Here is a 56,406-nt window from a genome sequence, read left to right as displayed (position 1 = left end):
GGGCGCAGGTTTATCGAACAGGCCGAGGCATTGTTGAATGACGCAGCCCGAATCGAAACGTCTGAAACCCCCACACCGGGGATGACTCAATTGCGGTTGGGGTGTTTCACGGATCTCGCCCCGTTTCTGCTGGCCCCAGCCCTGCATCAATTGCGCGTTGCTTTTCCAAATCTCGCGATCAGCTATGTCGCCGCGTCCTTCCAAGGGTTGTTGAATGGCATGATCGCCGGACAGATCGACATTTCGATCACATATGATCTGACCATGGATGCCGGGTTCGCCCGTGCAAAACTATTTGACAGCAGACCAAAAGCTTTGATGCCCCCGGACTATCCGTTGGCATCAACGAATGGTGTTACCCTGGCAGACGTCGCGACCCACCCCTTGATCCTGTCAACCGAAGGGCTTTCGGCGCAACATATCCTCGGCCTGTTTCGTCGCAATGGTCTGCGCCCAACAGTCGCGCACCGTGCAGCGTCACTTGAAATTCAGCGCAGCCTTGCTGCTCATGGAGAAGGAATCGGAATCAGCTATGCCAGCCCGCCTAGTCCTGTCAGCTATGACAACCGGCATCTAATCGGTATTCCAATCACCGACCCGGATGCCGCAGAGTCTGTTGTATTGGCGCGCCACGGCACAGGACCCGCCGACCCGGTTATTGATCAGGCCGAACACGTTCTAACAAATCGTTTGAAGCAGGATTGAAGCCCTATTTCTTGCGCAGTCGGATCACTACGTCGACTGACGCGATCTCGACCCCTTCGGGCGCCTCGGGCAAGCGATGAATCACCAGCTGATCCGAGGGCGCATCACTCAGACGGGCCTCGTCTTCCCAAAAAAAATGGGGGTGATCGTAGGTATTGGTGTCGAAATAGCTTTTCGATCCATCCACGGTAATTTCCTGCAGAACACCTGCATCGCAAAAGGCACGAAGGGTGTTGTAGACCGTTGCAAGGGAAACGGCATCACCGTTTGCTTTAGCGGATTCAAACAGGCTTTCTGCAGTCACATGGCGATGACGGCCATCGCCCACCAAAAGCTCAGCAAGCGCCACACGCTGACGCGTCGGCCGCAAGCCGGCATTCACCAGCCAACCCGTTGCTATTTCCTGGCTCTGAGGTGTCATCTGTCCGATACCCATAGTTGCTGCTTTTATATATAGGGGCGCATAGTTGGGAATTTCAAATGAAATTCATTCGCAAAGATGGGTATACGCACAATATGATGTGGCGCACCACTCTTGCAGGACCTTGCAAACGGGTGATAGACGAGGCCAGATATAAAGACAGACCCTCGGCAGGAAAGGCGGCAGAATGGCCCAGTTCCCTAGCAGTTTTGACAAAGATGATCTGCTGAAATGCGCCCGCGGCGAATTATTCGGCCCCGGCAACGCACAATTACCCGCCCCGCCGATGCTGATGATGGATCGGATCACCGACATCTCGGGCGATGGTGGCGCGCATGGCAAAGGCCATGTGGTGGCCGAGTTTGATATTACGCCGGATCTTTGGTTCTTTGACTGTCACTTCCCCGGCAACCCGATCATGCCGGGCTGTCTGGGTCTGGACGGCCTGTGGCAGCTCACCGGTTTCAATCTGGGGTGGCGCGGCTGGCAAGGACGTGGGTATGCGCTGGGCGTAGGCGAAGTTAAATTGACCGGAATGGTCCGCCCCGACCGCAAAATGCTGACATATTACGTCGACTTCACCAAAGCCGTTCAGACCCGCCGTCTGACCATGGGTGTGGCGGATGGCCGGGTCGAAGCCGATGGCGAAGTGATTTATCAGGTTAAAGACATGAAGGTTGCACTGTCGGAAAGCTGACCCCAGCTCTCGGACACGTCACAGAAAACGAAATACAGGAGTACGCTTATGCGTCGCGTCGTCGTCACCGGTCTGGGGGTTGTCTCCTCCATCGGGAACAATGCCGAAGAGGTTCTGGCCTCGCTTAAATCAGGCAAATCCGGGATCGAGGCCAACGAGCAGATGGTCGAACATGGTTTTCGCAGCCAGATCGCCGGGACGCTCAAAATCGACGTGGCCGAGCATGTAGACAAACGCACCCTGCGCTTTATGGGCCCCGGCGCGGCCTATGCCCATATCGCCATGAGCCAGGCGATTGCTGATTCCGGCCTGGGTGAAGATCAGGTGGTGAACCCACGCACCGGTCTGGTGGCGGGCTCTGGCGGGCCATCCACCAGCGCCATGCTGACGGCACATCAGACGGTTCTGAAAAACGGCGCGACCAAGAGGATCGGGCCGTTTGCCGTGCCGAAATGCATGTGCTCGACAATATCAGCAAACTTGGCAACGGCGTTCAAGATCAAGGGCATCAACTACTCGATCACATCCGCCTGCTCGACCTCGCTGCATTGCATCGGCAACGCTGCAGAACAAATCATGCTTGGCAAACAAGACGTGATGTTTGCAGGCGGCGGCGAGGAACTGGACTGGACGCTCTCCTGCCTGTTCGACGCCATGGGCGCAATGTCCTCGAAATACAATGACACGCCCGAGAAAGCCTCGCGCGCGTTTGACGAAAACCGCGACGGTTTCGTGATTTCCGGCGGCGGCGGCATCGTTGTTCTGGAAGAGCTGGAGCATGCACTGGCACGCGGCGCAAAGATCTATGCCGAAGTCACCGGATACGCGGCCACTTCGGATGGCCATGACATGGTGGCTCCGTCCGGCGAAGGCGGCGAACGCGCCATGCGACTGGCTCTGGGCACCCTTCCCGAGGGCCGCAAAGTGGACTACATCAACGCCCATGGCACCTCGACCCCAGTTGGTGATGTGGGTGAGGTTGAGGCCGTGCGCCGTATCTTTGGCGAAGGCAACGTGCCACCGATTTCGTCGACCAAGTCGATGACCGGGCACGCCCAAGGTGCAGCAGGCGCTCTTGAAGCGATCTTCTGCCTGCTGATGCTGGACAATGATTTCATAACGCCGTCGATCAACGTCGACACGCTTGCCGAGGGCATCCTGCCCGGTGAAATTGCGACCGAAGTGGTTGAAAACGCAGGATTGGACAGTGTCATGACCAACAGCTTCGGCTTTGGCGGCACCAACGGGTCCATGATTCTGTCAAAGTATAATGGGTGAAAGTGATGTCGGATCTTCTAAAAGGTAAACGCGGCCTGATCATGGGCGTGGCCAATGACCGCTCAATCGCGTGGGGCATTGCCAAAGCCATGCACGAGGCTGGTGCCGAACTGGCATTCACCTACCAGGGCGAAGCGTTCGGCAAGCGGCTGGAGCCCTTAGCCCAAAGCCTCGGCAGCGATTTTATGGTCGATGCGGATGTTACCGATGACGAATCGCTGGACCGCGCATTTGATGAACTGGCCCAGCGCTGGCCAACCATCGACTTTGTCGTCCACGCCATCGCCTATTCGGACAAATCCGAACTGACGGGCCGTTTCCTGAACACCACGCGGGCAAATTTCAAACACTCAATGGATGTGTCGGCCTATTCCTTCATCGAAGTGGCGCGGCGCGCCTACCCGCTGATGAAGGACAATGGCGGTTCACTTTTGACCCTGACCTATCAGGGATCAAACCGTGTTGTTCCGAATTACAACGTCATGGGTGTAGCCAAGGCGGCTCTGGAATCAGCAACCCGCTATCTGGCCAATGACCTTGGGCCAGACGGCATTCGCGTGAACGCGATTTCACCTGGGCCGATGAAAACCCTCGCCGGTGCGGCCATCGGCGGCGCGCGCAAGACCTACAAGTTCTGCGACCAAAACGCTCCGATGCGGGCAAATGCAACGCTTGAGGCTGTGGGTGGAACCGCTGTCTACCTGACTTCGGATGCAGGGTCCTGCACCTCGGGCGAGATTATCCGCGTTGATGGTGGCTTCCACGTTCTGGGCATGCCGCAGCCTGACTTTATGTGACTATATCTTTCCCTGCCGCCGCCAAGTTTTCACCATCTTTGGGCGGCAGGAAACTGATATGAGCAAGCTAGATCAAATCATTGCGAACAATGCGCGCACAACAGCCGGTCGAAGAAAGCCCGGTTTCCTCAGCCAAAGGGCCCGAGTCCTTTTGTTGACGCTGACATGTATGCTGTTGGCGTTTATCTTCTTTACTCAACCGCAAGTCCGTACGGCGATCGAAACGTTGATCGGGTAAATCCCGGGCCGGAAAACCAGCCCGAACTGAACATCAGTTGATCGAGACGACCTCAATTTCAAAAACCAGATCCTGACCCGCCAATGGATGGTTAGCGTCCAACGTCACGGTCGCCTCGTCTGCGCCCACCACTGTCACCGGCACGGCCTGGCCATCCGGAGCCTGCATTTGCAACTGCGTTCCGGGCTCAAGCGGGATGTCATCGGGAATGCCTTCGCGCGGAATTTCCTGACGCATCGCCGGATTAATGGGGCCATAGGCATCCACGCAAGCAATCTCGACCCGTTTTTTGTCCCCTAAGGACAGGCCGGGCATGGCGCTGTCCAAGCCGGGAATTATCTGGCCAGATCCGACCACAAACTCTAACGGATCGCGCCCCTCTGAGCTGTCAAAGGTTTGGCCGTCCAGCAGCGTCCCGGTGTAGTGGATGCGAACCGTGTCGCCTTGTTTGATTTCGGTCATCGTGGCCTCCGGCCGTTTTACAGGATTGAGCGGCCAACCCTAGGGCCTGATACGATCTTGTAAACCCTTGGCTCTTTCACCCCCCTCATTGTTGTGCCAACCTGCGCGCGATCAGAGGAGGATCATATGCCGATCACCACCTGTGTCTTCGACGCTTACGGAACACTTTTTGACGTTGCAGCAGCAGCCCGCCAAGCTGCGGACGAACCGGGATTTGAGGCCCTCAAAGACAAATGGCCCACGGTTGCGGGTCATTGGCGTCTCAAGCAATTGCAGTACACATGGCTGCGCGCCGTAGCCAATGCACATGCCGATTTCTGGGACGTGACACAGGACGGGTTGGATTGGGCGTTAGACGCCACTGACCTGCAAGGCGACCCAAGGCTGCGCCAACGCCTGCTTGATTTGTATTGGGAGTTACAGGCCTATCCCGAAGTGCCCGACATGTTGAAGGCCCTCAAGGAGGGCGGGATGCAAACGGCAATCCTGTCAAACGGATCGCCGCCAATGCTGAATGGCGCGGTGCAATCTGCCGGAATCGGCGATGTGCTGGACGATGTTCTGTCGGTAGAAAGCGTTGGTGTTTTCAAACCTCATGCCCGGGTCTACGATCTGGTACCGGAACGGTTCAACTGCGCGCCTGATGAGGTGTTGTTCGTCAGTTCAAACGGTTGGGACGCCGCCGGCGCCAGCGGGTACGGCTTTGTCACCGCCTGGGTCAATCGGGCTGGCGAACCGATGGACCGCCTGCCGTGGACACCTGCGCATGTGCTGTCCGATTTGACTTCGATCCCAAAACTGGCGGGGCTTTGATGTCAGACTTCACAACCACTGACGGCATGCGCATCTATTTCGAAGACACCGGCACGGGCACGGGCACGCCGCTTTTGTGTTTGGCTGGCCTGACCCGAAATAGCCGCGACTTTTCGTTTTTTGCGCCCCATGCGGCTGACTTGCGCATGATCGCAATGGATTACAGGGGGCGTGGTCGTTCGGACTATGATCCCGACTTCATGAACTACAACATCTTTCGTGAATCGCATGACGCGATCGAACTGCTGGATGTACTGGGGATCGAGAAGACTTTTGTTCTGGGCACCTCGCGGGGCGGTCTGATCGCCATGGCCCTGGCCGCAAGCCATCCCGAGCGGCTAGCCGGGGTGATCCTGAATGATGTTGGACCTGTCGTTGAAACGTCTGGTATCGCCAAGATCATGGCCTATGTGGGGGCACAGCCGACTGCGCAAACCTATGATGAGGCCGCTTTGACTCTGCAAAAGGTAATGGAACCTCAATTCCCCGGCGTTTCCCTGGAAACCTGGCGCATGCAGGCCGAAATTCAGTACGAAAAACGCGACGATGGGTTGGCGCTACGCTACGATCCCGCACTACGCAAGGCGCTGATCGAACAGGCTGCAAGCGGCGCCACACCTGATCTGTGGATGTTCTTTGAAGCCCTGCGCGAGATTCCGACAGGTGTAATACGGGGGGCAAATTCCGACGTTCTGAGTGCCGACACAGTTGCCGAAATGCACGACCGCCATCCGGGCCTAATCTCAACCGAAGTTCCTGATCGTGGGCATGTTCCGTTTCTGAACGAACCCCAATCCTTGGATCTCATACAAAAGGTATTGAAGAGCGCCGCATGAGCACAATTGAGATGATCGAGGCCGCAGCAGAACGGCTAAACGGACACATCCGAAAAACACCGATCCTGTCTTCGCCCTTTCTCGACAAGCTTGCCAGTCGTCGGGTTTTGGTCAAACCAGAATGTTTGCAACATACCGGCAGCTTCAAGTTTCGCGGGGCTTGGTCGGCCATTTCGGCACTGAAAGAGGCCGAACGCCAGCGCGGTGTGATTGCGTATTCCTCGGGCAACCACGCACAAGGCGTTGCAATGGCGGCATCAAAGCACGGCATTTCTTCGGTTATCGTTATGCCGTCGGACGCCCCACAGTTGAAGATCGAAAACACCCGCGCGCTTGGGGCCGAAGTTGTTCTTTATGACCGTGCGAATGAAAAGCGAGAAGAAATTGGCGAAGCCATCGCGGCGGAGCGCGGACTGACCCTGATCCGACCTTATGACGAACCGCTGGTTATCGCAGGCCAAGGCACCACCGGCCTTGAAATCGCCGGTCAAGCCGCGGATTTAGGTATCACTCAGGCAGACGTACTGGTCTGTTGCGGCGGGGGCGGCCTGACCTCGGGCATCGCCCTGGCCCTAGAGAAACATGCGCCGAACCTGCGCGCGCGCCCTTGTGAGCCAGAGGGGTTCGATGACGTCAAACGCTCGCTGGCCTCAGGACGGATTGAAAAAAACAACGCAGCTTCGGGTAACATCTGCGACGCCATTCTGACGCCACAACCCGGAGACATCACGTTTCCGATTCTCAACCGCCTGTGCGGTCCGGGCTTATCCGTCACCGAAGAAGAAGCTTTGCGCGCCATGGCCCTGGCCTTTCTGCGCCTCAAGATCGTTCTGGAACCCGGCGGCGCGGTGGCTCTGGCCTCGGCCCTGTTCCGAGGCGACCAGATCGAAGGCGATGACGTGATCGTTGTTGCATCTGGCGGCAATGTCGATCCGGCAGTATTTTCCAGGGCGTTGGAATTCCTGACCTGACAGGGCTGCACAAGATGTGCATGTTGCACCCCAAAAGGTCATGGCGACAAGGAAGCCAGTCATGAAGATCGCTGATCTGGGCGACGTGAAATTGAATTACCGCATCGACGGCCCAACAGACGGTGCGCCGTTAGTCTTTGCCAATTCCCTAGGAACCAACCTGCACTTGTGGGACGCTGTACTGCCACATCTGCTAGCAGAGCTGCGCATCATCCGATACGACAAACGTGGTCACGGGCGGTCCTCGGTGCCGCCTGCGCCGTATTCGATGGGCGCATTGATACGCGATGCAGAGGCATTGCTGGATCACCTGCAGGTCCGCGATTGCGTCTTCGTTGGTCTGTCCATTGGCGGGATGATTGCACAAGGGCTTGCCGTCAAACGCATGGACCAGATTCGTGGTCTGGTTCTATCAAACACTGCCGCCAAAATTGCCACCCCTTCGGTCTGGCAGGATCGGATCAAGGCCGTGCGCAAGGACGGGATCGAAGCATTGGCCGACGCAACGATGGAACGTTGGTTTTCGCGTGATTTCCGCGCCGCACAAAACCACCTGCCTTGGCGCGACATGATGGTGGGCCAACCGGCTGAAGGGTATCTGGGCTGCTGCTCGGCCATTGCAGGCACCGATTTCTATACCCCAACGAGTGGGCTGCGCCTCCCGACCTTGGGCATTGCAGGCAGCGAAGACGGATCGACGCCCCCCGATCTGGTGCGAGAGACCGTCGATCTGATCCCGGGATCCCGGTTCCGGCTGATCCGCCGGGCAGGGCATTTGCCCTGCGTTGAAAAGCCAGCGGAATATGCAGAGATCCTGACTGATTTTCTGACCGAAATCGGACATATCTGAAGGAGAACGGCAATGGCGTCTTTCCTGTTGGTCCACGGCTCTTGCCACGGTGCATGGTGCTGGCGCGACCTGATACCCGCGCTTGAAACTCTGGGGCATTCTGCCAAAGCCATCGACATGCCCAGCCATGGTGCGGACCCCACGCCCGTAGCCGAGGTCATGCTGGACAGTTGCCGCGACGCCGTGCTGCATGCCAGCACATCAGATACAATCCTCGTTGGCCATTCCTGGGGCGGCTACCCGATCAGCGCCGCCGCCGAAGCGCAACCCGATGCCATGCGCGCGCTGATCTATCTGTGCGCCTATGTGCCCAAAGACGGCCTGGCCATGGCCGACATGCGCAGGCTTGGCCCAAGGCAGACCATCGCCCATGCGGTCGAAAAATCCACCGACGGGCTGTCATACACTGTGTTTGCCGAGGCTATTCCCCAGCTATTCTACCATGATTGCTCCGACGACATCCTGCCTTACGCCTATGCGCGCCTTTGCCCTCAGGCCATTCGCCCACAAGAAACGCCCCTTCCGACCGGTGCGAATTTCGACAATGTGCCCAAGGCGTATATCCGCACCACGGACGATCACACTATACCACCCGAATACCAAGCAACGATGAGCGCCCTTATCCCCGAAGATATGCGCCGCACCATCGACAGTTCGCATTCCCCGTTCTTCTCGCACCCGCGCGAGCTTGCGCAAATCCTGTCAGAACTGGCAGACAAACTGCCCTGACCTGTCGCAACGGCAATTCGACCCGCAATCAACTCTCGCTTTTCTCGGTTATCATCTGTGCTTAGGGTGCGTTGAACAGATCACTTGCCGGGTCCTATGCGTCTGCCGTTTTTCTTCATCCTCAGCATTGTCATGATCGACGCCATGGGCATCGGTCTGGTGATACCGATCATGCCGGAACTGATCGTCGAGGTTCAGGGCGGCTCGCTCGCCAATGCAGCGATCTGGGGCGGTGTTCTGAGCACAGCCTTTGCCGCGATGCAGTTTATCTTTGGGCCCATACTTGGAAACCTGTCAGACGCGTACGGACGCAGAACCGTCCTTCTGGTGTCCCTGTTTGTTATGGCGCTGGACTATGTCGTGATGGCTGTTGCGGGCAGCATTTGGCTGTTGCTGATCGGTCGGATCGTAGGCGGTATAACCGCAGCCACGCATGCCACCGCTGCGGCGTTTATGGCGGATGTGTCCGAGCCCAAGGATAAGGCTGCAAACTTTGGCCTGCTGGGTGCCGCTTTTGGCATGGGCTTCGTCCTTGGGCCCGTCATTGGCGGATTGCTCAGTGAATACGGCACGCGCGCGCCGTTTTGGGCCGCTGCCGGTTTGGCGGCGTTGACCTTTTGCATCGGTTTCTTCGTGATGCCCGAGACCGTAACCGACAAGACCCGACGCGCCTTCAGCCTGAAACGCGCAAACCCTCTCAATTCGCTGAACGCCATCGCTTCTTTGCCCGGTATCCGGCCGCTGCTTTGGGTGTATTTCCTGTATTCAGTATCCATCTACGTCTACCCCGCTATCTGGTCCTATTTCACGACCGAGCGATTCGGATGGTCGCCACAGATGATTGGCCTGTCCCTGGGTGTCTACGGTATAGGCATGGCCATTGTGCAGGGCGGATTGATCCGGCCTGCCATCCGGTTTCTGGGCGAGAGGGGTACAATCATCTACGGGATGGGTTTTGAGATCATCAGTTTCGCCATTCTGGCCTTCCTCACCAACGGCCTCATCGCGCTGCTTCTCATTCCAATAACGGCCATCGGAGCCGTCATCACGCCCGCCCTTCAGGCCATGATGTCCAAGGCCACGCCCGATTCGCAGCAAGGCGAATTGCAGGGTGTTCTGACCGCTTTGCACGCGCTGTCGATGGTGATCTCGCCTTTGCTTATGACTTCGATTTTCGCGCAGTTCATCCGGCCCGACACGCCACTCTACCTGCCCGGCGCACCGTTTCTTTTAGCGCTGGTACTAATGCTGGCAGGTTTCTTGTTGTTTCGCCGGTCCCGCCCTGTCGTTGCGTAACAACGACATCCAAATGGCGGTTTCCGCCTTGCGAGACGTCATTTCCCGCGCCACCGTGAACCCAACGGGAGAGAGTGACAACATGCAAACAATCAAAGCCGCAGTCTGCCGAGCTTTTGGCGAACCCTTGGTGATCGAAGAAGTTCAACTTGCGCCCCCCGGCACGGGCGAAGTCGAGGTAACACTGGACGCCGTGGCCATCTGCCATTCGGACATATCCTACGCCGAAGGGGCATGGGGTGGGTTCCTGCCAGCCGTTTATGGCCACGAAGCCGCAGGCGTTATCAGCGCCGTTGGTGAAGCCGCCGGGGATTTCAAAATCGGCGACCCTGTGGTTGTAACGCTGATCCGTGCCTGTGGAACGTGCCCCAGCTGTGCGGGCGGAAAACCGACAATCTGCGAAACACCATACGATACGGTCAAAGGCCCGTTGAAGACCGGTGATGGCGGTCCACTCGAACAGGCCATGGCCTGTGGTGCCTTTGCCGAAAAGGTTGTGGTGAGCCACCGTCAGATCGTCAAAATTCCAGAAACCCTGCCCAAGGATCTGGCCAGCCTGCTCTCATGCGGGGTCATCACCGGGGTTGGAGCTGCTGTGAACGCAGCAGGTTTGCGCCCTGGTCAGGATGTCGTGGTGATCGGCGCAGGAGGCGTTGGTCTGAACGCCATTCAGGGCGCGCGGATTGCAGGTGCGCGGCGAATCGTGGCCGTGGATATGACCGAAGAAAAGCTTGAGATCGCCAAGGAATTCGGCGCAACCCACGGCGTGTTGGCCAGTTTGGACCAGCCGTGGAAGGCCGCTTACAAGGCGTTAGGCGGGCGTGGTGCGGATGCGGTTCTGATCACGGTTGGTGCGATTCCCGCCTATGATCAGGCACCGCGCTATCTTGGACGTGGTGGCAAGGCGATCATGATCGGAATGCCGCATTCGGGTGACATGGCCAGTTATGAGCCCGTCGTTCTGGCGGCTCTGGGTCAGGGCGTTGTTGGGTCGAAGATGGGCGACGTGGTGATTCAGCGCGATATTCCGTGGATGGTGGATCTGTACGAACAAGGGCGGCTGAAGCTGGACGAGTTGATCTCGGGTCGTTGGTCCCTTGATCAGATCAACGAAGCCATCGCCGACACCAAAACCGGATCAGCCAAGCGCAATGTGATCCTGTTCGACAGGACCTGACCCACCGAGAGGATTTGGGATGAAACTGCAGGATCTCGACATTATCGTCACCGCCCCACCGGCGCCGGGTTGGGGTGGGCGATATTGGGTATTGGTTAAGGTGACGACCGATACTGGCATCACCGGCTGGGGCGAATGCTATGCCTCCTCCGTCGGGCCAGAGGCGATGCGCCATGTCATTCAGGACGTGTTCGAACGGCATATGCAGGGTGAAAACCCCGAAAACATCGAGCTGATGTTCCGCCGTGCATATTCCAGCGGCTTCACCCAGCGACCAGACCTGACCGTAATGGGCGCGTTTTCAGGGTTGGAGATCGCCTGCTGGGATATTCTGGGCAAGGATCGCGACCGCCCCGTCTATGCTTTGCTGGGTGGAAAAATGAACGCCCGAATCCGTGCCTATACGTATCTTTATCCCCTGCCCCAGCATAATCTGACTGATTTCTGGACTTCTCCTGAACAGGCCGGCGAAACGGCTGCTGCAATGGTGCAGCGTGGCTATACTGCCGTCAAATTCGACCCGGCAGGCCCTTATACGATCCGGGGAGGCCACATGCCCGCCATGAGCGACATTTCCATGTCGGTCGCTTTCTGCAAGGCGATCCGCGAAGCCGTGGGCGACAAGGCCGATCTGCTATTCGGCACGCATGGTCAATTCAACACCGCCGGGGCCATTCGGTTGGGGCAAGCGTTGGAACCTTATCAACCGCTTTGGTTCGAAGAACCCACGCCGCCGGACATGATCGAAGACATGGCTCGCGTCGCCCGCAATGTCCGCATCCCCGTCGCCACCGGAGAACGCATGACGACCAAGGCCGAATTCGGTGCCGTTTTGCGCGCCGGGGCCGCGGAAATCCTGCAACCGGCGTTGGGACGCGCGGGCGGGATCTGGGAGATGAAGAAAGTTGCCGCAATGGCTGAGGTCTTCAACGCTCAGATGGCACCGCATCTCTATGCAGGGCCGGTGGAATGGGCGGCTAATATCCATCTGGCTGCGTCGATCCCTAATTTGCTGTTGCTGGAAAGCATCGAAACACCGTTCCATGACCAACTGATCAAAGGGTCTGTTCGGGTCGAGGACGGGTTCGTAACCGCGCCAACAGCGCCGGGCCTTGGGATCGACGTTGACGAAGCCCTGGCCCGCGCGCATCCCTATGAGGGCCGCGACCTGCACTTGCAAATGCAGGAGGACCCCTGCGATTACGCCAACGGCAACGCTTTTCAAGGCGGCGCACCGGCAACCGAGGGGTGACAACACCAGCGTGTTTAAGGCATATTGTTCCGATAAAAAGCGGAACAACGGTCACAACGTGGAACTCAAAGAAACCGATCCTCAGGCGCGCAGCACGGACACTCTGCCGGACATGAAAGACAATGCCGCCCGCGCGGCTGCCTACCTTAAAACACTGGCCCATGAGGGACGGCTGATGATCCTGTGCCACCTTGGGGACGGAGAGAAATCCGTGGGTCAGCTTGAGAATCTGCTTGAGCTGCGTCAAGCCGCTGTTAGCCAGATGCTGGCCCGCCTGCGTGAAGAAGGGCTTGTCTCAACCCGCAGAGAGGGCAAGACGGTCTACTATTCCTTGCGTGATGGGAACACGGAACAAGTGATCGGCCTGCTCTACAAACTGTTCTGCGCAGAAGACACCTGATCCCCTAGCTTGAAACGTAGCCTGCAATCACCTGAAGCAGCTTGAAGGCGGTTGCAGCGTCATTCTCGACGACGGCAAGGAATTCCTCTTCGCCAATCCGCAGACAAGACAGCTGAGTTTCTGCCACCATACTCAACGCGCGCGGCTCTTTGCGGATCAGGCCCAGCTCTCCGACCAAAGCGCCCGGTCCAACGGTGGTGATCAACTGATCCGGCCCTTGATCCTGCGGCAGGTACAATCCGGCCTCACCCTCAAGCACAACATAGGCACCATCGGTTGGCTGGTCGTCTTTTAGGAAAACCACTTGCCCGGGCTCGGCGTCAAACCAGCGAGCACCAAAGGCCAACAGGCGCAACTGACGTCGGTCCAGACCAGAGAACAACGGGGTCTGTTCCAGAGCACGCAATTTCCGCGCCAGATCTGCCGATGCTGCGCTGTCTTCCTCCACGTCTACCGGCCCTCCGTCCGAGACCACACGACCTTGCCTGATTTCAACGAACATGTCGAATACATCGGGGTTTTCAAACTGATCGTTCAAGTAGATGACAGTAGTCTCCGGCAGCAACTCACGCAGCTTTTTGTAGACGGCCACCTGCGTTTTCATGTCGTAACTGGCCAAGGCGTTTTCCAAGATCAGGACGTCCGGTTTCTTGATCGTTGCGCGCGTAAACGCAAGTGGCTCTGCAAACACCGCGGGCAGGTTCTGACCACCCAAGGCCACCGGCACGTCATAAATCAGTTCCGTCACCAATGGCCGCGCACCGTTTTCGGCCAACACATCGACAATCAGCTTGCGCGCCTCATCGGAACGGGCCCCGCCAATCTGACTGACTTTACCAAAAAGCGCGTTTTCCATGACTGTCAGACCGGGTGCGTATACCTCCGGGTCCAGCGGAACAAAAACATCCTTCAGACGTTCCATCAGCTTCTCAGAGTGGCTGTGTCGAAGTTCGAGAATCCGGTCCTTCAGCTCATCGGTGAAAGCTGGGCCGATCTGTTCCGCCGAAATAACAAACGGCACAGCCAGCATATTTGCCAACTGTGCATCGTCCAACCCGGCCGAGCCTTCTTTGCGGGTCTGCTCAACCAGTTCGACCGCAGCCTCATAGGTCTTTGCATCCAACCCGAGCTTGCGGAACAACGGGTGATCCGTACCGTCCAAACCAAAAATCTGGCGCAACATCTCGATCACGTCGCGGGTCAATGCGATCAGCGTTTCATCCAGCCCCAACTCTCGCAGCTGGCCCAGAAAGACCGTCTGTTCTACCAGCAAAGCGTGTGTCACCGGAACGCAGGGCGTGGCAAACAGAAGATTCTCGGCAACAGGCAGGGCGGGGTTGTACAGATTGCGGTCGAAGATCAACGCCTGTTGTTCCAGACCCGCGTCCTGAACGGCTTTGCGCACAATTGGACGCAACTCGACCAGTTTCTGAGCCAGTTCGCAATGCTCAGCGGCGTTAAAGCTTTGTTCTGCACCACGCTGGAACAGGGCCGCACCAGACCCCATCCCGTCGATCAGCTGCAACCACCAATCGCGCAAGGCCGCCGCGTCCGGAAGCCCTGCCAAAGACGGATCAAGCCAATCCACCTTGAACGGGTCGGAACTGTTTCCTGCCCGCAGGGTTTCGCGAAAATCGGGGTCATCTGCGCTCTCTGACAACGGTCTGAACCGCATAGGCATCATTACGTTGTCGCCCAAAGTGCCCTGAAACATCACAGGGCGGGACGTAGCATAACCTATACGTGAGGCCACAACGCCCTGATGCAGTTCGGCCAGGTTCACATCCCCGATACGCACCTTGCCACCACTGGGCAAGATTTCACGCGTCAAAAGTTCGGCGATGGCACGGCGGTCTTCCTCGCTGGGGGCGGAAATGCCGATCGTCTTGCCGCCCGGAAAGCTGAGGTTCAGATCGTCCAACACCTGATTGCCGTCCATGTCCCGAACCGAAACATGATCCAGCACAATATCATCGTTCAGATTGGGGCGTGCGTCAGCTTCGCCCTCAAACAAGGCTTCGTCCTGCATTCCGCTGGGCGCAAAGCGGTCAATCACCACGTCCCAACGCAAAGACATGTCCTGTGTCTGGTTGTAGTAGGTCAAAAGCTCTTTCCAAGGTGAGCTCAGATCTTTGTAGGCCGCAAGCGCTGCAACCAGCGCCCCCAGCGAGACCGAGCCTTGCAGCACCAGCAGACCGCCGATCAGATAGAACATGAATGGCGTCAATTGAGAGATGAAGTTGTTTATGAATTTCATAAAAAACTTCTTCTGGTAGATCTCGAACCGGATGCCGAACAACCGCCCCAACTGATCAGAGATCATCGCCCGGCGATAACGCCAGCCACCATTGGCGCGCAGCGTCGAAGCCCCTGCAGCGTTTTCACCGATTTGGGCCGCAAGCACCCGCACTTCTTGAATACGCTTTTTGTTCAGCAGGTTGATTTGGCGTTGCAGTTTGGGGATCAGCCAGGCTTGTACCGGAATCAGTGCCACCGCGGCCAAGCCGAACCAAAAGCTTTGCAGGAACAAAAAGGCAAGGATCGTGATCATCTGACCCGCCTGCAATACAGGCTGGCTGATCGCATCCCCCATCAACCCGCCCATCGGCTCGCTTTCGGCGGTGATCATCGACACCATCTCGCCCTGGCTGACGCGTTCGAAATAGGGTTGTGGAAATCGCAACGCACGGCTGATCAACTGATACCGAAAGCGCCGCAGCATCCGCTCGCTCAGCACACCTTTCATGGTGTTGATGCGCATTTTCATCAGGCCATGCCCCAATACGGCCGCTAAAAACGCAAAGCATAGAATAACCAGAAAATTCGTCTGCGACATCGTATAGCCCCAGATGGTTACTTCTGGGTTGGGTGCACCAATCGCATCATTGATAATGCGCTTAGGCAGTTCCAACGTCAGGTAAAGCAGCGGGAACAATGTCGCTGTCACAGCCAACAAGATCAGCTGGTCGCGTTTGGAGTACTTCCAGATAAAGCGGAAAATCGTGCGTTCTATGGAACCTGCCCCTGCTGCTGACCGACGACGCGGTTCAGATGTTATCCACGCAAATTCAACAGCATGACTCTAATGCCATCCAGACATAATTGGCAATTTTTTTCCCGATTGTGCGAATTCTTAAGCTTTTGTGAACTAGTTCATTTACGTATGCCCATCTAATTGCCTAGAGTGGTCAGCAGGACGAGATCGGGAGGGTTCTTTTGGCTGCCAGTTTTGGCGCAGTGTTCGTTATGCTTTGCTTAATGCTTGTAAAGCACATGTTCGCTGACTTTTACCTCCAGACACCGAAAATGCTCTCTGGACGCGGTGAGTATTTTCATTGGGGACGTGCACAGCATGCAGCAGTACATGTTGCAGGCTCTATTATTGTGTTCTTGGTTTTTGGCGCACCTTTGGCGTTTATTCTGATTGTCGCAGCGCTTGAATGGATAATCCACTTCAACATCGATTTCGTCAAAGCCAGCTATTCTGACAAAAACCAGCTGGAACCTTCGCAAGCCGCCTTTTGGCGCGCGGCCGGGTTGGATCAGTTGATGCACAACCTGACATATGTGGCGATGGTCTGGGCGTGGGTTAGCTTTGCAGCAGCCTGAATAGGTTACGCCGCCTCTTTCAACGCACCCATTCTGTACGCCCGAAGCCACATTCGATCCAATGCGTCGATCTTTGCGGGATCGAATCTTTCTTCGACCTCCCAATACCGACCTGAGTCGACGTAATAGCCCAGATCGTGTTCTATTTGGCGTGCTGGACCCATTCCTAATGTGTCAATAAGTGGTGACGCGGACAGATTAGACCGGCTGGTTGAGGAAAAGACCAATCGGCTGGGCCCGTTGGACAACCGAACTGCTCTGCACCCCTGTTTGGCTGCAAAAAGAGCCAGACGCGCAGATTTAGCTTCGAGCGATCGCAGAGTCACATCGTCCCGCAACGGGTCCGCGGCCCCGGTTCCGTAAAAATGGGTCTTGCCAGAACCCGAATACATCATGTCGCATCCAAAAAACGCCAATACATCCGGATTCAGAGCCGCCAGCGCCCAATACCCGGCTGTAAAAGCCATCGTGCCGCCCGCGTAGACGAACCCGCCATATTCGTTCTGCTTGGGCACATAGTCTTGCGCAGTGACGATGCTTTGCGCTTTGGTAACGTCCTTCGGACATCTGTCAGTCGGAAAATCTTCGGGATGGATTAAGTAGTCCCAGTCCTCTCGAATGCGCCACGCGTTGTTGATGGCGACAATATGCGTGAAGGGCTGGCGCGACCAAGCCCTCGCTTCTAAGGCCGAAGGAGCACTGCCCAGAATCAGAACTTTGGTTTGTCGGTCGGTCATAGCGGGGCCACCCTCTTTGCCAGCCCCGCAAGACGTAGATCGTTTACAGGCCGTGACTAGCCCAGCACCGAGAAACTACTTTCTTCGTTGATCGGACGTTTGCGCGAATAAAAGCCGACATCGATGCTCCGCTTGATATAGGGCAGTTCGAACTGCAACGGTTCTGCGTCATGGTCGGCACCACCCTCGCAATACGAGATCAGAGCCGTCATCATCTTACCCGCAATCGGCGCGTTTTTGTATTGGTTCCCGCTGGAACCGCAGGCCATGTAGAACCCCGGCAGGCTGGATTTGTCATAGATCGGAATCCAGTCGGTGGACGCATCATACAGGTCAACAACGCCCCGCGTTTTCGACGGGATGCCAAGACTGGGGACACGTTGCGCATAGCGCATCGCCTGCGTGGTCCATTGATCGGTGAACTCTCGGTTATAGTTCACATCGTCCTCGCACCACTGATGCGGATCACACTCCGGGTCTTCTGATCCGACGAGGATATGGTTTCCATGTTCCGGGCGACAATAACAGGCGATGTCGCTGTCCGACACGATGGTTCCATCATTTTCAAAATCGAACCCTTCAGGCGCAGGAACATGAACCACCTCTTGCCGCAAGGGCCGGGTTTTGATGGTCATGTCGCCCAGGACACCCGCCATCTCGTTGATGATCGCCGAACCCGGTCCCGCAACGTTGACCACGACCTTGGCGTGGATTTCTTCGCCCGAGGTCAGCTTAACGCCGGAAACGCGCCCGCCCTCGGTCAGGATTTCAGCAACTTCAGCGCCGGTGCGCACTTCGGCCCCATGCTGTTTCGCGGCATCCATGAGGTTCTGCGCAGACAAGGCCGGGTCGGTGACGTACCCCGCTTGCGGCCAATACACACCCCCGGTCATCTTCCGCCCGTTGGACTGGCCGAATTCCGGATCATCCATACGGCGCGCCGGGGTAAAGCTTTCCAGCGAATAAACCGGCAGGCGCTCTACCACTTTCTCAGCCGACCATTCCTCGAAGGGGCAGTCCAAATCCGACGAATTGCGCATGTGCTTTTCCAACATACCGTTCGCCTCGGTCTTCATGACCAGACAACCGGTTTCCCGGAACTGGGCCAGATCGGCATCCTCTGGCAGTCCCAGATAGTCGGCCCAGTCGCGCCAGTAATGGTAGCCTTCCCAGGCAAAGGCCGTTCCGTCAAAGGTCGAATAATGCATTCGGATTATTGCACAAGACCCGGCGGTTGAGCCGTGACCAACCTGAGAATTGCGGTCCAAAGACAGGGTTTTCCACCCCGCCTTCGACATCTCGAACGCAATGGCCGCGCCGATCACACCCGTGCCAATGATGATTGCGTCTGGTTGACTCATTTCAAGTCTCCTTTCCAATAACGCATTGTATATGCGCTGAATTCTTCAACTTCTTCTGGCTTTGGCTCAACGCCGGTAAACGTGTAGAGGTACTGCGCCAATAGCGAGATCCGCATCTCAATTGGTTCGTTCATTTGTGCCAGGTCATAGCCAATCTGCATGTAATACAGTACCCGCGCTCGAGTTTCGGCCTCGATCTCGGAATAGCCGTAGCGGGCAAACATTGCGTGCAGTGCCGCAAGGCGACGCGCGTCGGATTGGTCCAGCGCACGCCGCACCTTGCCGGATTTACGCGCCCAGTCACGTACGGCAAAGTCCAGCGCAGTGTCGAACAACTCGCTGTTTACCACACAACGATGCACGTTGCAGACAGCTGCTGTGATTGTCTCAGCCGGGGCCTCCGCCTGCTTGATCAATGCTGCCGTATTGGTGGCTTGCCAGCGGGCAAGCAGCGCATCCATCAGTTCTTGCCGAGATTTGAAGTACCAATAAAAGGATGAGCGCGATACAGCCATCCGCTCAGCAAGATTCAGAACCTTGATTTGATCTATCCCGTCCGAAATCAGCACGTCCATTGCCACATTCAACCAATCGTCACGCGTGACCTTGACGTTGCCGATCAAGGGTTCAGCCTTGGGATCATCGCGGTGAAGGACAGGTTTTGTATTCATTCAACTCTCCGGCGGCGCGCCGCCCTCGGCAGTCCGACGCGCAATAAAGTCGTGCATGGCACCCAAACTGTCACTGTCAGTACTTGGTGCTTTGAAGTCGCTCAGGATGCCTTTCCAAACGTCAGTAGCCCGATTATTCGCATCAACCGCCCCACGTTCGGTCCAGGTGCCAAAGTTGGCGTAGTCATGAAGATGCGGTTGATAGAACTCGGTATTGTACCGCTCCATCGTCTGGCTTGAGGCAAAGAAATGTCCACTGGGTTCGACCTCACGCAAGGCTGTATCATATCCGATCTCTGCCGCGCCTGCCTGTGCACCCGCGCAAAGTTCGGCCACCATGTTCAGGACCTCGGCATCGCAGACCAGTTTTTCGAAGGATACGGTCAGGCCACCCTCCAGCCAACCTGCGGAATGGATGATCACGGTTGCCCCGGCCATCAGGCAGCCCCAAAGGCCAAACTGGTTCTCGTTCGCGGCCTGCACATCGTTGATGTTTGACGCTGATCCTGCTGCCGACCGCCAAGGCAGGCCAAGTTGGCGCGCCAATTGACCCGCAGCCAGAGACGCCTGGAAATGGGAAGGCGTCCCGAATGCAGGGGCACCAGATTTCATATCCACGTTGCTTGTAAACGTTCCATAACAGACCGGAGCACCAGGTTTGGCAAGCTGCGTCAGTGTCAAAGCGGCAAGCGCTTCGGCATGGGACAAGGTGATCGCCCCGGCCACAGTAATCGGAGCCATCGCGCCCATCAGGGTAAACGGCGTGATGATCGACATCTGACCATGCCGCGCGAAGTCGATCAGACCTTGCGCCATCGGAATATCCAAAGTGCGCGGGCTATTGGTGTTGATGATCGTGTAACAATGCGCATTGCCCTGGAATTCATCACTCGAAAGGCCACGGGCCGTGGACAGCATCTCAAAGCAATCCATCACCTGCGGCGTGCCGCGCGAGAAAAAGAACGGGAACTTGTCTGTAAGCTCCATCTGCGCTTGCGTGGTAAAATAGTGGCGCAAATGGGTTGGTACGTCCTGCGGCTCGACCTGAGGCGAGATCATCTGGAATACATCGAAATGGTGCGTGAGCTTCAGAAACTCCAGATAATCCTGCCCTGTCGCGGGGCGACGTCCACGTTCAAGGTCGGTCGCATTCGGAGCCCCGGCACCGGGTTGAAAGACCAAAGTGCCCAGTTCAAGCGTGAAATCCCGCCGCCGCGCTCCGGCTCGGCAATCAATAGATTTGGGGGCCGAGGCCACAGCGGCCCCAACCATCTCGCGCCCGATGAAGACCATTTCACTGTCTTCGTCCACGCGCGCACCACCTTGTTTGAAAAGCTTGCGCGCCTCGGGTAGCAGACATTTTACGCCCAATTCTTCCAACGTACGCAACGCAGTCTCATGCATGTCGGCGATCTGATCCGCCGGAAACACCTCCATTTGCGGGAAAGGGTTCTTGAGCTGGCGATAGTTCACATCGCGACTGGGTTGCGGGGCGGCTTCGGCCCCCCGCCCGCGCCGCCTGCGTCCTCGGTCCTGAGCGGTCATGATCAGCCTCGCATCGCTTTGCCTTGCGGGTCATAAGGCGACGGCGCAACCACGCGTGCCGACCGTTCCACGCCAACCACATGGACGGACAGTTCAGTACCCGGTTCAGCTTTGTCGCGGTCAATCAGCGCCATCGCTAGCGATTTGCCGGTGTAATGCCCATAGCCACCCGAGGTTACGAAACCAACGCGTTCACCATTGGCCCAGATCGGCTCGTACCCGCTGGCATCCGCGTCCACAGCATCGATTTCCAACGTCGCCTGTACCTGTGCCGGACCATTGCCATTGCGTTCGGCAAGCGCGGCCTCTTTGCCGACAAACTCTTTTTCCCAATCGATCCAGCGATCCATGCCAGTCATGCCGGGTGTATAGGCTTGCGTGAACTCCGCTGACCAAATGCCAAAGCTCTTTTCCAACCGGGTCGACCCCATGGCGTTGAAACCAACCTCGCGAAGGCCTTCTTCGGCACCGGCCTCCAACAAGATACGGCGCAGTTTGATGTGGTCGCCATAGCGGCAGTTGATCTCGTACCCCTTTTCGCCGGTCACGGACATGCGCGCCACGCGAGCACGAACAAGGCCGATGTCGAAATCGCCGCAGCCCATGAATTTCAAGCCCGAGATATCCTGCTCCGCCAGCTTTTCGACCACAGCCTGCGATTTCGGCCCAACCACGGCAAAGCCGCAATATTCCTCACCCAGATCACGCAGTTCGACACCGTCAATCATATGATCGTCAAACCAGCGCTTGTGCCAGGCACGCAGATAGTAGCTGCCCATGATCCACCAGGTGCCGTCGCCCCAGTTCAAAACGGTCAAATCGCCCTTAAGCCGCCCATCCTTGCCCAGCATCGGGGCCAGTTTCGCGCGCCCCGGGGCAGGCAGTTTCGAGGCCATCACCCTGTCGAGCCACGCTTCGGCATTCGGACCGGTCACTTCAAACCGAGAAAAGCCCGAGATATCCATCAGGCCCACGCCTTCACGGATGGCCTTGCATTCTTCAGTCACGATGTCATGTGCATTGGACCGCTTAAGCGTTGGTGTTTCCTCGAAACCCTTTGGTGCGAAATACAGCGGCACCTCCAGATCCCAGCTGACGCCCCATTTGCAGCCAGCCTCGGTCATCGCGTCATGCGCAGGAGCCATCTTCAGCGGACGGCCTGCAGGCAGTTGTTCGTTTGGATAGGTCATCACAAAACGGCGGGAATAGAACTGACCCGTGGTCTCGCGGATATAGCGCTTGTTCTGCGCATAGTCGCCGTAGCGGGCCACATCCATTGACCAGGCATCAGCCTCGGGCTCGCCATGGATCATCCATTCGGCCAAGGTCTTACCCACGCCTCCACCTTGAAGGAAGCCCGCCATCACCGCACAGGCAGACCAATAGCCACGTTTGCCCGGCACCGGACCGACCAAAGGGTTACCGTCGGGCGAAAAGGTAAATGCGCCGTTCACCCATGTCTTGATGCCGACATTCTGAATCGAAGGATAACGTTCAAAGCCCAGCGTCAATTCGTTCTCGATCCGGTCAAGCTGTTCCTGAAACAGCTCTTCGCCATAGTTCCACGGCGCGCCGTCCATGGCCCAATGCTCGTGATCTACTTCATAAATGCCGACCAGAACGCCCTTTTGGTCCTGCCGCATATAGGTGAATCCTTCCAGGTCCACGGTCATCGGCATCTCAAAATCGGCGGCTGCGACTTCGGGCACTGTGTCAGTGATCAGATAGTGGTGCTTAAGCGGTGATACCGGTAATTCGACGCCAGCCATGCGCCCGACCTGCTTGGCCCACAGGCCCGCCGCATTGACCACATGTTCGCAAGTGATCGTGCCCTTGTCGGTCACAACCTTCCAACCTTCATCGGTTTGGATCAGTTCCTCGACTTTGGTTTCTTCGTAATACTCAGCACCGCGTTTTCGGGCCGCTGTTGCATAAGCCTGCACTGTTCCGGTTGTGTCGATATACCCTTCTCGATCCGCCCACATAGCACCCAGCACGCCCTCGGAGGACATGATCGGACAACGTTTCTGGGCCTCTTGCGGGGTCAGCAACTCGCAATCGTCAATCCCGATGGACTGAAAAATTCGGTAGTTGGCCTGCAACCACTCCCACCGTTCGGGCGTTCCGGCAAGAGTCAGACCGCCGGTCATGTGCAAACCGATATTCTGACCCGATTCCTTTTCGATTTCACTGAGCAGGTCGATGGTATACGCCTGCAGTGACGCCATATTCGGGTCGGCATTCAACGCGTGGATACCGCCAGCCGCGTGCCACGAAGAGCCCGACGCAAGCCGCCGCCGTTCAAGCATCACGACATCCGACCAGCCAAACTTGGCCAGATGATACAGAACCGAGGCCCCGACGACCCCGCCCCCAATGACAACAACGCGATACTGAGATTTCATCTGAACCTCCCCAAAACAAAATCTGGGAAAACGCTAGTGGCACTGTTCATTTCTGTCTAGACATTTCTGTACAGTGCAGGCCAGCAGGGATGGGCGCCTTGGAACGGTGGTCGCTAAAGCTTGGCGCTAGGACGCGACTGGATGCTTTCAAACCATGCGATCGTCGCAGTATTGCCTTCAGGGATTCGCGTTTTAATCACACGCGCGAAATCGACAAAAACAAAGGTCGAGATGTCAGCTAGAGTGAAGTCGTCACCCGCGATGAATGCGCTTTCGGTCAACCGCGCCTCGAGCAGATCAAAAAACTGAATCACACGGTCTTTTCCGCGCTGCGCCAGTTCCGGGATTTGGGCATAGTTGGACGGACCAGGAATAGCGCGGTCTCGAAAAGCCGGATGACTGTTGCGCAGCGTTTCGGCGATGGGCAAACCACCCTGCTGTTCGGCGATCGCATTCCACATCAGAACCAGACCTTTTTCATCGGGGGTCCGACCCATCAAAGGCGGTTCGGGAAAACGTGCCTCAAGATAAGCGGCAATACCCATGTTCTCGGTGAGAACTGTACCAACATCGGTTACCAGGACAGGCACGGTGGCGCGCGGATTGACGGCGCGGAATTTATCGCTCAGTTGCGCGCCTTCGGCGATCGAGACTTCTCGGGTCTCGATCTCAAGCCCTTTTTCCGCAATGAACATGCGGGCTCGCCTGGGGTTGGGGGCTGTTGAGCAGTCGTAGAAAATCATGCTGGTGCCCCTTTCAGATCAACGGCGGTAAATGAAACAGCGCCCTTCAACGGCACCTTCGGGCAGCGGCATTTCTGTCAGCCCGTCGAAATACATGCGATCACTGGACACCATCAGACCGCCCTGCGCCAGCAAAGGTTCAATCAGCGGCGAGACGAACCGAGCAAATTTATCGTTCTTCTCACGGTTATGCCCGCCCAAGTCTGCGTGGATAAGGCTCGCTGTTGCGCCAAACCGGTCAACGGATGCAGGCAACGTATCGCGCACATCCCCCAGAATCACCCGATCCTCGGGTGGGGTTGAGTCTGGGTGAGAAGCCACCGCGCGTTCGAACACATAAACCGGGCGGTCATCCATATGCTGCACAAGATGGTGATAGGTACGGCCATTGCCCAAACCCAACTCGAAAACCGGGCCTTTCATGCCCGCCGTATGCGCAATCGCAAAATCCAGACACGCGCGTTGCGACACCATGCGGTCGATGAACAGATCCAGGCGGCTTTGATTCTCGGACACCAGCACATATCTCCTTGATACTATTCGGAAGCATAGATGCGCCCGATGCGGCCCTAGATGACAAATTCTCAAGACTTTGTGTAGCGATGAAGCCCAAAGTTTCACAATTCCGCGACATTTCAGCCCAAGAACGGGTTTGACTAGTCGGGCGGAACCGCGCGACACTAAGCAAAAAATCACGGGGAGTTGAATTAACCGATGTCACCTTTTGGTCAAACGGGTAGAAAACCCGCATGAACGCGTTGTTGTCCGTCAGAAACCTGAGCATTGGCTTTGGTACGGGCAATTCCGTGGTCACGGATGTGAACTTCGACGTCGAGGCCGGTCAGACGCTTGCACTAGTGGGTGAATCCGGATCGGGCAAAACAATCACATGTCGGGCCGCTTTGCGCATTCTACCCCGCTCTGCACAGATCCGCAGCGGCACTATTACCCTGAACGATTCCAAAGGTACGTGCGAGCTTACATCGGTCTCGGAACGCGAGATGCGCAACATACGCGGCAACCGGGTTTCGATGATCTTTCAAGAACCTATGCGTTCACTGTCGCCCCTGCACAAGATCGGCAATCAGGTCAGCGAAGTCTTGTGGCTGCATCGTGGTCTTTCAGAAGCCGAGGCCCGCAAAGAAGTTCTGAGCCAGTTTGATCGCGTGGGTTTCCCCGACCCCCAGCGCGCTTATGACTCGTACCCGTTTGAATTGTCTGGCGGGATGCGTCAGCGCGCCATGATCGCAATGGCGATGGTATCCAAGCCCGAACTGCTGATAGCAGACGAACCAACCACTGCGCTGGATGTGACCACACAGGCGCAGGTGCTGGGGCTGATCAAGGAATTGCAGCGCGAGACCGGCATGGCGCTGATCCTTGTCACCCATGACCTGGGTGTCGTCGCCAATATGGCCGAACAGGTCGTGGTCATGCACAAGGGTCGCATCATGGAGTCGGGCCCGGCCGCGCCAATCCTGACCGCTCCGGCTCATCCTTATACGAAACAGTTGTTCGATGCCGCGCCGGAAATTCCGGACCAGGATGCCGTAGGTATTCCGATGCCGGACGAAGATCTGATCCTTCAGATGAAGGACGTGTCCAAGACCTACACCATGCGGTCCAGCAAGGGGTGGCAAGCCGACACCGCAATCTACGCCTGTCGCGGCGTCGACCTGAACCTTGCACGCGGCAAAACGCTGGCTATTGTTGGCGAAAGCGGATCGGGAAAGACGACAGCAGCCCGGATCGCATTGGGTGCCGAATTGCCCGACCCTGGTGGCGAAGTTCTGTTCCGCACTGCACCTGACGTCGACCCAATCACGGTGCACAGCATGACGCGCGCCCAGCGCACGGCGTTTCAGCGAAAGGCACAAATGGTCTTTCAGGACCCCTATAGCTCGCTCAGTCCGCGTATGCGCATTCAGGACGCGATGACCGAACCGTTGGAAATCCACAAGATCGGCACCTCAGCGGAACAGCGCGACAAAGCAGCCGAGATGCTGCAACGTGTCGGTTTGACAGAAGACATGCTGAAACGCTATCCCCACGCGTTTTCCGGCGGGCAGCGGCAGCGCCTTTCTGTGGCCCGTGCCATGATGTTGGACCCGCAACTGATTGTCTGTGACGAACCCACATCGGCTCTGGATGTCTCGGTTCAGGAACAAATCCTGACCTTGCTGGAGAACCTTCAGGACAGCCTGAACCTGTCCTATCTGTTTATCTCGCACGATCTGGCCGTTGTCGCCCGGATTGCCGACGAAGTTGCCGTTATGCGGCGCGGCCTGATTGTCGAACAGGCACCGCCCGAAACGCTTTTCTACAATCCGCGTCACCCTTACACCAAGGCGCTGATTGCCGCTCAACCCGAACCCGACATCAACCGTCCAATTGACCTGCAAATGGTTTCATTGGGCGCCGGCGCACCGGACAGTTGGGAAGAAGCCTTCCGTTTCTCGGACACCGTGATACCTTCATTGGTGGAATTGGAACCGGGCCATAAGGTACGTTGCCATGTTTAAGACCACTCGCCCCCTGATCCTGGCCGCAATGCTGGCCCTGACGGGAATGCTGCCCGCCACGGCAGAAACCTTTCCTACTCCTCAGGAAAGCGCCTTCTGGAGCGCTGAAGTAGAGGCAGGCAACCTTCCGCCGATCGAAGAACGCATTCCCAAGGAACCGCTGATCGTTGATCTGGCCGCTAAAGGCCGTGAATTTGGCACCCAAGGTGGTACGCTGCGTACGATGGTGACACGGTCGAAAGATATCCGCCAAATGGTCGTCTACGGCTATGCCCGCCTTGTTGGGTTTAACCAGGACTATGAAATTGTGCCCGATCTGCTGGCCTCGTTCGAGAACGAAGACAATCGCAAGTTCACGCTGAAACTGCGGGAAGGGCACAAATGGTCAGACGGCTCGCCCTTTACGTCAGAAGACTTCCGCTATTGGTGGGAAGAGGTCGCCAATAACGAACTGCTCAGCCCTTCGGGTCCGCTTGAGTTTCTGATCGTCGAAGGCAAATCACCAACGGTTACATTTCCTGATGAAACCACGGTGATCTTCGAATGGGAGGATCCAAACCCGGACTTCCTGCAAACGCTTGCCAATGCGCGACCGCCATTTATTTACCGTCCGTCCGCCTTCCTCAAACAGTACCACGAGAAATACGCCGATCCCGAGGAGCTGGCCTTTCTGGTTGAAGATGCAAGGGTCAAAAGCTGGGCCGCGTTGCACAACAAGCTGGACAACCTTTACAAGTTCGACAACCACGAACTGCCGACTTTGCAACCTTGGCTAAACGCAAGCTCGGGCAAGAAGATCAGGCATAACTTTGTGCGCAACCCCTACTACCACCGTATCGACAGCAACGGGGTACAGCTGCCCTATATCGACGTGGTCGAGATGGAGATTGTTGCCCCCGGCCTTGTCGCCGCCAAGACCAACGCAGGTGAAAGCGATCTGCAAGGTCGCGGATTGGCCTTCCGGGACGCGTCGATCCTTAAAAAAGGTGAGGCCCAAGGCGGTTACAAAACACTGCTGTGGAAAACCGGCGTAGCGTCCCAGGTTGCGATCTATCCGAACCTTAACTTTGCGGATGACGTCTGGCGCGACGTTTTGCGCGACGTTCGTGTGCGACGTGCCTTGTCGCTGGGGATCGACCGCAAGACCATCAATCAGGCTCTGTATTTCAAACTGGCGCGCCCCGCAGCGATGTCAGTGCTGCCCGCTTCGCCGTTCTACAATGAAGAGAACGCCGAGGCCTGGGCGCAATACGATATTGATCAGGCCAATGCCCTGCTGGACGAAGCCGGTCTGACGCAGCGCGATAAAAACGGCATCCGTTTACTGCCCGATGGCCGCCCGATGGAGTTGATCATCGAAACCGCAGGTGAACGGCAAGAGGTCGAGAATGCCCTGCAAATCGTCACCGACAACTGGCGCGAGATCGGGGTCAAACTGGTGATGCGTCCACTGGACCGCGACATTCTGCGCAACCGGGTGTTTGCGGGCAACTCGATGGCTTCAGTTTGGTTTGGATGGGATGACGGAATCCCGCAGGCTCACACTTCACCAGCTTATCTGGCACCCACTGATCAAGTGTTCCTCGCTTGGCCCAAATGGGGTCAATATTACCAGACTAAGGGTGAAGTTGGAGAAGCCCCTGACATGCCCGAAGCCGAACGTCTGATGGAACTGGCCCATGATTGGGAAATCGCCACAAGCGATGAAGAACGCACGGCAGCCTGGACAGAAATGCTGAAAATTCATGCGGACCAACTGTATGCAATTGGCATCCTGAACGGCGCGCCGCAGCCGGTGGTTGTCTCGAATCGTCTGCGCAACGTACCGGAACAGGCTATGTGGGCATGGGAACCAGGCGCGCATTTCGGCATCCATCGCCCGGATGAGTTCTTTTTCGCTGACTGAGCAGGAGCAGCAAAATGGTCATGCTGCGCTATGCGGTCTATCGGTTCTTTACGATGCTGCTGACTTTGTTGGTAGTTTCGGTCCTGATTTTCACAATCATCAACCTGCCGCCCGGTGATTACCTGAGCAACCAGATCGCCGAGCTTCAGGCCTCGGGGCAATCTGCCGGTGTCGCCAAGGCCGAGTTTCTGCGCACGGAATACGCTTTGGATCGTCCCATCTGGGAGCAATACCTGATCTGGATGGGGTTCTGGCCCGGACCGCACGGGTTTTCCGGTCTAATTCAAGGAAACTATGGCTGGTCTTTTGAATTTGACCGTCCCGTATCAGAAATTGTTGGCGATACGCTTTGGTTGACGGTGGTCGTCAATCTGGCTGCGATCTTGTTTGTCTATGCCGTAGCTTTGCCCCTTGGTGTTATCGCCGCGGCGCGGTCGCGAACGTGGATCGACTATACCTCGGCTTTTGTTGGATATTTGGGCCTGGCCACACCGAACTTCCTTTTGGCTCTGATCTTGTTCTACTACGGACACCAGTATTTCAACCTGCCTATTGGTGGCCTTATGGATCCCAAGTTCGAAGGCGAGCCGATGAGTTGGGACAAGCTGAAATCCATCCTCATTCATTTGATCGTGCCAACCTTCGTGATCGGCACCTCTGGGGCCTCGGCCATGATGCAGCGCCTGCGGGCAAATATGCTGGATGAGCTTGGCAAGCCTTATGTCGAAACTGCGATTGCCAAAGGTATGGCCCCGTCGCGGATGCTGACCAAATACCCACTGCGTGTGGCCTTTAACCCTTTCGTGGCCGATATCGGCAACCTGCTTCCGTCAATGGTATCAGGCTCAGTTCTGGTTTCCGTTGTTCTGGGCCTGCAAACAATTGGCCCGACCCTGCTGACGGCTTTGAAAACGCAGGATCAGTTCCTGTCGGCTTTCATCCTGATGTTCGTCGCTTTGCTCACGCTGATCGGAACGATGATCTCGGATATTCTGTTGGTGATGCTGGATCCGCGCATCCGTTATGAGGGGCGCGAAGCATGACTGATCGTCCCGATGACCGCTTTGTCGATGACGCGCCATTTGATCCGCAAGCGTCTGTTCAGCAGCTCGAACGCGCCGATCTGGACGCGCCAAATTGGGTGCTGGTCTGGCGCAAGTTCCGCACTCACAAGCTTGGCCTGATCTCTGGCATTTTCTTGCTGTTGTGTTATCTGATGTTGCCCTTTGCCGGGTTTATTGCGCCCTATGGGCCGAACGAGCGAAATGGCGAACACCTCTATGCCCCGCCGCAATCTGTAAATTGGTTCCATGAGGGTGAGTTCATCGGGCCCCATGTGTATCCGATCGTCGCCGAAGCGGATCTTGAGACATTCCAGTGGAAATTTGTGCCCGACACAGACGACCCTCGTCCCATCAGGTTCTTTTGCGAAGGGTCAGAGTACCGTTTGGCCGGGTTCATACCGTCCGACACTCATCTGTTCTGCGCCCCCGAAGGCGCCACCCTGTTCCTGTGGGGATCTGACCGACTGGGGCGCGACATCTTCAGTCGTATCCTTTATGGCGCTCAGCTTTCGTTGACGGTGGGCCTGATCGGTATCTCTGTGTCGTTCTTTCTGGGCATCTTGTTCGGCTCGATGGCTGGCTATTTCGGCGGGCGCATCGACTGGACGATCAACCGGGTCATCGAAATTCTGCGCTCGTTGCCGGAACTGCCACTCTGGCTGGCGCTGTCCGCCGCCGTGCCATCGAACTGGAGCCCTGTGGCGGTTTTCTTCATCATTTCGATTATCCTCGGCATACTCGACTGGCCTGGCCTTGCGCGTTCAGTCCGGGCCAAGTTCTTGTCACTGCGTGAGGAAGAATATGTGCGCGCGGCTGAAATGATGGGCGCGAGCTCGGGCCGCGTGATCCGCAAGCATCTGCTACCCAACTTCATGTCGCACCTGATCGCATCAGCCACCTTGTCGATACCAGCCATGATCCTGGGGGAAACAGCGCTTAGTTTCCTTGGGTTGGGTCTGCGGGCACCTGCGGTCAGTTGGGGTGTCATGCTGAATGATGCACAGAACCTCGCCTCGATCGAAATCTACCCGTGGACGGCCATCCCGATGCTGCCGATCATCGTGGTCGTGCTGGCGTTCAACTTCCTCGGTGACGGGCTGCGCGACAGCCTGGACCCCTATCAGCAATGAGCCTTCTGGCCACCCTTCCTGCTGCGGACAGCTATCGCAGAACTGGTGAAGGCGCGCTGCCCAGCGCTTTTGCCGTTTCTGAATTGGCCACAGCCAGCTTTGCGGCGGTAGGTCACGAAATGGCCCGGTTGATGCAAGCGCTAAACTTGTCCTCGGGTAAACCTGAAATCACGGTCGATCACCGGCTGGCATCCCTTTGGTTCGGCTATTCTTTCAAACCAGACGGTTGGGACATGCCAAGCCTGTGGGATGCGGTCGCAGGCGACTATAAAGCCTCGGACGGCTGGATCAGGTTGCACACCAACTTAACTCGCCACCGAGCGGCTGCGCTGAAGGTTCTTGGTTCTCCGCCTGATCGCGAGGCCGTGGCAACTGCCGTTAAGTCATGGTCCATAGCGGATCTGGAAACTGCCGTCGTGGCGGAAGGTGGCGTTGCCGCTGCCATGCGCAGTCGAACCGAGTGGCTGGAACATCCGCAAGGCCGCGCCGTGTCACGCGATCCGCTGATCGGTTGGCAAGGGCCGCGCTATGTCAAACTACGCGACAGGCCGCAGGCAACTGCCGAACGACCCCTGGCGGGACTACGCGTACTTGACCTGACACGTGTTCTGGCCGGTCCGGTCTCGACCCGCACGCTGGCTGGTTTCGGCGCCGAGGTTCTGCGCATCGACCCACCTGATTGGGATGAACCGGGGGTGATCCCTGACATCTCACTGGGAAAGCACTGCGCCTATCTGGACCTGAAAACAAACGATGGCATGAAGCGGCTGCAAGAGCTGCTGTCACAAGCGGATGTGTTTGTGCACGGGTATCGACCGGGCGCATTGGATGTTTTGGGCCTGACGCGCGCCAAACGTGACGAATTGGCTCCGAACCGGATCGAGGTCACTCTGGATGCCTATGGCTGGCAGGGGCCATGGTCCACCCGGCGCGGTTTTGACAGCCTTGTGCAGATGAGCGCGGGCATCGCCCATACAGGAATGGGCTGGGCGCAGGCGGACAAACCTACCCCCCTGCCGGTTCAGGCCCTTGATCACGCAACAGGGTATTTGATGGCGGCCGCTGTTCTGTCCGCCCTTTCAGAGGCCGCATCGGGCAGTTCCATCATGCACGCCCACCTGTCCCTTGCCCGCACAGCTGAACTTCTGGCTGTCCTTGGCAAGGACGATACCGAAGCAGCACCGATCAATCCGACACCCAAAGACTACAACACGGAAACCGAAGCATCTGGCTGGGGGCCCGGTCATCGGCTCAAACCTGCGCTTAAAGTCGGCGAGGCATCAATGCACTGGGATTTGCCTGCATCGAAATTGGGCACATCACAGCCCATTTGGCCCTTGAACGCCAATTGACCCAACCGCCGCGCGGAACGCGCGGCTGGGCCCAACATATTGACGGGATCTCGTCAGAGATGTCCCTCAAAATGGCGGGAGCACGCCCTAGCGGTCGTCGCCTCCGGGGCCGATATCGTCCAGGTATTCTTCGTCAATTGCGGCCTGAACTGCACCAGTTACAGCATCACGCTGTTTCGGGGTCAGATCCTCGGCTTCTTTTCCATCCGCCAGCCTCACCGTGACCTCGCGGTGGGCAAACTTGATACCCTCACGCGCAAAGAGTTCGCGAATTTCCTGATAAACCTTCTTTCGTACCAGCCACTGGTCACCCGGTTTGGTCATGAACTTAACCCGGATGATCATCGCGGAATCCTGCATCTCGATCACACCCTGAGATTTCAGCGGCTGGATGAAATTGTCGCCAATCACAGGATCGGTCAACAGCTGTTGGCCTAGTTTCTTGATCAGCTTGCGCACTTTCTCGACATCTGTGTCATAGGTCACGCGCAAGGGCAGTTTCATGATAACCCAATCGCGCGAATAGTTGGTCAGCACCTTGATCTCACCAAAGGGAATGGTGTTCAGCGCACCTAGGTGATGACGCAGTTGCATGGACCGGACCGAGATCTTCTCGACCGTGCCCTTTACATCCCCGATGTCGATATATTCGCCTTTGCGGAACGCATCATCCAACAGGAAAAAGGCGCCCGAAAAGATATCACGCACAAGTGTTTGCGACCCAAAACCAACGGCCAAACCTACTACACCAGCGCCAGCAAACAGCGGGCTGACATTGATGCCCAGCTCCATCAGAACAATCAGAACAATCGTGACGACGACGACAGCCAGAATTGCACCCCGGAACAGGGGCAGCAATGTTGCCAGACGGCTTTGCCCACCCTCGCCGCCTTCATCGCCCAGTTCCGCTTCTGTGCCGTCATCGACCTCTTCGGCAATCTTGCTGTCTATCCAGATGCGGAAGAAGTGGAACAGGATATAGCCAATGAAGATGATGACCATCACATCCAGCGCACGTTCGACTGGCAGGTCCTGGCTCCAGTCCGCGTCCGGGTACCAGATGACCACAAGCGCATAAGCTCCGATCACAAAGGCCAGAATTCCGGCCACCCGACGGGCCAGATCTTCGTAGGTGAGAAGGTATTGCTTTCTCTGCTCGGCCTCAGGTGTTTCCAACGGCACGATGTCGTCTTCGCCAGCCGCGGCTTCTTCGTTTATTTCGTCGATCTTGCGGGTTCGATCAAAGTACCGTTCCAGCAGATAGTTCATCGCGCCATAGGCGATGACGACGGACATGAAGATCAGGTAACTGCTTGCAATCAGCGGAAGTGGCGTCGGATTCTCGAGCGCCAAATCAACGGCCAAACGGAACCAACTGAACACGACATAAACGATAAGAGCAGGCGCCCAGCCAAAGGACACGAAACGCAAGAGAAACGATACCTGATCTGATGCGCGCCCTCCCCGGATCGCATTCGAAATGGCCCGGGCATTGAACAAGATCATCAGAACATTGCCCAACGCACCAAGCATCGTGAGCCCGCCATAAACCATAGCATAAACGTTATAATTCAGGCCAAAATCCGCGACCCATGTTGCAAACAAAACAACCGAGATGTCGTAGGTCGCCAAAGCCGACGCCCAGATGTACAGCCTGCGCGCGTTCTTGTCGGAAAACGGCGGCAGGCGGTATTGGCTCAGATAGGGAGACAGAACCATCCGCCACAGATCGGATACAGTACGCGCCAAGAAGAACGCGGTGAAAATGGCTGTAACCGTAAACTGGATCGAGATGTCCTCGGCCTCGCCGAAGAACAGATACCCAACAATCAGCGCCATAAGCATGGCAAAGATCGTGCCACCAATCCCCATCAAAAAGCGGAAGACAAGGAACGGCATCTTTTCGCGGTATCCAACAGGGTCATCTTTGACCCGGGCCACAACCCAACGCCGAGCAAAGCGTTTGCCGTAAATCTCGATCGACAGCCAACGCCCCAACAGCAGGAAGAGGATGTTCCAGCCCAAGACCTCGACATAAGTCTGGATACGCCCGTCAGGGCTGGTCTGACGCAGAATATACTGCACTTCGAACACCGAATAAGGCAGCGCCTCGAGCCGTGATTGCATGGACTCACGGAACTTCGAGAACCGCTCCTGCGCCTTCATCAGTTGCGATCCGTCGCTCATAGGGTTGTTCGACCCACCGCCGTTTTGGGTGGGGCTTGCCTCGGCGTCGCCTGCTGTAGTTACGACCTGGCCGGTGCTGTCGATGACAATCACACTTGCGCCCGCCTCGCTGGCGGCGCGTATCGCAGCGGCAAGATCGCTTTCAGGTGCGGGCTCGGACGTGCTGCCCGTTCCGGCACCGTAACCTGGAATCAAGGATGATTGCGCCGAGACGCTGACCGGAAATGCCAGAACGAAAGACCACAAAGCCCATACGAGCGCGGCCAGAAAGGTATGTTTCATAGGGTCTTGTTTCCAGTTTTTCCGATGCAGTGCAGAATAAAGAAGCGTCGCGGGCAGTTCAAACACTCGCACGCCCCCGTTTCAAGAACATGTTCTGGCGTGTTCTCGGCGCACAAGCGATTTGCGCCTGTTTCCAATCCAGTGGAAATTGAATATGACGTTAGCAAAGGTTGCGGGCGTCCCATATGTTGGTGATTTCTTTGGTCCTTTTGCGATCCTTTCCAAGCTTTGGTGCGATATGTCTCTAATTCTTCAATATGATGTTGCCAAATCGCAATGCTTGGAACATTTGCGGGGTCGCATTTCTGCCTTTGGCAAGCACAACAAAAAAATATACGATAACGCTTGCGAACGCGCGGATTTCGCATCGAGATCAAGAAGACGGGCAATTCTATGAGCCTTGGCACCACCAACTCAAAACCGGACCGCGCGCCGCGTATCCTGTTTTACAGCCACGACACGTTTGGACTGGGCCATTTGCGCCGGTCGCGGGCTTTGGCTGCTGCGATCACCCAAGCCGACCCAAGTGCGTCAGCGCTTATCCTGACCGGATCTCCGGTGGCGGGTCGTTTTACGTTTCCGCGCCGCGTCGATCACGTGCGTCTGCCCGGTGTGACCAAACGCGCCGATGGATCCTACGCCGCACGCACGATTGGAATGGGTATCGACGAAGTGACTGAGCTGCGATCGGGCCTGATACAGACGGCGGTTCAGCAATTCGACCCCGATGTGCTGATCGTCGATAAGGAACCAACCGGGTTCCGGGGCGAACTATTGCCGACGTTGAACTATCTCGAAGGAAACTGCGGCACGAAACTGGTGCTTGGGCTGCGTGACGTTCTGGACGAGCCCGAAGTGTTGGCCGCCGAATGGGCCCGCAAAGAGGCCGTTGAAGCGACCGAACGGTTCTATCACGAAATCTGGGTCTATGGGTTAAAGTCGATCTATGACCCCACCCAGGGCTTACCGCTGAGCCCTGCCGCACAATCCCGCATTCATTGGACGGGATACCTGCGTCGGGATCTTGGCCCTGTAGGCGAGTCACCCGAACAGCCTTATATCCTGATCACCCCCGGTGGTGGCGGCGATGGCAAGGCGATGGTGAACCTTGTTCTATCCGCTTACGAGAAAGACCCAAATTTGTCGCCGCGCGCTGTTCTGGTATACGGCCCCTTCCTGTCCGGCGAATTGCGCGAGGATTTCGAAGCGCGCGTTGCGGCACTGAACGGTCGAGTAACCGCAGTTGGGTTCGAATCCCAGATCGAAACGCTGTTTGCAGGGGCTGAAGGCGTTGTTTGCATGGGCGGCTACAACACCTTTTGCGAGGTTCTGTCCTTCGACAAACGCGCCGTCATCGTCCCACGTACCACGCCCCGGCTGGAGCAGTGGATTCGCGCCTCTCGCGCGGAAGAGCTGGGCTTGGTCAAAATGCTGGACGAACACCGTGACGGCCTGACCCCCGAGGCGATGATCGCCGCGATCCAAAACCTGCCCAAACAATCCTTGCCATCGCAGGCCATCCAGACCGGTTTGTTGGACGGGTTGGATTACGTCACCGATCGCATCGACGATCTGCTGGCCTGGGAACAGGAACGAGCCACCGGATGACTTCAGATTCCCCTAATTTGGCAGTTGTGGTCAAAGGCTGGCCGCGACTGTCCGAAACGTTTATTGCGCAGGAACTTGTCGCCTTGCAGGACGCGGGTCACCAGTTCGACATCTGGTCGTTGCGGCACCCGACAGATACCAAACGCCATCCCTTGCACGACCGCTTCGCCGGACAAGTCCACTATTTGCCTGAATACCTTTATCAGGAACCACAGCGTGTGTGGGCAGCGCGGGCGATTGCGCAAACCCTGCCCGGCTATGCCGAGGCTTACCGGATCTGGCGGCAGGACTTGCGTCGCGACCCAACACCAAATCGCATCCGGCGCTTTGGGCAAGCCTGTGTTCTGGCCGCCGAACTACCCCCGGAAGTTCTGGGGCTTTATGCGCATTTCATGCACACGCCGTCCTCGGTTGCCCGATATGCGGCCATTATGCGTGGACTGCCATGGAGTTTCTCTGCCCACGCTAAAGACATCTGGACCTCACCGGAATGGGAAAAGCGTGAAAAGCTGCAGGCTGCGACCCATGGCGCCACATTCGGTGCCACCTGCACAGCCATTGGGGCCGAGCATTTGCGGGGCCTGGCAGACGATCCAAATCGTATGGACCTGATCTATCATGGTCTTGACCTGTCACGGTTTCCAGACCCGCCGACGCGCACTTTGCGCTCCGCAAACGGTCCCTTCCATATGATCTCTGTCGGGCGACTGGTTGAGAAAAAGGGGTTCGATCGGCTGATCGCTGCTTTTGCCTTACTGCCGGAAACTCTGGACTGGCACTGGACCCATATCGGCGGTGGCGGTTTGGGCGATGCCTTGCGGGCTCAGGCCCGCGTGGCTGGTATCGCGGATCACATCACCTGGAAAGGCGCCTGTGATCAGCCCGAAGTGATCGAGGCGATGCGAAAGGCAGACCTGTTTGTGCTCCCCAGCCGCATTGCGGCAGATGGCGACCGTGACGGGCTGCCGAATGTTTTGATGGAGGCTGCATCTCAGCGTTTGCCGATCCTTTCGACCCCGGTCTCGGCAATCCCGGAATTCATCGAAACCGGAACGCACGGCATCCTGTCCAGCGACGACCCGAGCGCGCTGGCAGCAGCCATTGAATCACTGGCCAACAATCCGCAACAAGCAGCCCAAATGGCGCTTGCGGCTTATGATCGCCTTATAGCCGAGTTTCGGATGGACCCGGGCATCGTCCAGCTCTCGAAGCGACTAAACGCCATGTGCATGGAAACCGCGTGATGGCACGGGTCGCATTTTATGCACCGATGAAATCCCCCAACAGCCCAACCCCTTCGGGCGACCGCGAAATGGCGCGGAACCTGATCAAGGCCCTTGCTGCCGAAGGCGACACGGTTGATCTGGTTTCAGACCTCAGGATTTACGACAAGCGCGGTGATATGGACCTGCAACATGCCTTGCAGCGTGCGGCAGACAAGGAAGCACAGAGGTTAGTCACCGACCTGCCCTCGGACACGGCTCTGTGGGTGACATATCACAATTACTACAAAGCCCCCGATTTGTTGGGTCCGCAGGTCTGCAAGGCGCGCGGCATCCCTTATGTACAGTTGGAAAGTACCCGCGCATCCAGCCGGTTGACCGGACCCTGGGCTGAGTTTGCCGCCGCTGCACATCGGGCCGGCGACGCCGCCGATGTCATATTTTATCACACCGCCAACGACCTGATCACATTGGAACGGGATCGATTTGGCGATCAGGCTTTGGTCGAGCTGCCGCCATTTCTGCCGCAATCCCAACTTCCCGCTGCAACCAGCGGGGAAGGTCCGATGCTGACCGTTGGCATGATGCGCCACGGGGACAAGCTGGCCTCTTACCAGATCTTAGCCGAGGCGCTTTCGCATCTGGCGGGTGACTGGCACCTGAACATCGCTGGCGATGGACCCGCTCGACCCGAAGTCGAGGCTTTGATGGAGACCTTTGGAGAAAAGGTCAGTTTTCTGGGTCAGCTCAACCGCGATGCGCTGCAAGCGGCCTATGAACACGCCTCTGTGCTGGTTTGGCCCGGTGTGAACGAAGCTTACGGGATGATTTACTTGGAGGCGCAGGCTGCGGGCGTACCGGTGCTCGCACAAGATCGACCGGGTGTTCGAGATGTGCTGGCCCCTGCGACTTACCCTTCGGTCGACACCGGGTCGCAAGGCTTTGCAGACCGTCTGCAAACTCTGCTGGAGGACGCATCGCTGCGCCGCTCCCTCGGCGCGGCTGCTCGCGAGTATGTGGCTGACCGTCATCTTATGCCACAAGCCACTGCCCGCCTTTGGGCAACTCTCCGCCCGTTACTGAAGGATTTGACATGACCAGGCTTGCGCTGCTTCGCCACGGGCGCACACATTGGAACCGCGCCGGTCAGATACAGGGCCGCAGCGACATTTCCCTGGACGATGACGCGCGCTCAGAACTGTCAGGCTACTGCCTGCCACACGAATGGGCACAGGCTGACATCTGGTCCAGCCCGCTGCAACGGGCCAATGAGACCGCCCAAATCGTCTCGGGTCGCAGCCCGCAAACGTCAGACGCGCTGACCGAGATGAACTGGGGCGATTGGGAGGGTCAGCGCGGCGTTGATCTGATCGCTGACACAACAAGCGGTTACAAACATATCGAAGATTGGGGTTGGGATTTCCGCCCGCCAAACGGTGAAAGTCCGGCTGACGTTCGTAACCGGTTGCGCCCCTGGCTGTCCGCTCTGCAAAACGATGCGGTGGCTGTCTGCCATATCGGCATCATGCGGGTCATTCTGGCCCAAGCTTGGGGTTGGAATTTCGAAGGACCTGCCCCCTTCAAGATCAAACGCAATCGGCTGTATATCGTCGATATGAAAACCATGACCGCTGACCCCGATCCCATACGCCTGCCAAAACGCGAGACTTTGCCATGAAGGTGATGATCATTGTCACCCACCTGCTGGGAACAGGGCATCTCAGCCGCGCTTTGACCCTTGGTCGTGCATTTCGGGATGACGGTCACGAAGTCATGGTGGTGACGGGTGGAATGCCTGCACCGCAGCTGGATAGCCGTGGGATGACGTTGTTTGGGCTGCCCCCTTTAAGGTCGGACGGCACCAATTTCACCCGCTTGCTGACCGAAACCGGCGAAGAGGCTGACGCCGCCTATCATGCGGCGCGGACGACGGCTCTGGTTCAGGCCTTAAAGACGTTCCAGCCGCAGGTGCTGATCACAGAGCTTTATCCCTTTGGCCGTCGATCGCTGGCCGCCGAATTCGGCGCAGCGTTGGAAACGGCAACTAAGCTGCCGGTACGTCCGGTTGTTCTGGGGTCGATCCGAGATATTCTGGCCCCGCCCTCGAAACCAGCGAAAGCAGAACGCGCGGACGACATCGTAAAGCGTTACTATGACGGCGTACTGGTTCATTCGACCGAAAGCGTAACGCCCTTATCCGTCAGTTGGCCGGTGTCAGATCAACTGGCCGACCGTGTGCACTATACCGGCTTTGTCGCGCCTGAATTACCCCAACCCCACCCGGATTTGGTGGGTGAAGATGAAATTTTGGTCAGCGCAGGCGGCGGGTCCGTAGGACAGCCGATCTTTTGTGCGGCCATCGAGGCAGCCCGCCAGATGCCCAACACGCGTTGGCGCCTGTTGGTCGGCGGGACGGATGCAAAGGCGCGGATTGCCGAACTGTCGGAACAGGCCAAAGGCACCTCGGTCATCCTTGAACCTGTGCGGCCCGATTTTCGTCAGATGCTGCCGCTTGCGGCAGCGTCGGTCAGCATGTGCGGCTACAACACCGCTATGGATATTCTGCAAAGCGGTACACCAGCGGTATTTATCCCCTTCGATGATGGCAAAGAGGTTGAACAAGGTCTGCGCGGGCAGAGCCTGTCTGGCTTGTCCGCTATCGAAGTTCTGGAAAGTCGGAACCTGAGCGGGGCCGCACTTGCGCAAGCGGTCGAACGCATCATTGCTGATGGACCCCGCGCAAAACAGGATTTCGGATTTGGCGGCGCTGCCCAAAGCGTACGCATCGCCAAACGCCTGCTGGAGCAGCGTGCATGACCCCCGACTGGCATCCTCTGGACGCCGAGCTGGATCACTGGCGTGCATCGGGTATGTCATTTCCGCTCTGGTGGCGTGACGATGACGCCGTCGCTCCAACTCCTCAATTGGACCAATTGGCTGATCTGTCTGCGGAATTGGGCCTGCCTGTTCATCTGGCTGTCATCCCCCGCGACGCGACCCCGGTGTTGGCTGAGTATGTCGCGGATCGACCCTCTTTGATCCCTGTGGTGCATGGCTGGGCGCACAAAAACCACGCGCCTGTGGGAGAGAAGAAGGCCGAGTTCCGTCTCAATCGACCGCTGGACCAGATGGTTGATGATGCAAAGACAGGGATGGCCCGTCTTGGTGATCTGCTCGGTGGTAACGTGCGATCCATGTTTGTTCCCCCGTGGAACCGCATCGCGCCCGAGATGGTCGCGCAACTTCCCCGCCTGGGCTATCGTGTCCTGTCCACTGCGACGCCGCGCAAAACACCTTTTGCCGCACCGGGGCTGGAACAAATCAACACCCATCTTGACCCGATTGACTGGCGAGATACCCGCGGCCTGATCAACCCCGACATCCTGATCGCGCAGACAGTTGATCTGTTGCGCGACCGGCGCGAAGGACGCGCAGACAACGCTGAACCATTTGGCATATTGACCCATCATCTTGTCCATGATCAGGACATCTGGACCTTTACCGAGGCCCTTCTGCGCAAATTGTTGAACGGCCCGGCCACGATCTGGGTCGCGCCCAAGAACGAATAAGGACACCATCATGAGCCGACTGGATTCCATGCTGCGCCGACTGACGGCTCAACGCGACGGGTTGAACTGGGCCGCCCAGCGCATCAGCGGACAGCCAGGCGATGTGCTGGACATGGGTCTGGGCAATGGCCGGACCTATGATCACCTGCGCGAAATCCTACCGGAACGACGGATCTGGGTGATGGACCGGGTCCTGCAATGCCACCCGGACAGCACCCCTCCGGCCGAAGATTTCCTGCAAGGTGAGGCCGAGCCGATGCTGAAGAAACTGGCGGCAGACGGGCAAAAGATCGCGTTGGCTCATTACGATTTTGGTCGCGGGATCAAACAGGAAGATGTGGCTGAAGCCGCGCGGCTCAGCCCATTGATCGCGCTGGTCATGCAGCCCGGCGGTTTGCTGATTTCCGGTCAGCCCCTTGTCGGCTTTAACCAGATCAAAGGGCCCGAAACGATCGCCCCGGACCGATACCTCTTCTATACCGCGTGATCACGCCACACGCCGACCGCGCGCCCATACTGAATTAAGTGCAGGAACCCCTGCCCGCATTCGAAAACGGATGGCATCGGCTCGGGCGCCGACACGCAACTCGCCCCGGTCCTCCAACCCTGCGGCTTGCGCGGGGGCCAGAGTGACGGTTTTCATCCCACGCGCCATATCATCCCACATCTCGCCCAGCATGGCCGCCGACAGCAATAGGGCCGACGGCACATAATCCGAGGACATGATGTCCAGATGCCCAAGTTCGGCCAACTCGCGGGCCGCGACGTTGCCCGAATGCGAGCCACCGCGAATGATGTTGGGTGCCCCCATCATGACCTTGATATCGTGATCGTGACAGGCACGCGCTGCCTCGACCGTGGTCGGAAACTCAGCCAGTCGGATACCGTGACCTGCCGAGACTTTCACCTGATCTTCCGTCGTATCGTCATGACTGGCCAAAACCGCCCCAAAACGACGCGCGGCTTTGACGGTCTCAACCTCATGCACATCGCCATTACGGTCGCGAAGACCCTTTAACTGGGCCACATGCTGCAGGAATGTGTCATCGTCCATCGCATGTTTGCCCTTCATATACGCCTCAAGTTTGGTCATGTCGCGGAACTGCCGCTGTCCGGGTGTGTGATCCATGATCGACACAAGACCAACCCGGTCCTCTGGCCCGAACTCATCCAGCTCTTCGACCAAGGTCTCGGAACACACCTCGGCCCGCAGGTGCAGGAAGTGGCTGATCTTCAGCGCATCCTGTTCCCGCAGATCCCACAATTCCTGCGATAGGCCACGCGCATACTTTCCATAACGTGCCGCACCCGACGGGATCGAGCCCACCCGCATGGCGTCAAACACGGTCGTGATACCAGTGCTGGCCAATTCCGCGTCATGCGCAAGGATCGCAGCGGCATGAGGCCAATCCACCCTTGGCCTGGGTTGAATGTGGCGTTCAAGGTTATCAGTGTGCAGTTCGACGAGACCGGGACTGACATAGTCGCCTTCGCAGTCGATTGCACCACGCGGAACCGCGTTTCCGGTATCAATCGCGGCGATGGTCTCGCCCAAAATCCGGACGCTGCCGGTTACGGTTTCATTCGGCAACACAAGCGTGGCATTGGCAAGGATCAAGTCTTCTGTCATCTGAACTTCACGCAGTTTGAGGTAGTGGAAGGCCACGCAATAGGAGGCCAATGTGACATTCACGCGATACGCGATTTATTTTGCGCCACCCGCTAAGGCGGAGTGGACGAAATTTGCAACCAGCTGGCTGGGTTGGGACATGGAAACCGGATCTTTGGTCGCGCATCCGATAGTCGGAGACATCGACGTTGCCGCTGTTACGGATGTGCCACGCAAATACGGGCTGCACGCGACGCTGAAACCCCCCTTCCGACTGTGCGAGGGCCAGACCTTCGACGCCTTGCACGCAGCTTGCGGTTCGCTCGCCTCCAGCCAACCTCCTGTGACGCTGGAGGGCCTTGAGATCGCCCGGCTTGGCCGTTTTCTTGCCCTGCGCCCAAAAGGCGAAACGCGGACGCTGAATTCCTTGGCCGCCGCTTGCGTTCAGCAGTTGGACAGTTTTCGCGAAGCCGCAACCGAGGCTGAGCTGGCGCGCCGCCGCGCCGCTGGCCTGACACCGGAACAGGAGGCCAATCTGGTTCAATGGGGCTATCCTTACGTGCTGGACGCGTTTCGCTTTCACATCACGCTCAGCGGCAAGCTGGACAAACCGACCCTTCGGGCCACCCAAGAGGCGTTGCAAGCCCACCTGGCCCCGTTGCTGCCGCAGCCCCTCCAGATCACCGATCTGGCCCTGATGGGCGAGGCTGAGGATGGTCGGTTTCACCTGATCCATCGCTACGCGCTTTCCGGTTGAAGTCGCGCAAGGATCTCGGCGACGGTGTCTTCCAGCGCGCCGGAGTTGTCGACTTCGATGACCCGTTTCAAACCATCAGGCAAAGGCGCTTTGGCACGACCCAACCGCCGCGCCTGTTCCGTCGCGCTTTCCCGCCCCCTTGCGGACAAGCGCTGTGCCAGAACATCAGCTTCGGCAGTCAGGGAAATCACGATCAGATCGCCGAAAACCTCCTGCGCCTGAACCAATACCTTTCTTGATAGGTTGACCAGAACAGCATCTGCCTCGTTTCGCTGTCGTGTGATCTCGGTCGGAACACCGTAAAACAAGCCATGCGCAGGCCAGCTCAACGCAAAAGCCCCGGCCCGTTCCATCTGCTGAAACGTCGCGACGGAAACCCGGTCGAAATCCTCGCCCTCTTCCCCTTCAGGACGGGTAATCACGCGCCTCAGGCGTTGGATGCCCGATGCTTGGGCCACCAACGCTTGCATGACGCTGTCTTTACCGACGCCCGAGGGGCCGACAACCGCTATGACCGGAGCAAGCGTCATGCAGCCAGCCCCGGTGTAAAATCCGAAACATTGACCTCGCGGTCACAAACCCGCTTACGCGCTTCAATGTCGTGGAAAATCCCAACAATCGCCGCACCACGATGCTTTGCGTCTTCAATCAGAGACAACACGGTTTCCCGGTTCTGCGCATCCAGGCTCGCCGTCGGCTCATCCAAAAGCATCGCGGGATACTCATGTGCAAAGCCGCGCGCAATGTTCACCCGCTGCTGTTCACCGCCAGAAAAGGTCGTGGGGCTCAGGGTCCACAAACGCTCGGGGATGTTCACACGTTTCAGCAACCCGGCCGCCTTGTCCAGCGCAATTTGCTTGTCCGCACCTACGGCCAGCAGCGGCTCTGCCACAACTTCCAGCGTCGGCACCCGAGGCACAACCCGCAGAAACTGGCTGACATAACCCAACGTATCGCGACGCAGAGACAGGATCTGTCGTGGTTCGGCCTTCGCCACGTCCAGCCCACCAACCAACACCTGACCAGAGGCCGCCAGATAGTTGCCATAGATCACTCGCATCAGCGTGGACTTGCCAGTACCGGACGCCCCCGTCAGAGCAACACATTCCCCCGGCTCAACCTTCAGCGACGCACCTTGCATCACCGGGATCACAGCACTGCCCTGATTATGCAGGGTAAAGCTTTTGCTTACATCGATCAGTTCAATCATCGCTTCATCTTTTCCCAAACACTCAAACCTGAAGGACGCTGGACACAAGCAGCTGCGTATAGGCGTGCTGAGGGTCGTCCAGCACCTGGTCGGTCAACCCAGCTTCGACCACATGACCGCTTTTCATCACCATCAGCCGGTCCGCCAACAGACGCACCACGGCCAAATCATGCGTCACGATGATGGCGCTCAGCCCCATCTCACGCACCAGACCACGCAACAAATCCAGCAAGCGCGCCTGAACGGATACGTCCAGACCACCGGTCGGTTCATCCATGAACACCAGCCGAGGGCCCGTCACCAGATTGCGCGCGATCTGCAGACGCTGCTGCATCCCGCCAGAAAACGCGCTGGGGCGATCGTCCACACGGGCTGCTTCAATCTCGACGCGGCCAAGCCAGTCGATAGCCTTGTCCCGAATATCGCCATAGTGCCGATCACCGACGGCCATCAGCCGCTCACCAATATTGCCGCCCGCGCTGACAGACATCCGCAGCCCGTCGCGTGCGTGTTGATGCACAAAGGCCCAGTCAGTGCGGCCGAGCATTCGGCGTTCCGGTTCGGACATGGTGACTGTGTCTACCGGTCCGTCCACGCGGGTATCAAAGATCACCTGCCCAGCGTCCGGTTCCAGGTGCCCGGCCAGACAGTTGAGCAAGGTCGATTTGCCGGACCCACTTTCGCCGACGATCCCCATCACTTCTCCGGGGTAGAGATCGAAGTTCACATCTGTGCATCCGATCCGCGCGCCATAGCGTTTTTCGATGCCCTTGACTTGCAACAGGGGGGTCATGCTGCGTTCTCCTCAGCCAGTCGGCCCACGTGGCCTGTTTCGCGGCGCGACCGACAATAATCGGTGTCGGAACAGACAAACATCCGGTTCCCTGCATCATCCATGATGACCTCGTCCAGATAGCTGTCCTCGGCCCCGCACAGATCGCAGAGATGGTTGGCTTTGGTGGCCTCAAACGGGTAATCCTCGAAATCGAGGCTCACGACCTTGGTATGCGGAGGCACTGCATAGATACGCTGTTCCCGCCCTGCACCAAACAATTGGATCGCGTCCATCTCGAGCTTTGGGTTGTCGAATTTCGGGATCGGAGACGGATCCATCACATACCGCCCGGATACTTTGACCGGATAGGCATAAGCGGTTGAGATCGCACCGTGCTGGCTGATGTCCTCATACAATTTGACATGCATCAGCCCGTATTCTTCAAGGCTGTGCATTTTGCGCGTCTCGGTCTCGCGCGGCTCCAAAAAGCGCAGAGGTTCCGGGATCGGCACCTGATAGACGATGATCTGGTCTTCACGCAGCTTCGCTTCGGGGATGCGGTGGCGGGTCTGGATGACAGTGGCTTTTTCCGTCTCTTCCGTGGTGGAGACGCCAGCGGTGTTCTCAAAGAACTTGCGGATCGACACTGCGTTGGTGGTGTCGTCTGCGCCTTGGTCGATCACCTTGAACGTATCCTCGGGCGTCAGCGTCGCGGCCGAGACCTGAACGCCACCCGTCCCCCAGCCATACGGCATCGGCATCTCGCGGCTGGCGAACGGCACCTGATACCCAGGCACAGCCAGACCCTTCAGGATCGCCCGACGGATCATCCGTTTGGTTTGTTCGTCCAGGTAGGCGAAATTATACTCGCTCATAGGAAACCTCTTTCAGTCAACGCGCTTTCCAGCGCTTGAGGCGTCGTAAAGTGGATGCCATCCATGCCAACGGCGCGCGCGCCGTCGACGTTGTGCAGCCCGTCGTCGATGAAAATGCAGTTTTTAGGCGCAAGCCCGGCTCGCTCACACAAGCGATGAAAAATCTCGGGTTGCGGCTTCAAAAGCTTTTCCTGACCAGAGACTACCGTCACGCCGAAGACGTCGCCCAACTCGGGATGCGCGCCAACACCAACCGGCCATGTTTCCGCCGACCAGTTTGTAATCGCGTGAACCTGCGTGCCCTGTTCTTTCAATCGATAGAGCAGCTGCCAGGTTCCTTCGATCTTTTGCGGAACGGTCATGGCATAGCGCTCAACATACACACTCAGGCGCCGTTGGTCTTCGACGTCATCCAGTTCTGACGCCAGATCGGCGAAGTTCTCGCCGCCATCCGCCCTCAGATTGCGATCCTGAAAATCGATGCGGGTCAGGAACTCTGCCACGGCCTCGCGGCTGCCCATCTCGTGCAACCATGCCAGATGCGGATCCCATCGGATCAGCACATTCCCGATATCAAAAACGACGGCCTTCATTCTGCGGCCTCCTTTGGCGTAATGCGTTCTTCAGCCTCGCGACGCAGTTTGCGGACCAGCTCCAGCTCAGACTGGAAGTCGACGTAATGCGGCAGTTTGATATGCTCGAGAAAGCCAGTGGCCTGAATGTTATCCGCATGGCTCAGGACAAATTCTTCGTCCTGCGCGGGTGCACCCAGATTGTCTTCGCCCAGTTCTTCCCAACGCAGCGCGCGATCGACCAAAGCCATCGCGATGGATTTTCGTTCGGACTGACCAAAGACAAGACCATAGCCACGTGTGAACTGTGGTGGTTCTGTCTTCGAGCCCGTGAACTGGTTGACCGTCTCACATTCGGTTAGTTCAACCTCACCGATATCAATGGCGAAACCCAGCTCGGGGATCTCCATTTCCACCGCGACCTTGCCGATCCGAAGCTCTCCGACAAACGCATGGTTGCGGGCGTAGCCGCGCTGGGTGGAATAGGCCATGCCCAGTACAAAGCCCTCGTCCCCACGGGTCAGTGATTGCAAGCGCAGCGGTCGGTTTGACGGAAACTCCATCGGCTCGCGGGTCAGGTCGCCCGGGGTGTCATCGCTGGCGGGTTCATCCTGAATGATGTCCTCACCTTTCAGGAACTCGGTGATATGGGGCGTCGGTTCCTGACGTGCCGTGCCTTCGGGTGCCTTAGGGGCTTCACCATCAGCAGCCAGCTTGAAATCCAGCAAACGGTGCGTGTAGTCGAAAGTTGGCCCCAGAACCTGCCCCCCCGGCGCATCCTTGAACGTGGCCGAGATCCGACGGTCACACGCCATCTCAGAGGTCTCGACCGGGTTGGAATAGCCAAAGCGCGGCAGAGTCGTACGGTAAGCACGGACCAGAAAGATCGCTTCGATCAGATCGCCACGCGCCTGTTTGATCGCCAGCGCTGCAAGGTTGGGGTCGAATAATGACCCCTCGGCCATCACCCGGTTCACGGCAAGGCTCAGTTGTTCGCGGATCTGCGCAAGGCTCAGTTCCGCCACATCAGTCGCGCCCCGGCGTTCTTCGGCCAGCCACGTATGGGCGTTCTCGATGGCTTTTTCGCCCCCTTTGACAGCTACATACATCGCTTAGCCCTCTGTCCTGATCTGCGTGCTGCGCGGCAGGGCCGCGATCTTGTCACCGCAGGTAAAGAAGAAATCGCACCCCAGCGGATACAGCATCGCATTGTATTGAAGCGCTGGAACATCCGGCAGAGACAACCGCGCGGTGTCCTTGATCCCAGGGCCGCTCAGAATGGCACCGCTTTGCTCAAGCTGGTCGCATTCTACAATTAGGGTCGCAGACCGGTCCGGGTATTCCGGCGTGCCAATACGATAGGCGTTCAAGGGACCTAGTGCGCCCCACGTACCAACGGCGAAATCAGCGTTGCCCGCAGACACAATCGGCGCGCCCGTGTGGAAGGTCAGCCATTTGCACACCGCATCGGTGTCAGCATCACCCGCCAAATAGACCTTTGTTTCGGGATCGCACAGCGTCAGCAAGAGCGTGCCTGCTGCCATGGACAAAGGCGCAGGGGGTTCAGTGCCCATGAGGGTGCGGATTTCACCCGGGCGCGCCATGACGGTCATGGCCGCACGAAACGCGTGGGCGGCCTGGACAGGTGCGTTTTGAAAGCCCCCGGAAAACTGTGTTTGCGCGGCCATCAGTCTTCCCCCCGGACCAGCGTGAAAAACTCGACCTTGGTGGCAGCTGCCTTGGCGGCGCGTGTCGCCTTGGCCGCTTGCATTTGTTGCTGCAATGGGTCGAGCAATCGGGCCTGCAGATCATCCGCCGCCGGTGTCTGCATCATAGCATCAATCAACGCTGCGACTTCGGCTTTAGGCTTGGATCTGCCCTGCACATATCCGTGACCAACCGTGCCATCCTGCAGCACGACCGAACAGCGCGTGACGGTCATTTCACCCAGATTGAACGGCGCTCCGGTAGCTCCGGTGCGACCTCTCACCATGACGCCACCCACTTCGGGGCTGCGCAGCCACTCAAAGCTTGGGCGGTCCTGAATGCCATCCCATAGCGTCATCAACGCATCGTCCGGCGCACGGGCCAGCAGACCCATCCATTCCTTCCGCGCCTGCGTCGCGATTTCTGTCTGATTTGTCATCAAAGCCTCTTGGCCGGGTTGTCTACATGAACTATACAACTAGACAAATATTACCCTTTAGGTATCCGAGTCGCAATCCGTGATGGTGTGAAGATTTGATGACATGAGCAAAACGCCGATCTGGAAAAGCATCGCCCTGCGCCTGACCTCGGACATCGCCGAAGGGCGCTATCAAACCGGAGATCGCCTGCCGACCGAAGCACAATTGGCCGCCACTTATGGCGTCAATCGCCACACTGTGCGGCGCGCGTTGGCAGACATGTCGGAACAAGGTCTGGTCCACGCCAGGCGCGGCGCAGGGGTGTTTGTAGCGGCGCGCCCCACGGATTATCCAATCGGCAAAAGGGTGCGATACCACAAAAACATCTCGGCCAGCGGTAAGATGCCGGGCAAGAAAATCCTCGCGCTGACCACACGCGCAGCAGATGAAGCCGAAGCGGAAGCCTTGGGTTTGGACAAAGGCGATCCGGTGCATGTCTATGACGGCCTGTCATTGGCGGACGGACAGCCTGTGGCCGTGTTTCAAAGCGTTTTTCCAGCCGCGCGTTTTCCCAACCTGTTGCAGACACTGACCGAAACGCAATCGGTCACAAAAGCTCTGCAAGCTAGCGGCATCGCGGATTACACACGCATCTCGACCCGTTTGACAGCGCGCGGGGCAACGGCGACACAAGCCTTACAGCTCCAGCTGTCCGAAGGGGCCCCGGTTCTGTTCTCGGTTGGCGTGAACGCGGACCCAGATGGCCAGCCCGTTGAATATGGGCGAACCGTTTTCGCGGGTGAGCGGGTCACACTGACCCTGAACGAAGACTAGACCCCCACAGGGGGTTTTCGGTTTTTGGATCTGCAGGAACAGGGTTACGCGTATTTTTCCAGAAACGCCTCGGCACTTAGCGTGCGAAAGTCGGGCAAAGCCGCACGAAGTTTCGGGTTGTCCCAATCCCACCATGCAAGCTGTTCCATGCGATCGGCCACGATCTCGGGGAACCTTCTGCGCAACATCTGCGCCGTCACACCCGCGACAATCGTGTAGGGCGGTACGTCTTTGGTAACCACTGCACCCGAGGCAACCACGGCACCATTGCCGATCGTGACCTCGGGCTTGATAATCGCAGCGTGTCCGATCCAGGTGTCATGCCCGATCCGGGCGGTGCGACTGGCGCGATGAGCGAACCAATCCGCATCATCTTCGGCATCGTCCCAATAGTCGGCGGAACGATAGTGAAAATGATGCAGCGAGGCCTTGTCCATCGGATGATCTGTCGCCCCGATACGAGTAAAGCTTGCTATATTTGCGAACTTTCCAATTTCGGCATTGGCAATATCGCAGGTCCGGTCGCAATAGGAATAATCGCCCCAAACCGAGTTCGCCACTCGGCTGCCAGCACCAATCTCGACATATGCGCCAAAGCTGCTGTTGGTGATCTGACAATCATTATGAATATACGGCTGATCAGCGCGCAGTCGTGCCATTGAATGTCCCCATCTTTGTTCAGGGCAACAGGAATGTCTTGCGTGCAGCATCACGCGGCTTGCGTTTTTTACCCGCTTCGCCCTGGATCAACCGTTTGCGCAACCAACCCGAGAACCAGTCCATCAACATGACCATCAGGATGATCAGGATGATGTAGTAGGCGACCTCTTCCCAATCCTTTTGCGTGATGATTGCCTGCGTCAGTAGAAGGCCAATACCGCCGCCTGTGATTGCGCCAATCACCGTCGCGCTGCGGGTGTTGGATTCCAGAAAATACAATAGCTGGCTCAACAAAACGGGCGTGACTTGCGGAATGACCCCAAATCGGTATCTCTGCGGCGCATTTGCTCCTGTGGACTGAACGCCCTCTATCTGCTTCTGGTCCACATTCTCCAACGCTTCCGAGAAGATCTTGCCAAAGGTCCCGGTGTCGGTCACCAGTATGGCCAGCGCGCCTGTCAAAGGTCCGGGACCAAAGGCGCGGGCCAGCACCACGGTCCAGATCAAGGCATCCACACCGCGCACAAAGTCGAACACGCGACGCGTTGCAAAGCGGATGGATTTCATCGGATTGAAATTGCGCGTCGCAAGGAAGGCCAGTGGCAACGCGACCATGGCCGCGCCCAGCGTGCCCAGAAACGCCATCAGGATCGTCTCGAAGATCGCCCAGGCCACGTCCTGATGCCGCCACATCTTGTTGGTCCAGAAATCATTGAAAATTGTACCCGCCTCACCCGACGCCGCGCGTCCGGCCAGTTCGGGGAACGACTTGCCATAGTAGGGGCTGTCGAGCGTGAACCAGAACAGCTCCCACCCGGTGAAGTAGCGAAACACTTCCGACCGATTGCGTGTGACGGTCAGACGGCCAGCATCCGTCTTGATTGCCAAGCGGTTCTTCGAAACGTTGATCCACTCTGGCACGTCACCCGCAGGCAACTCTGCCTGTACGCCAGCCGAGCGGCTGGGCGTTGCCCGAACGGTTCCATAACCGGGGATGTCATATTCAACCGTTTCCGGCCCGAATCGCACCACGTGGCCGTCTTCCAGATCGATCACGGTTGTCTCGCCCAGCGTCACCCAATCCGGGGCCTGACCTTCGGGGTACGCGCCCTTGCGCTCGCCCTCGATCGCGGCCGAAACCTCGCCAGTTCGATTGTCACGCTCGATATGCGTCTTGTAGCTATAGCTGTCAGACACAAGCGTCTTGCCGTTTTCCCAATTTGCTCGCGCCGCGAGGCCCGGAACATCAAACGCAAAGAAGACGTAGACCAAATAGACAAGCACCAGCGCGGGCAGCCCGAAATTCACCAGCCTTTTGCGACTGAACAGACGGTCTGCTTGGGCTTTGAGCTCATCGACGGTCAGATTGGTTGCGAAGGTGCTCATACCGAGGCTCCTTTTTCCGACCCATGAGTCAGACGGTCGCGCAGAACACCTGACAGCTGGTCCACGACGACGATTGTTACAAAAAGCAGAAGGAAAATGGCCGCGGCCTCATCGTACCGCCCCTGTCCCCAGGACATGGCGTTGCGCAGCTCATAACCCAGACCGCCAGCGCCAACAAAACCCAGGATGGCCGAGGCGCGAATATTGATTTCGAACCGCAGCAGTGCATAGCTGACATAGTTGGGACCGGCCTGTGGGATCACGCCCAGATACATGCGTTGCGACCAGTTCGCACCCACCGACTGCAGGCCCTCAACCGGCTTGAGCGAGGCGTTTTCGTTGACCTCGGAAAACAGCTTGCCCAGTGCACCTGCTGTGTGAATGGCAATCGCAATCATCGCCGGAACCGGACCACCGCCCAAAATGAAAATCAGAACTAGTGCGATCACAATCTCGGGGACGGCGCGGCACACATCTGCAATTCGGCGAAACAAAGGGATCAAGGCGGGCCAAAGTGCCATGCCGCGCGTCGACATCAGGGCCAGAAACGTACCTGCAATCGCACCGATCAAGGTCGAAGCGGCCGCGATATTCAGTGTTTCGATCAGCGCGGGGAAAAACTTGGCCAGGTTTTCCGGCAGCGCGCCGATTTTTTCCCACGCCTCGGCCAAAACCTCAGCGGGGTAGTCGAAAATACGCGTCCAGCCATCGCGGAAACTGCCAGCGTTGCGGTCGTCAGCAACACGAAAGCCCGAGGCCATAACGGCAACGAACAGGATCAGGAGGATACCACCATAGACCCGTTTGCGGCGCGTCATCGCCGTATAGTCATCGCGGATCTGGTCGACGGTCGGGGACCCAGCGGTCAGGTCTGTCATGGAATGCTCCTGGGTGGAAAAACGGGGCCCGGATTTTCGCCGGACCCCGATCATTGGGTATTCAGGCTTAGTTGGACTTCAGCTTGCGTGCTTCGATGATGACTTCGTAGGCATCATGTGTGATCGGCTCGAACGCTTTCGCCTCACCTGCGGCAACGCCGTAGAAGCAATCACGGTCTTTCTCGTGCAGGCCAGCCATCAGGGCTGTCATCTTTTCTTTTACATCCGCAGGCAGCGCTGTACGCAGAACAACCGGACCTTCGGGGATCGGCTTGGATTTCCAGATTTCAACCATGTCGTTCATGTCGACCAGACCGGCATCAACTGCACGACGCAGCGCGCCCGAGTTGTATCCGTCTTCCCAGTTGCCAAGACCATCGGCCCAGGTAACACCACCATCAACGTCACCATTGTTGACCGCGACGATGGTCTGCTCGTGACCGCCGGTGAACTTCACTTCACCAAAGTAGTCGCCTGAGTCCATGGTGGCGCCGGTGGCCTGCGGGATTTCGATGGACGGGATCAGGTAGCCCGAGGTCGAGTTCGGATCGCCAAAACCAAAGATCTTGCCTTTCATGTCTTCCAAGGATGTTATGCCGCTGTCCTTGCGGGCAAAACCAACCGAGTAATACCCGTAACCGCCGTCGACGTTCACCTTAACCAAAACCGGCTTAACCGCTTCGGGATCGCTCAGGTAAGTTTTGGCGTAACCCGACGCGCCCAACCATGCCATGTCGATGGTGCCGCCCAGCAGACCTTGGATCACACCGTTATAATCGGCAGGCGCAAACAATTTGGTCTCAACGCCCAGCGTGTCTTCGGTGTATTCACGCAGGCATTCGTTGTTGTTCAGACGGTCCTGAGCGTTCTCACCGCCCAGAATGCCTATGCGGAATTCGCTGATGTCCTGTGCCATGGCCGGTGCGGCCAGCGCAGTGGTAGCCGCAAAGGCAGCAATCAGTTTTTTCATCTGTCTCTCTCCAGTTTGATTGCCCCGGCCTTTCATCGGGCCGGGCGATGAAAGGGGGTTGGTGGCTCAGATGGTTGCTTCCGCTTCCATCAGGGCCTTCTGGGTGGCGTCCAGAGTTTCGATCTCGGTCGATGTCGCCTCTTCCGAGAAGCTGGCATCGGCACCATAGATTTCACGGGCAACACCGGTTGTCAGTTGTTCAGGCAGCCCGTCAAAGACGATGCGCCCGTCGCGCATTCCGACCACGCGATCACAATAACGGCGTGCTGTATCCAGCGTGTGCAGGTTGGCGATGACGGTGCGGCCATCCTCTTCGTGGATACGCCGCAGAGCCTGCATCACAACCTGAGCGTTCATTGGGTCCAGCGAGGCGATGGGCTCGTCCGCCAAAATGATCTTGGGGTCCTGCATCAGGGCGCGTGCGATAGCGACGCGCTGTTGCTGCCCACCAGACAAAGCTTCGGCGCGTTTGGGCGCGTGTTCGGCGATTCCCAGACGATCCAGAATATCAATTGCGCGATGGATGTCTTCCATTGGGAACAGGTTGAACATGGTGGCCAGGGTCGAATGGCGGTTCAGTGTGCCATGCAAGACGTTCGAGACAACATCCATGCGCGGCACCAGGTTGAACTGCTGAAAGATCATGGCGCAGTCAGCTTGCCAGGCCCGCTTTTCGCGCCCCTTCAGTTTGGTCACGTCACGACCTTCGAACAGGATCTGACCGTCGCTGGAATCCGTCAGCCGGTTGATCATCCTCAAAAGGGTCGACTTGCCTGCACCCGACCGCCCGATGATCCCAATCATGCATGGCTTGTCTACATCCAGCGTCGCGGCGTCCACCGCAACGTTATCGCCAAAGCGTTTGGTCAGTTTCTTGATATGCAGCACGAGCCACCCCCAAATGATGTTGGCGGTCAGCTACAGATGCCATTCAACGGATATGTGTCAGCGTGGTGAAAGTTTTGTAACGGACCAGCCGTTGCGGGGGCTATCCATCCCCCTGCCCCGCAGGTATACGCTTCGGCGACTCTTTTTCTGATACGAGGCCATCATGAGCTTTGACCGCACCATCAAGATCGCTCCGTCGATCCTGTCCGCCGATTTCGCCAATTTCGGAGCAGAGATTCAGGCCATCGAGGCACAAGGCGCAGATTGGGTTCATGTGGATGTCATGGATGGCCATTTCGTTCCGAACCTGACCTTTGGCCCACCTGCGGTTAAAGCCTTTCGCCCGCACGTGAAAACCGTGATGGATGTGCACCTGATGATCACCCCGGTTGATCCTTACATCCAGGCGTATGCCGATGCCGGAGCGGACATTCTGACTGCACATGTCGAGGCTGGTCCACATACACATCGCACCTTACAAGCGATCCGCGCCGCTGGAATGAAAGCCGGTGTCGCGCTGAACCCTGGCACCCCTGCCGAGGCGGTCGAGCATCTGCTGGACCTTACCGATCTGGTCTGTGTGATGACCGTAAACCCGGGCTTCGGTGGTCAGAAATTCATCGACATGACCGGTAAGGTGCGCAAAGTGCGCCAGATGATCGGCGACCGCCCAGTGCATATCGAGATCGACGGAGGCGTCGACCCAAAGACCGCCCCGCTGGTTGCAGCAGCAGGGGCGGACGTGCTGGTCGCCGGGTCGGCGGTATTCAAGGGCGGATCGGTTTCCACCCCACAGGTCTACGGAGACAACATCCGCGCCGTTCGCGCTGCGGCTGAGGATGCGCTGTCCTGATCCAGCAGTTTGTGGCCGGTATGTCTGGCGGCGGCTGACCGGGCCTGCGCCGGATGGTCCCCGGGGTCACAAAGTCAGTCGCTACGTAGCCATTCCTGCGCCGCTGACACGGCGTTTGCGGGCCCGGCCACGGGAAGCGGAAACGCTGCTCGGGTATTTTTGTTTCGCGAAGACGATAAGCTCCGACACACGTGTGCAGTGGTGTGGGAAAGACGAAAAAGCGCGAGCCAACCAGCCAAAGAAACTCCCATTGTATTTTCTTCCCTGAGCGACATACGCGCGAATGTTGACACGGTCAGCAATCTCGGAGCCTACAGCCATTTTCATCATGGACCTCACAGCAACCCGGGTGTTGCCATCAATCATGCGCAATCCCATTCTGTCGCCTGATAGTTTGGTTGCGCGTTCGTAGGGGAAAAGCAAAATATTGAAGATCAATAGCTTCTCCACACTGTTAATGAAGAACTGCAGCCAGCCAAACCGAAAGTGTTTAGCTGCCAATGCGCCCACAAATCGCCCGACAATGAATCGCAGTTCGTCCTTTGTGTTTTCGTTCTTCAAAAGCTCGGAATTCAGAAGCAATATCTTGGTGTTGAGAAGCGACAGGATTGATGCGTTGTAAGATCCATCCTCATGGACATATGCCTCGACCGTTCGGTTGTAACCAAAAAGCTCCTTCGCTTCTTTGATCGCATCGTTGGCTTCAGGGAAAGACGCCGCTGAAACCTGGACAAAATTGTTCATCCAATGCGCGATAGCCAACCTGAGGCTGAACCACAGCGAGAAAAGGATGATCGGTACAAGCAAAAGAATGGTTCCAAAAGTTGCGACTGTTAGCAGCGCCGTTATGAAACCAAACGGAATCAAAACAAACAAGGTTATGTAAAAACGTGGAGTCTCAGTAGGATGTCTTAGTTCCTGCATTTCATTTTTTGACAAAGGCATGGGAAATCCCCCACAAAAATCGTGAAAAGTAATAGATTATGAAATTACATCTATTTTGTAAGACGAAATCAACTGTTCAGTCCTTCTACGGAATTGCTGAACCCGGTCGTATTATTGAGTACTATGCGCTAACGCCTAATATTCGGCGATGACTTTCCCAGCAAAGGGCTCGCCACAAAAAAGGCCGCCCCTTAGTGGGACGGCCTTCTTAGTCTCACCGATGTGCCGGGCT

General features: G+C 57.4%; 56 protein-coding genes (1 of these 56 only partly in view). 30 read left to right on the top strand and 26 right to left on the bottom strand.

Going from position 1 to position 56,406, the window contains the following annotated elements; all coding sequences use genetic code 11:
* Positions 1-705: the 3' portion of a LysR family transcriptional regulator gene (locus GS630_RS09925; protein WP_171619553.1), read on the top strand. Its footprint begins 192 nt before the window's first position; the window shows 705 of its 897 coding nt (coding positions 193-897); its start codon lies beyond the left edge, outside the window; its stop codon occupies positions 703-705.
* 4 nt (positions 706-709) lie between these two features.
* On the opposite strand, the gene irrA is transcribed toward GS630_RS09925, so the two are convergent.
* Positions 710-1,126 carry an iron response transcriptional regulator IrrA gene (gene irrA, locus GS630_RS09920; protein ID WP_171181570.1) on the bottom strand — a complete coding sequence of 139 codons (417 nt, stop codon included), beginning with the start codon at positions 1,124-1,126 and terminating at the stop codon, positions 710-712.
* A gap of 187 nt (positions 1,127-1,313) precedes the next feature.
* On the opposite strand from irrA, the gene fabA reads away from it, so the two are divergent.
* Genes fabA through GS630_RS09900 form a run of 4 tightly spaced genes read left to right on the top strand, consistent with a single transcriptional unit; the run spans position 1,314 to position 4,136 of the window.
* Complete coding sequence (gene fabA / locus GS630_RS09915; RefSeq protein WP_093964585.1) at positions 1,314-1,823, top strand: bifunctional 3-hydroxydecanoyl-ACP dehydratase/trans-2-decenoyl-ACP isomerase; 510 nt, start codon at positions 1,314-1,316, stop codon at positions 1,821-1,823.
* A 48-nt stretch (positions 1,824-1,871) separates the two neighbouring features.
* Complete coding sequence (fabB, locus tag GS630_RS09910; protein WP_171181469.1) at positions 1,872-3,101, top strand: beta-ketoacyl-ACP synthase I; 1,230 nt, start codon at positions 1,872-1,874, stop codon at positions 3,099-3,101.
* Positions 3,102-3,106: 5 nt separating this feature from the next.
* Positions 3,107-3,898, top strand: a complete 792-nt coding sequence (locus GS630_RS09905; protein ID WP_171181471.1) for an enoyl-ACP reductase — start codon at positions 3,107-3,109, stop codon at positions 3,896-3,898.
* 58 nt (positions 3,899-3,956) lie between these two features.
* Complete coding sequence (locus tag GS630_RS09900) at positions 3,957-4,136, top strand: hypothetical protein (protein WP_171181473.1); 180 nt, start codon at positions 3,957-3,959, stop codon at positions 4,134-4,136.
* Positions 4,137-4,169: 33 nt separating this feature from the next.
* Here the strand turns inward: GS630_RS09900 and GS630_RS09895 are convergent, their stop codons facing one another.
* A complete protein-coding gene (locus GS630_RS09895; protein ID WP_171235373.1) occupies positions 4,170-4,598 on the bottom strand; it encodes a peptidylprolyl isomerase in 429 nt (142 codons plus the stop codon).
* A 126-nt stretch (positions 4,599-4,724) separates the two neighbouring features.
* Here GS630_RS09895 and GS630_RS09890 point away from each other — a divergent pair, with 126 nt between their 5' ends.
* From GS630_RS09890 to GS630_RS09850, 9 genes are all read left to right on the top strand, one after another.
* Positions 4,725-5,411 carry a haloacid dehalogenase type II gene (locus GS630_RS09890; RefSeq protein WP_171181477.1) on the top strand — a complete coding sequence of 229 codons (687 nt, stop codon included), beginning with the start codon at positions 4,725-4,727 and terminating at the stop codon, positions 5,409-5,411.
* Positions 5,411-6,247, top strand: coding sequence for an alpha/beta fold hydrolase (locus tag GS630_RS09885; RefSeq protein ID WP_171712001.1), 837 nt, complete (start codon positions 5,411-5,413; stop codon positions 6,245-6,247). Before GS630_RS09890 ends, GS630_RS09885 begins: the two co-directional genes overlap by 1 nt.
* Entirely contained in the window at positions 6,244-7,218 is a 975-nt protein-coding gene (locus GS630_RS09880) for a threonine/serine dehydratase (protein ID WP_171238946.1), read from the top strand. The genes GS630_RS09885 and GS630_RS09880 overlap by 4 nt, the downstream gene beginning before the upstream one ends.
* Before the next feature lie 61 nt (positions 7,219-7,279).
* Positions 7,280-8,068: a 3-oxoadipate enol-lactonase gene (gene pcaD / locus GS630_RS09875; protein ID WP_171619549.1), complete on the top strand. Its 789-nt coding sequence runs from the start codon at positions 7,280-7,282 to the stop codon at positions 8,066-8,068.
* 12 nt (positions 8,069-8,080) lie between these two features.
* Entirely contained in the window at positions 8,081-8,797 is a 717-nt protein-coding gene (locus tag GS630_RS09870) for an alpha/beta fold hydrolase (protein WP_171619547.1), read from the top strand.
* Between the two features lie 96 nt (positions 8,798-8,893).
* Positions 8,894-10,093: a TCR/Tet family MFS transporter gene (locus GS630_RS09865; RefSeq protein ID WP_171619545.1), complete on the top strand. Its 1,200-nt coding sequence runs from the start codon at positions 8,894-8,896 to the stop codon at positions 10,091-10,093.
* An 82-nt stretch (positions 10,094-10,175) separates the two neighbouring features.
* The gene (locus tag GS630_RS09860) at positions 10,176-11,270 is read left to right on the top strand and encodes a Zn-dependent alcohol dehydrogenase (protein WP_171619543.1); all 1,095 of its coding nucleotides are present in this window, start codon (positions 10,176-10,178) and stop codon (positions 11,268-11,270) included.
* 19 nt (positions 11,271-11,289) lie between these two features.
* Positions 11,290-12,522: a mandelate racemase/muconate lactonizing enzyme family protein gene (locus GS630_RS09855; protein WP_171619541.1), complete on the top strand. Its 1,233-nt coding sequence runs from the start codon at positions 11,290-11,292 to the stop codon at positions 12,520-12,522.
* Positions 12,523-12,634: 112 nt separating this feature from the next.
* Positions 12,635-12,922 (top strand): helix-turn-helix transcriptional regulator, encoded by a 288-nt coding sequence (locus tag GS630_RS09850; RefSeq protein ID WP_171181572.1) that lies wholly within the window; start codon positions 12,635-12,637, stop codon positions 12,920-12,922.
* 4 nt (positions 12,923-12,926) lie between these two features.
* Here GS630_RS09850 and GS630_RS09845 read toward each other — a convergent pair whose 3' ends face one another.
* Positions 12,927-15,923 (bottom strand): cyclic nucleotide-binding domain-containing protein, encoded by a 2,997-nt coding sequence (locus tag GS630_RS09845; RefSeq protein WP_171181574.1) that lies wholly within the window; start codon positions 15,921-15,923, stop codon positions 12,927-12,929.
* 245 nt (positions 15,924-16,168) lie between these two features.
* Between GS630_RS09845 and GS630_RS09840 the strand changes: the two genes are divergently transcribed.
* The gene (locus tag GS630_RS09840) at positions 16,169-16,531 is read left to right on the top strand and encodes a DUF3307 domain-containing protein (protein ID WP_171712033.1); all 363 of its coding nucleotides are present in this window, start codon (positions 16,169-16,171) and stop codon (positions 16,529-16,531) included.
* Between the two features lie 5 nt (positions 16,532-16,536).
* Here the strand turns inward: GS630_RS09840 and GS630_RS09835 are convergent, their stop codons facing one another.
* The 7 genes from GS630_RS09835 to GS630_RS09805 all read right to left on the bottom strand — a co-directional run bounded on the left by GS630_RS09835 (position 16,537) and on the right by GS630_RS09805 (position 24,509).
* Entirely contained in the window at positions 16,537-17,268 is a 732-nt protein-coding gene (locus tag GS630_RS09835) for a hypothetical protein (RefSeq protein WP_171619539.1), read from the bottom strand.
* A 56-nt stretch (positions 17,269-17,324) separates the two neighbouring features.
* On the bottom strand, positions 17,325-18,629 hold the full coding sequence (locus GS630_RS09830) for an FAD-binding oxidoreductase (RefSeq protein WP_171619537.1): 1,305 nt from the start codon (positions 18,627-18,629) through the stop codon (positions 17,325-17,327).
* Positions 18,626-19,300 carry a TetR/AcrR family transcriptional regulator gene (locus GS630_RS09825; RefSeq protein ID WP_171619535.1) on the bottom strand — a complete coding sequence of 225 codons (675 nt, stop codon included), beginning with the start codon at positions 19,298-19,300 and terminating at the stop codon, positions 18,626-18,628. The genes GS630_RS09830 and GS630_RS09825 overlap by 4 nt, the downstream gene beginning before the upstream one ends.
* The gene (locus tag GS630_RS09820) at positions 19,301-20,845 is read right to left on the bottom strand and encodes a trimethylamine methyltransferase family protein (RefSeq protein WP_171619533.1); all 1,545 of its coding nucleotides are present in this window, start codon (positions 20,843-20,845) and stop codon (positions 19,301-19,303) included. It lies immediately after the preceding gene.
* Between the two features lie 2 nt (positions 20,846-20,847).
* A complete protein-coding gene (locus GS630_RS09815) occupies positions 20,848-23,250 on the bottom strand; it encodes an FAD-dependent oxidoreductase (protein WP_171619531.1) in 2,403 nt (800 codons plus the stop codon).
* A gap of 113 nt (positions 23,251-23,363) precedes the next feature.
* A complete protein-coding gene (locus tag GS630_RS09810) occupies positions 23,364-23,993 on the bottom strand; it encodes a glutathione S-transferase (protein WP_171619529.1) in 630 nt (209 codons plus the stop codon).
* A gap of 18 nt (positions 23,994-24,011) precedes the next feature.
* The gene (locus tag GS630_RS09805) at positions 24,012-24,509 is read right to left on the bottom strand and encodes a class I SAM-dependent methyltransferase (protein WP_348540064.1); all 498 of its coding nucleotides are present in this window, start codon (positions 24,507-24,509) and stop codon (positions 24,012-24,014) included.
* Positions 24,510-24,742: 233 nt separating this feature from the next.
* Here GS630_RS09805 and GS630_RS09800 point away from each other — a divergent pair, with 233 nt between their 5' ends.
* From GS630_RS09800 to GS630_RS09780, 5 genes are read left to right on the top strand one after another with little or no spacing between them, the layout of a single operon-like run.
* Positions 24,743-26,515, top strand: coding sequence for an ABC transporter ATP-binding protein (locus GS630_RS09800; RefSeq protein ID WP_171235387.1), 1,773 nt, complete (start codon positions 24,743-24,745; stop codon positions 26,513-26,515).
* Positions 26,508-28,421 (top strand): ABC transporter substrate-binding protein, encoded by a 1,914-nt coding sequence (locus tag GS630_RS09795; protein WP_171235388.1) that lies wholly within the window; start codon positions 26,508-26,510, stop codon positions 28,419-28,421. The genes GS630_RS09800 and GS630_RS09795 overlap by 8 nt, the downstream gene beginning before the upstream one ends.
* 14 nt (positions 28,422-28,435) lie before the next feature.
* Positions 28,436-29,464, top strand: a complete 1,029-nt coding sequence (locus GS630_RS09790) for an ABC transporter permease (protein ID WP_171094404.1) — start codon at positions 28,436-28,438, stop codon at positions 29,462-29,464.
* Entirely contained in the window at positions 29,461-30,615 is a 1,155-nt protein-coding gene (locus tag GS630_RS09785; RefSeq protein ID WP_171619525.1) for an ABC transporter permease, read from the top strand. The genes GS630_RS09790 and GS630_RS09785 overlap by 4 nt, the downstream gene beginning before the upstream one ends.
* Positions 30,612-31,967 (top strand): CoA transferase, encoded by a 1,356-nt coding sequence (locus GS630_RS09780; protein ID WP_171619523.1) that lies wholly within the window; start codon positions 30,612-30,614, stop codon positions 31,965-31,967. The genes GS630_RS09785 and GS630_RS09780 overlap by 4 nt, the downstream gene beginning before the upstream one ends.
* An 87-nt stretch (positions 31,968-32,054) precedes the next feature.
* On the opposite strand, the gene GS630_RS09775 is transcribed toward GS630_RS09780, so the two are convergent.
* Positions 32,055-34,436, bottom strand: coding sequence for a mechanosensitive ion channel family protein (locus tag GS630_RS09775; protein WP_171619521.1), 2,382 nt, complete (start codon positions 34,434-34,436; stop codon positions 32,055-32,057).
* A gap of 393 nt (positions 34,437-34,829) precedes the next feature.
* Here GS630_RS09775 and GS630_RS09770 point away from each other — a divergent pair, with 393 nt between their 5' ends.
* Genes GS630_RS09770 through GS630_RS09740 form a run of 7 tightly spaced genes read left to right on the top strand, consistent with a single transcriptional unit; the run spans position 34,830 to position 41,323 of the window.
* The gene (locus tag GS630_RS09770; protein WP_171711999.1) at positions 34,830-36,044 is read left to right on the top strand and encodes a glycosyltransferase family protein; all 1,215 of its coding nucleotides are present in this window, start codon (positions 34,830-34,832) and stop codon (positions 36,042-36,044) included.
* A complete protein-coding gene (locus GS630_RS09765; protein ID WP_171181518.1) occupies positions 36,041-37,288 on the top strand; it encodes a glycosyltransferase family 4 protein in 1,248 nt (415 codons plus the stop codon). Before GS630_RS09770 ends, GS630_RS09765 begins: the two co-directional genes overlap by 4 nt.
* Positions 37,288-38,364, top strand: coding sequence for a glycosyltransferase family 4 protein (locus GS630_RS09760; RefSeq protein WP_171619518.1), 1,077 nt, complete (start codon positions 37,288-37,290; stop codon positions 38,362-38,364). The genes GS630_RS09765 and GS630_RS09760 overlap by 1 nt, the downstream gene beginning before the upstream one ends.
* On the top strand, positions 38,361-38,945 hold the full coding sequence (locus GS630_RS09755) for a histidine phosphatase family protein (RefSeq protein ID WP_171619517.1): 585 nt from the start codon (positions 38,361-38,363) through the stop codon (positions 38,943-38,945). The genes GS630_RS09760 and GS630_RS09755 overlap by 4 nt, the downstream gene beginning before the upstream one ends.
* Positions 38,942-40,084 (top strand): glycosyltransferase family protein, encoded by a 1,143-nt coding sequence (locus GS630_RS09750; protein WP_171238933.1) that lies wholly within the window; start codon positions 38,942-38,944, stop codon positions 40,082-40,084. The genes GS630_RS09755 and GS630_RS09750 overlap by 4 nt, the downstream gene beginning before the upstream one ends.
* The gene (locus tag GS630_RS09745) at positions 40,081-40,836 is read left to right on the top strand and encodes a polysaccharide deacetylase family protein (protein WP_171619515.1); all 756 of its coding nucleotides are present in this window, start codon (positions 40,081-40,083) and stop codon (positions 40,834-40,836) included. The genes GS630_RS09750 and GS630_RS09745 overlap by 4 nt, the downstream gene beginning before the upstream one ends.
* Before the next feature lie 10 nt (positions 40,837-40,846).
* Positions 40,847-41,323 (top strand): class I SAM-dependent methyltransferase, encoded by a 477-nt coding sequence (locus GS630_RS09740; protein ID WP_171619513.1) that lies wholly within the window; start codon positions 40,847-40,849, stop codon positions 41,321-41,323.
* Here GS630_RS09740 and GS630_RS09735 read toward each other — a convergent pair whose 3' ends face one another.
* Positions 41,324-42,466: an alpha-D-ribose 1-methylphosphonate 5-triphosphate diphosphatase gene (locus GS630_RS09735; protein WP_171619511.1), complete on the bottom strand. Its 1,143-nt coding sequence runs from the start codon at positions 42,464-42,466 to the stop codon at positions 41,324-41,326.
* 52 nt (positions 42,467-42,518) lie between these two features.
* Between GS630_RS09735 and GS630_RS09730 the strand changes: the two genes are divergently transcribed.
* Positions 42,519-43,202, top strand: coding sequence for a DUF1045 domain-containing protein (locus GS630_RS09730; protein ID WP_171619509.1), 684 nt, complete (start codon positions 42,519-42,521; stop codon positions 43,200-43,202).
* On the opposite strand, the gene phnN is transcribed toward GS630_RS09730, so the two are convergent.
* From phnN to phnG, 8 genes are read right to left on the bottom strand one after another with little or no spacing between them, the layout of a single operon-like run.
* On the bottom strand, positions 43,184-43,732 hold the full coding sequence (gene phnN, locus GS630_RS09725) for a phosphonate metabolism protein/1,5-bisphosphokinase (PRPP-forming) PhnN (protein ID WP_171619507.1): 549 nt from the start codon (positions 43,730-43,732) through the stop codon (positions 43,184-43,186). The genes GS630_RS09730 and phnN overlap by 19 nt on opposite strands.
* A complete protein-coding gene (phnL, locus tag GS630_RS09720) occupies positions 43,729-44,412 on the bottom strand; it encodes a phosphonate C-P lyase system protein PhnL (RefSeq protein WP_171711996.1) in 684 nt (227 codons plus the stop codon). Before phnL ends, phnN begins: the two co-directional genes overlap by 4 nt.
* 22 nt (positions 44,413-44,434) lie before the next feature.
* Positions 44,435-45,205, bottom strand: coding sequence for a phosphonate C-P lyase system protein PhnK (phnK, locus tag GS630_RS09715; RefSeq protein ID WP_171181538.1), 771 nt, complete (start codon positions 45,203-45,205; stop codon positions 44,435-44,437).
* The gene (locus tag GS630_RS09710; protein WP_171181540.1) at positions 45,202-46,062 is read right to left on the bottom strand and encodes an alpha-D-ribose 1-methylphosphonate 5-phosphate C-P-lyase PhnJ; all 861 of its coding nucleotides are present in this window, start codon (positions 46,060-46,062) and stop codon (positions 45,202-45,204) included. Before GS630_RS09710 ends, phnK begins: the two co-directional genes overlap by 4 nt.
* Complete coding sequence (locus GS630_RS09705) at positions 46,059-46,655, bottom strand: HAD family phosphatase (protein WP_171235400.1); 597 nt, start codon at positions 46,653-46,655, stop codon at positions 46,059-46,061. Before GS630_RS09705 ends, GS630_RS09710 begins: the two co-directional genes overlap by 4 nt.
* Complete coding sequence (locus tag GS630_RS09700; protein WP_171181544.1) at positions 46,652-47,743, bottom strand: carbon-phosphorus lyase complex subunit PhnI; 1,092 nt, start codon at positions 47,741-47,743, stop codon at positions 46,652-46,654. Before GS630_RS09700 ends, GS630_RS09705 begins: the two co-directional genes overlap by 4 nt.
* Before the next feature lie 3 nt (positions 47,744-47,746).
* Positions 47,747-48,322, bottom strand: a complete 576-nt coding sequence (gene phnH / locus GS630_RS09695; RefSeq protein ID WP_171238925.1) for a phosphonate C-P lyase system protein PhnH — start codon at positions 48,320-48,322, stop codon at positions 47,747-47,749.
* The gene (phnG, locus tag GS630_RS09690) at positions 48,322-48,780 is read right to left on the bottom strand and encodes a phosphonate C-P lyase system protein PhnG (protein ID WP_171619503.1); all 459 of its coding nucleotides are present in this window, start codon (positions 48,778-48,780) and stop codon (positions 48,322-48,324) included. The genes phnH and phnG overlap by 1 nt, the downstream gene beginning before the upstream one ends.
* A 103-nt stretch (positions 48,781-48,883) precedes the next feature.
* On the opposite strand from phnG, the gene phnF reads away from it, so the two are divergent.
* Positions 48,884-49,594: a phosphonate metabolism transcriptional regulator PhnF gene (phnF, locus tag GS630_RS09685; protein WP_171181551.1), complete on the top strand. Its 711-nt coding sequence runs from the start codon at positions 48,884-48,886 to the stop codon at positions 49,592-49,594.
* A 44-nt stretch (positions 49,595-49,638) separates the two neighbouring features.
* Here phnF and GS630_RS09680 read toward each other — a convergent pair whose 3' ends face one another.
* The 5 genes from GS630_RS09680 to phnC all read right to left on the bottom strand — a co-directional run bounded on the left by GS630_RS09680 (position 49,639) and on the right by phnC (position 54,376).
* Positions 49,639-50,253 carry a chloramphenicol acetyltransferase gene (locus GS630_RS09680; protein WP_171181553.1) on the bottom strand — a complete coding sequence of 205 codons (615 nt, stop codon included), beginning with the start codon at positions 50,251-50,253 and terminating at the stop codon, positions 49,639-49,641.
* Between the two features lie 19 nt (positions 50,254-50,272).
* Entirely contained in the window at positions 50,273-51,640 is a 1,368-nt protein-coding gene (phnE, locus tag GS630_RS09675; protein WP_171619501.1) for a phosphonate ABC transporter, permease protein PhnE, read from the bottom strand.
* Positions 51,637-52,518 (bottom strand): phosphonate ABC transporter, permease protein PhnE, encoded by an 882-nt coding sequence (gene phnE, locus GS630_RS09670; RefSeq protein ID WP_171619499.1) that lies wholly within the window; start codon positions 52,516-52,518, stop codon positions 51,637-51,639. Before phnE (GS630_RS09670) ends, phnE (GS630_RS09675) begins: the two co-directional genes overlap by 4 nt.
* A 67-nt stretch (positions 52,519-52,585) precedes the next feature.
* Entirely contained in the window at positions 52,586-53,488 is a 903-nt protein-coding gene (phnD, locus tag GS630_RS09665; protein WP_171619497.1) for a phosphonate ABC transporter substrate-binding protein, read from the bottom strand.
* A 66-nt stretch (positions 53,489-53,554) separates the two neighbouring features.
* Positions 53,555-54,376: a phosphonate ABC transporter ATP-binding protein gene (phnC, locus tag GS630_RS09660; protein ID WP_171619495.1), complete on the bottom strand. Its 822-nt coding sequence runs from the start codon at positions 54,374-54,376 to the stop codon at positions 53,555-53,557.
* 163 nt (positions 54,377-54,539) lie between these two features.
* Between phnC and rpe the strand changes: the two genes are divergently transcribed.
* Complete coding sequence (gene rpe, locus GS630_RS09655) at positions 54,540-55,229, top strand: ribulose-phosphate 3-epimerase (protein ID WP_171619493.1); 690 nt, start codon at positions 54,540-54,542, stop codon at positions 55,227-55,229.
* A gap of 81 nt (positions 55,230-55,310) precedes the next feature.
* On the opposite strand, the gene GS630_RS09650 is transcribed toward rpe, so the two are convergent.
* A complete protein-coding gene (locus tag GS630_RS09650) occupies positions 55,311-56,174 on the bottom strand; it encodes a M48 family metallopeptidase (protein ID WP_171619491.1) in 864 nt (287 codons plus the stop codon).
* Between the last annotated feature and the right edge of the window lie 232 nt (positions 56,175-56,406).

The sequence above is a fragment of the Ruegeria sp. HKCCD7303 genome (assembly GCF_013111185.1).
Lineage (GTDB): Bacteria > Pseudomonadota > Alphaproteobacteria > Rhodobacterales > Rhodobacteraceae > Ruegeria.
This window is presented reverse-complemented; position numbering and strand designations above follow the sequence as displayed.

What these genes read in the sequence shown, in the direction of transcription:
- fabA (WP_093964585.1), top strand. Translation starts at nt 1,314, where the DNA reads ATGGCCCAGTTCCCTAGCAGTTTTGACAAAGATGATCTGCTGAAATGC.
- GS630_RS09765 (WP_171181518.1), top strand. Translation starts at nt 36,041, where the DNA reads ATGACTTCAGATTCCCCTAATTTGGCAGTTGTGGTCAAAGGCTGGCCG.
- GS630_RS09740 (WP_171619513.1), top strand. Translation starts at nt 40,847, where the DNA reads ATGAGCCGACTGGATTCCATGCTGCGCCGACTGACGGCTCAACGCGAC.
- GS630_RS09760 (WP_171619518.1), top strand. Translation starts at nt 37,288, where the DNA reads ATGGCACGGGTCGCATTTTATGCACCGATGAAATCCCCCAACAGCCCA.
- GS630_RS09900 (WP_171181473.1), top strand. Translation starts at nt 3,957, where the DNA reads ATGAGCAAGCTAGATCAAATCATTGCGAACAATGCGCGCACAACAGCC.
- GS630_RS09780 (WP_171619523.1), top strand. Translation starts at nt 30,612, where the DNA reads ATGAGCCTTCTGGCCACCCTTCCTGCTGCGGACAGCTATCGCAGAACT.
- GS630_RS09775 (WP_171619521.1), bottom strand. Translation starts at nt 34,436, where the DNA reads ATGAAACATACCTTTCTGGCCGCGCTCGTATGGGCTTTGTGGTCTTTC.
- phnF (WP_171181551.1), top strand. Translation starts at nt 48,884, where the DNA reads ATGAGCAAAACGCCGATCTGGAAAAGCATCGCCCTGCGCCTGACCTCG.
- phnH (WP_171238925.1), bottom strand. Translation starts at nt 48,322, where the DNA reads ATGGCCGCGCAAACACAGTTTTCCGGGGGCTTTCAAAACGCACCTGTC.
- GS630_RS09745 (WP_171619515.1), top strand. Translation starts at nt 40,081, where the DNA reads ATGACCCCCGACTGGCATCCTCTGGACGCCGAGCTGGATCACTGGCGT.
- GS630_RS09650 (WP_171619491.1), bottom strand. Translation starts at nt 56,174, where the DNA reads ATGCCTTTGTCAAAAAATGAAATGCAGGAACTAAGACATCCTACTGAG.
- GS630_RS09850 (WP_171181572.1), top strand. Translation starts at nt 12,635, where the DNA reads ATGAAAGACAATGCCGCCCGCGCGGCTGCCTACCTTAAAACACTGGCC.
- GS630_RS09825 (WP_171619535.1), bottom strand. Translation starts at nt 19,300, where the DNA reads ATGAATACAAAACCTGTCCTTCACCGCGATGATCCCAAGGCTGAACCC.
- GS630_RS09885 (WP_171712001.1), top strand. Translation starts at nt 5,411, where the DNA reads ATGTCAGACTTCACAACCACTGACGGCATGCGCATCTATTTCGAAGAC.
- GS630_RS09770 (WP_171711999.1), top strand. Translation starts at nt 34,830, where the DNA reads ATGAGCCTTGGCACCACCAACTCAAAACCGGACCGCGCGCCGCGTATC.
- GS630_RS09905 (WP_171181471.1), top strand. Translation starts at nt 3,107, where the DNA reads ATGTCGGATCTTCTAAAAGGTAAACGCGGCCTGATCATGGGCGTGGCC.
- GS630_RS09755 (WP_171619517.1), top strand. Translation starts at nt 38,361, where the DNA reads ATGACCAGGCTTGCGCTGCTTCGCCACGGGCGCACACATTGGAACCGC.
- GS630_RS09800 (WP_171235387.1), top strand. Translation starts at nt 24,743, where the DNA reads ATGAACGCGTTGTTGTCCGTCAGAAACCTGAGCATTGGCTTTGGTACG.
- GS630_RS09790 (WP_171094404.1), top strand. Translation starts at nt 28,436, where the DNA reads ATGGTCATGCTGCGCTATGCGGTCTATCGGTTCTTTACGATGCTGCTG.
- phnE (WP_171619501.1), bottom strand. Translation starts at nt 51,640, where the DNA reads ATGAGCACCTTCGCAACCAATCTGACCGTCGATGAGCTCAAAGCCCAA.
- pcaD (WP_171619549.1), top strand. Translation starts at nt 7,280, where the DNA reads ATGAAGATCGCTGATCTGGGCGACGTGAAATTGAATTACCGCATCGAC.
- phnL (WP_171711996.1), bottom strand. Translation starts at nt 44,412, where the DNA reads ATGATTGAACTGATCGATGTAAGCAAAAGCTTTACCCTGCATAATCAG.
- GS630_RS09895 (WP_171235373.1), bottom strand. Translation starts at nt 4,598, where the DNA reads ATGACCGAAATCAAACAAGGCGACACGGTTCGCATCCACTACACCGGG.
- phnD (WP_171619497.1), bottom strand. Translation starts at nt 53,488, where the DNA reads ATGAAAAAACTGATTGCTGCCTTTGCGGCTACCACTGCGCTGGCCGCA.
- phnE (WP_171619499.1), bottom strand. Translation starts at nt 52,518, where the DNA reads ATGACAGACCTGACCGCTGGGTCCCCGACCGTCGACCAGATCCGCGAT.
- phnK (WP_171181538.1), bottom strand. Translation starts at nt 45,205, where the DNA reads ATGACCCCCCTGTTGCAAGTCAAGGGCATCGAAAAACGCTATGGCGCG.
- GS630_RS09880 (WP_171238946.1), top strand. Translation starts at nt 6,244, where the DNA reads ATGAGCACAATTGAGATGATCGAGGCCGCAGCAGAACGGCTAAACGGA.
- GS630_RS09840 (WP_171712033.1), top strand. Translation starts at nt 16,169, where the DNA reads ATGCTTTGCTTAATGCTTGTAAAGCACATGTTCGCTGACTTTTACCTC.
- GS630_RS09735 (WP_171619511.1), bottom strand. Translation starts at nt 42,466, where the DNA reads ATGACAGAAGACTTGATCCTTGCCAATGCCACGCTTGTGTTGCCGAAT.
- GS630_RS09860 (WP_171619543.1), top strand. Translation starts at nt 10,176, where the DNA reads ATGCAAACAATCAAAGCCGCAGTCTGCCGAGCTTTTGGCGAACCCTTG.
- GS630_RS09815 (WP_171619531.1), bottom strand. Translation starts at nt 23,250, where the DNA reads ATGAAATCTCAGTATCGCGTTGTTGTCATTGGGGGCGGGGTCGTCGGG.
- GS630_RS09820 (WP_171619533.1), bottom strand. Translation starts at nt 20,845, where the DNA reads ATGACCGCTCAGGACCGAGGACGCAGGCGGCGCGGGCGGGGGGCCGAA.
- GS630_RS09705 (WP_171235400.1), bottom strand. Translation starts at nt 46,655, where the DNA reads ATGAAGGCCGTCGTTTTTGATATCGGGAATGTGCTGATCCGATGGGAT.
- irrA (WP_171181570.1), bottom strand. Translation starts at nt 1,126, where the DNA reads ATGACACCTCAGAGCCAGGAAATAGCAACGGGTTGGCTGGTGAATGCC.
- GS630_RS09835 (WP_171619539.1), bottom strand. Translation starts at nt 17,268, where the DNA reads ATGACCGACCGACAAACCAAAGTTCTGATTCTGGGCAGTGCTCCTTCG.
- rpe (WP_171619493.1), top strand. Translation starts at nt 54,540, where the DNA reads ATGAGCTTTGACCGCACCATCAAGATCGCTCCGTCGATCCTGTCCGCC.
- GS630_RS09890 (WP_171181477.1), top strand. Translation starts at nt 4,725, where the DNA reads ATGCCGATCACCACCTGTGTCTTCGACGCTTACGGAACACTTTTTGAC.
- GS630_RS09700 (WP_171181544.1), bottom strand. Translation starts at nt 47,743, where the DNA reads ATGTATGTAGCTGTCAAAGGGGGCGAAAAAGCCATCGAGAACGCCCAT.
- fabB (WP_171181469.1), top strand. Translation starts at nt 1,872, where the DNA reads ATGCGTCGCGTCGTCGTCACCGGTCTGGGGGTTGTCTCCTCCATCGGG.
- phnN (WP_171619507.1), bottom strand. Translation starts at nt 43,732, where the DNA reads ATGACGCTTGCTCCGGTCATAGCGGTTGTCGGCCCCTCGGGCGTCGGT.
- GS630_RS09870 (WP_171619547.1), top strand. Translation starts at nt 8,081, where the DNA reads ATGGCGTCTTTCCTGTTGGTCCACGGCTCTTGCCACGGTGCATGGTGC.
- GS630_RS09830 (WP_171619537.1), bottom strand. Translation starts at nt 18,629, where the DNA reads ATGAGTCAACCAGACGCAATCATCATTGGCACGGGTGTGATCGGCGCG.
- phnG (WP_171619503.1), bottom strand. Translation starts at nt 48,780, where the DNA reads ATGACAAATCAGACAGAAATCGCGACGCAGGCGCGGAAGGAATGGATG.
- GS630_RS09785 (WP_171619525.1), top strand. Translation starts at nt 29,461, where the DNA reads ATGACTGATCGTCCCGATGACCGCTTTGTCGATGACGCGCCATTTGAT.
- GS630_RS09810 (WP_171619529.1), bottom strand. Translation starts at nt 23,993, where the DNA reads ATGATTTTCTACGACTGCTCAACAGCCCCCAACCCCAGGCGAGCCCGC.
- GS630_RS09750 (WP_171238933.1), top strand. Translation starts at nt 38,942, where the DNA reads ATGAAGGTGATGATCATTGTCACCCACCTGCTGGGAACAGGGCATCTC.
- GS630_RS09855 (WP_171619541.1), top strand. Translation starts at nt 11,290, where the DNA reads ATGAAACTGCAGGATCTCGACATTATCGTCACCGCCCCACCGGCGCCG.
- GS630_RS09795 (WP_171235388.1), top strand. Translation starts at nt 26,508, where the DNA reads ATGTTTAAGACCACTCGCCCCCTGATCCTGGCCGCAATGCTGGCCCTG.
- GS630_RS09680 (WP_171181553.1), bottom strand. Translation starts at nt 50,253, where the DNA reads ATGGCACGACTGCGCGCTGATCAGCCGTATATTCATAATGATTGTCAG.
- GS630_RS09865 (WP_171619545.1), top strand. Translation starts at nt 8,894, where the DNA reads ATGCGTCTGCCGTTTTTCTTCATCCTCAGCATTGTCATGATCGACGCC.
- GS630_RS09710 (WP_171181540.1), bottom strand. Translation starts at nt 46,062, where the DNA reads ATGAGCGAGTATAATTTCGCCTACCTGGACGAACAAACCAAACGGATG.